This window comes from Devosia sediminis (genome assembly GCF_016411825.1).
In the GTDB taxonomy this organism is placed as follows: domain Bacteria; phylum Pseudomonadota; class Alphaproteobacteria; order Rhizobiales; family Devosiaceae; genus Devosia; species Devosia sediminis.
In genome coordinates this window covers 56,606-109,450 of record NZ_JAEKMH010000004.1, presented here as the reverse complement: position 1 = coordinate 109,450, position 52,845 = coordinate 56,606, and the positions used below count along the sequence as shown (strand labels likewise).

63 protein-coding genes (1 of these 63 running past the window's edge) are annotated in these 52,845 nt (G+C 64.4%); 28 read left to right on the top strand and 35 right to left on the bottom strand.

Translation table 11 applies throughout. The features are described from left to right. The 6 genes from JEQ47_RS16310 to pyc form a co-directional block, all read left to right on the top strand. Window positions 1-702 carry the 3' portion of a glycine betaine ABC transporter substrate-binding protein gene (locus JEQ47_RS16310; RefSeq protein WP_198877489.1) on the top strand. Its footprint begins 327 nt before the window's first position, so 702 of the gene's 1,029 nt are visible here — the last part of the coding sequence; its start codon lies off the left edge, out of view; it ends in the stop codon at window positions 700-702. 125 nt (window positions 703-827) lie between these two features. Further along, a complete protein-coding gene (locus tag JEQ47_RS16305; protein ID WP_198877488.1) occupies window positions 828-1,697 on the top strand; it encodes an ABC transporter permease in 870 nt (289 codons plus the stop codon). Between the two features lies 1 nt (window position 1,698). After that, complete coding sequence (locus JEQ47_RS16300; RefSeq protein WP_198877487.1) at window positions 1,699-2,751, top strand: quaternary amine ABC transporter ATP-binding protein; 1,053 nt, start codon at window positions 1,699-1,701, stop codon at window positions 2,749-2,751. Window positions 2,752-2,938: 187 nt separating this feature from the next. Next, the gene (locus JEQ47_RS16295) at window positions 2,939-4,438 is read left to right on the top strand and encodes a putative bifunctional diguanylate cyclase/phosphodiesterase (RefSeq protein WP_198877486.1); all 1,500 of its coding nucleotides are present in this window, start codon (window positions 2,939-2,941) and stop codon (window positions 4,436-4,438) included. A 167-nt stretch (window positions 4,439-4,605) separates the two neighbouring features. Then, complete coding sequence (locus JEQ47_RS16290) at window positions 4,606-5,022, top strand: protein tyrosine phosphatase family protein (RefSeq protein WP_198877485.1); 417 nt, start codon at window positions 4,606-4,608, stop codon at window positions 5,020-5,022. 104 nt (window positions 5,023-5,126) lie between these two features. Then, on the top strand, window positions 5,127-8,567 hold the full coding sequence (gene pyc, locus JEQ47_RS16285) for a pyruvate carboxylase (RefSeq protein WP_198877484.1): 3,441 nt from the start codon (window positions 5,127-5,129) through the stop codon (window positions 8,565-8,567). A 31-nt stretch (window positions 8,568-8,598) separates the two neighbouring features. Here the strand turns inward: pyc and JEQ47_RS16280 are convergent, their stop codons facing one another. From JEQ47_RS16280 to JEQ47_RS16265, 4 genes are all read right to left on the bottom strand, one after another. Next, a complete protein-coding gene (locus JEQ47_RS16280) occupies window positions 8,599-9,054 on the bottom strand; it encodes a GreA/GreB family elongation factor (protein WP_198877483.1) in 456 nt (151 codons plus the stop codon). Between the two features lie 171 nt (window positions 9,055-9,225). Continuing rightward, complete coding sequence (locus JEQ47_RS16275; RefSeq protein WP_198877482.1) at window positions 9,226-9,435, bottom strand: hypothetical protein; 210 nt, start codon at window positions 9,433-9,435, stop codon at window positions 9,226-9,228. A gap of 246 nt (window positions 9,436-9,681) precedes the next feature. After that, window positions 9,682-9,981, bottom strand: coding sequence for a YkvA family protein (locus JEQ47_RS16270; RefSeq protein WP_198877481.1), 300 nt, complete (start codon window positions 9,979-9,981; stop codon window positions 9,682-9,684). 166 nt (window positions 9,982-10,147) lie between these two features. Further along, window positions 10,148-11,119 carry an arabinan endo-1,5-alpha-L-arabinosidase gene (locus tag JEQ47_RS16265; RefSeq protein WP_198877480.1) on the bottom strand — a complete coding sequence of 324 codons (972 nt, stop codon included), beginning with the start codon at window positions 11,117-11,119 and terminating at the stop codon, window positions 10,148-10,150. Between the two features lie 82 nt (window positions 11,120-11,201). Here JEQ47_RS16265 and ispG point away from each other — a divergent pair, with 82 nt between their 5' ends. Continuing rightward, window positions 11,202-12,443, top strand: coding sequence for a flavodoxin-dependent (E)-4-hydroxy-3-methylbut-2-enyl-diphosphate synthase (ispG, locus tag JEQ47_RS16260; RefSeq protein WP_198877479.1), 1,242 nt, complete (start codon window positions 11,202-11,204; stop codon window positions 12,441-12,443). A gap of 107 nt (window positions 12,444-12,550) precedes the next feature. Here ispG and JEQ47_RS16255 read toward each other — a convergent pair whose 3' ends face one another. From JEQ47_RS16255 to JEQ47_RS16230, 6 genes are all read right to left on the bottom strand, one after another. Further along, window positions 12,551-12,847 carry a hypothetical protein gene (locus tag JEQ47_RS16255; RefSeq protein WP_198877478.1) on the bottom strand — a complete coding sequence of 99 codons (297 nt, stop codon included), beginning with the start codon at window positions 12,845-12,847 and terminating at the stop codon, window positions 12,551-12,553. A 42-nt stretch (window positions 12,848-12,889) separates the two neighbouring features. After that, complete coding sequence (locus JEQ47_RS16250) at window positions 12,890-13,318, bottom strand: PACE efflux transporter (protein WP_198877477.1); 429 nt, start codon at window positions 13,316-13,318, stop codon at window positions 12,890-12,892. A 132-nt stretch (window positions 13,319-13,450) separates the two neighbouring features. Beyond that, window positions 13,451-14,083 carry a class I SAM-dependent methyltransferase gene (locus JEQ47_RS16245; RefSeq protein ID WP_328769360.1) on the bottom strand — a complete coding sequence of 211 codons (633 nt, stop codon included), beginning with the start codon at window positions 14,081-14,083 and terminating at the stop codon, window positions 13,451-13,453. Beyond that, window positions 14,065-14,532: a YbaK/EbsC family protein gene (locus JEQ47_RS16240; RefSeq protein ID WP_198877475.1), complete on the bottom strand. Its 468-nt coding sequence runs from the start codon at window positions 14,530-14,532 to the stop codon at window positions 14,065-14,067. The genes JEQ47_RS16245 and JEQ47_RS16240 overlap by 19 nt, the downstream gene beginning before the upstream one ends. 116 nt (window positions 14,533-14,648) lie before the next feature. After that, window positions 14,649-15,284, bottom strand: coding sequence for an MOSC domain-containing protein (locus tag JEQ47_RS16235; RefSeq protein WP_198877474.1), 636 nt, complete (start codon window positions 15,282-15,284; stop codon window positions 14,649-14,651). A 1-nt stretch (window position 15,285) separates the two neighbouring features. Then, a complete protein-coding gene (locus JEQ47_RS16230) occupies window positions 15,286-16,188 on the bottom strand; it encodes a polyprenyl synthetase family protein (protein WP_198877473.1) in 903 nt (300 codons plus the stop codon). 204 nt (window positions 16,189-16,392) lie between these two features. Here JEQ47_RS16230 and JEQ47_RS16225 point away from each other — a divergent pair, with 204 nt between their 5' ends. The 5 genes from JEQ47_RS16225 (at window position 16,393) to fumC (ending at window position 19,619) form a co-directional block, all read left to right on the top strand. Continuing rightward, window positions 16,393-17,103 (top strand): biosynthetic peptidoglycan transglycosylase, encoded by a 711-nt coding sequence (locus JEQ47_RS16225; protein ID WP_198877472.1) that lies wholly within the window; start codon window positions 16,393-16,395, stop codon window positions 17,101-17,103. Between the two features lie 57 nt (window positions 17,104-17,160). Beyond that, window positions 17,161-17,400 (top strand): type II toxin-antitoxin system VapB family antitoxin, encoded by a 240-nt coding sequence (locus JEQ47_RS16220; protein WP_198877471.1) that lies wholly within the window; start codon window positions 17,161-17,163, stop codon window positions 17,398-17,400. Beyond that, a complete protein-coding gene (locus JEQ47_RS16215) occupies window positions 17,400-17,795 on the top strand; it encodes a type II toxin-antitoxin system VapC family toxin (protein WP_198877470.1) in 396 nt (131 codons plus the stop codon). The genes JEQ47_RS16220 and JEQ47_RS16215 overlap by 1 nt, the downstream gene beginning before the upstream one ends. A gap of 118 nt (window positions 17,796-17,913) precedes the next feature. Further along, window positions 17,914-18,093, top strand: coding sequence for a 50S ribosomal protein L32 (rpmF, locus tag JEQ47_RS16210; RefSeq protein WP_086471861.1), 180 nt, complete (start codon window positions 17,914-17,916; stop codon window positions 18,091-18,093). Between the two features lie 122 nt (window positions 18,094-18,215). After that, a complete protein-coding gene (gene fumC / locus JEQ47_RS16205) occupies window positions 18,216-19,619 on the top strand; it encodes a class II fumarate hydratase (protein WP_198877469.1) in 1,404 nt (467 codons plus the stop codon). Window positions 19,620-19,673: 54 nt separating this feature from the next. On the opposite strand, the gene JEQ47_RS16200 is transcribed toward fumC, so the two are convergent. Next, on the bottom strand, window positions 19,674-20,153 hold the full coding sequence (locus tag JEQ47_RS16200; RefSeq protein ID WP_198877854.1) for a VOC family protein: 480 nt from the start codon (window positions 20,151-20,153) through the stop codon (window positions 19,674-19,676). A gap of 138 nt (window positions 20,154-20,291) precedes the next feature. Here JEQ47_RS16200 and JEQ47_RS16195 point away from each other — a divergent pair, with 138 nt between their 5' ends. After that, window positions 20,292-20,744 (top strand): hypothetical protein, encoded by a 453-nt coding sequence (locus JEQ47_RS16195; RefSeq protein ID WP_328769353.1) that lies wholly within the window; start codon window positions 20,292-20,294, stop codon window positions 20,742-20,744. Between the two features lie 10 nt (window positions 20,745-20,754). On the opposite strand, the gene JEQ47_RS16190 is transcribed toward JEQ47_RS16195, so the two are convergent. From JEQ47_RS16190 to gloB, 3 genes are all read right to left on the bottom strand, one after another. Continuing rightward, window positions 20,755-21,072: a hypothetical protein gene (locus tag JEQ47_RS16190; RefSeq protein ID WP_198877468.1), complete on the bottom strand. Its 318-nt coding sequence runs from the start codon at window positions 21,070-21,072 to the stop codon at window positions 20,755-20,757. 74 nt (window positions 21,073-21,146) lie between these two features. Next, entirely contained in the window at window positions 21,147-21,686 is a 540-nt protein-coding gene (locus JEQ47_RS16185; protein ID WP_198877467.1) for a GNAT family N-acetyltransferase, read from the bottom strand. A 3-nt stretch (window positions 21,687-21,689) separates the two neighbouring features. Further along, a complete protein-coding gene (gene gloB, locus JEQ47_RS16180) occupies window positions 21,690-22,457 on the bottom strand; it encodes a hydroxyacylglutathione hydrolase (protein ID WP_198877466.1) in 768 nt (255 codons plus the stop codon). A gap of 100 nt (window positions 22,458-22,557) precedes the next feature. Here gloB and JEQ47_RS16175 point away from each other — a divergent pair, with 100 nt between their 5' ends. The 4 genes from JEQ47_RS16175 (at window position 22,558) to JEQ47_RS16160 (ending at window position 25,943) form a co-directional block, all read left to right on the top strand. Next, window positions 22,558-23,289, top strand: coding sequence for a class I SAM-dependent methyltransferase (locus tag JEQ47_RS16175; RefSeq protein WP_198877465.1), 732 nt, complete (start codon window positions 22,558-22,560; stop codon window positions 23,287-23,289). 88 nt (window positions 23,290-23,377) lie between these two features. After that, window positions 23,378-23,740, top strand: coding sequence for an endonuclease domain-containing protein (locus tag JEQ47_RS16170; protein ID WP_198877464.1), 363 nt, complete (start codon window positions 23,378-23,380; stop codon window positions 23,738-23,740). 140 nt (window positions 23,741-23,880) lie between these two features. Continuing rightward, complete coding sequence (gene hisC, locus JEQ47_RS16165) at window positions 23,881-24,975, top strand: histidinol-phosphate transaminase (RefSeq protein ID WP_198877463.1); 1,095 nt, start codon at window positions 23,881-23,883, stop codon at window positions 24,973-24,975. After that, a complete protein-coding gene (locus JEQ47_RS16160) occupies window positions 24,972-25,943 on the top strand; it encodes a prephenate/arogenate dehydrogenase family protein (protein WP_198877462.1) in 972 nt (323 codons plus the stop codon). Before hisC ends, JEQ47_RS16160 begins: the two co-directional genes overlap by 4 nt. A 341-nt stretch (window positions 25,944-26,284) precedes the next feature. On the opposite strand, the gene JEQ47_RS16155 is transcribed toward JEQ47_RS16160, so the two are convergent. Then, window positions 26,285-27,256 (bottom strand): DUF2125 domain-containing protein, encoded by a 972-nt coding sequence (locus JEQ47_RS16155; RefSeq protein WP_198877461.1) that lies wholly within the window; start codon window positions 27,254-27,256, stop codon window positions 26,285-26,287. A gap of 134 nt (window positions 27,257-27,390) precedes the next feature. Between JEQ47_RS16155 and JEQ47_RS16150 the strand changes: the two genes are divergently transcribed. Next, the gene (locus tag JEQ47_RS16150) at window positions 27,391-27,969 is read left to right on the top strand and encodes a gamma-glutamylcyclotransferase (RefSeq protein ID WP_236020921.1); all 579 of its coding nucleotides are present in this window, start codon (window positions 27,391-27,393) and stop codon (window positions 27,967-27,969) included. Here JEQ47_RS16150 and JEQ47_RS16145 read toward each other — a convergent pair. From JEQ47_RS16145 to ftsE, 4 genes are all read right to left on the bottom strand, one after another. Continuing rightward, window positions 27,957-28,298, bottom strand: a complete 342-nt coding sequence (locus JEQ47_RS16145; RefSeq protein ID WP_198877460.1) for a hypothetical protein — start codon at window positions 28,296-28,298, stop codon at window positions 27,957-27,959. The two genes, JEQ47_RS16150 and JEQ47_RS16145, sit on opposite strands and share 13 nt — an antisense overlap. A 113-nt stretch (window positions 28,299-28,411) precedes the next feature. After that, complete coding sequence (locus JEQ47_RS16140; protein WP_198877459.1) at window positions 28,412-29,221, bottom strand: lysophospholipid acyltransferase family protein; 810 nt, start codon at window positions 29,219-29,221, stop codon at window positions 28,412-28,414. Window positions 29,222-29,285: 64 nt separating this feature from the next. Next, window positions 29,286-30,215, bottom strand: a complete 930-nt coding sequence (locus JEQ47_RS16135; protein ID WP_198877458.1) for a cell division protein FtsX — start codon at window positions 30,213-30,215, stop codon at window positions 29,286-29,288. Beyond that, window positions 30,208-30,870 carry a cell division ATP-binding protein FtsE gene (gene ftsE, locus JEQ47_RS16130; protein WP_198877457.1) on the bottom strand — a complete coding sequence of 221 codons (663 nt, stop codon included), beginning with the start codon at window positions 30,868-30,870 and terminating at the stop codon, window positions 30,208-30,210. The genes JEQ47_RS16135 and ftsE overlap by 8 nt, the downstream gene beginning before the upstream one ends. Window positions 30,871-31,094: 224 nt before the next feature. Between ftsE and JEQ47_RS16125 the strand changes: the two genes are divergently transcribed. From JEQ47_RS16125 to JEQ47_RS21095, 3 genes are all read left to right on the top strand, one after another. Beyond that, complete coding sequence (locus JEQ47_RS16125; protein WP_198877851.1) at window positions 31,095-32,051, top strand: zinc-ribbon domain-containing protein; 957 nt, start codon at window positions 31,095-31,097, stop codon at window positions 32,049-32,051. 9 nt (window positions 32,052-32,060) lie between these two features. Further along, entirely contained in the window at window positions 32,061-32,468 is a 408-nt protein-coding gene (locus tag JEQ47_RS16120; RefSeq protein ID WP_198877456.1) for a response regulator, read from the top strand. A 331-nt stretch (window positions 32,469-32,799) separates the two neighbouring features. Beyond that, entirely contained in the window at window positions 32,800-33,162 is a 363-nt protein-coding gene (locus tag JEQ47_RS21095; RefSeq protein WP_198877455.1) for an SH3 domain-containing protein, read from the top strand. Between the two features lie 212 nt (window positions 33,163-33,374). Here the strand turns inward: JEQ47_RS21095 and lysA are convergent, their stop codons facing one another. From lysA to argH, 3 genes are all read right to left on the bottom strand, one after another. After that, a complete protein-coding gene (gene lysA, locus JEQ47_RS16110) occupies window positions 33,375-34,634 on the bottom strand; it encodes a diaminopimelate decarboxylase (protein ID WP_198877454.1) in 1,260 nt (419 codons plus the stop codon). A 178-nt stretch (window positions 34,635-34,812) separates the two neighbouring features. Then, entirely contained in the window at window positions 34,813-35,532 is a 720-nt protein-coding gene (locus JEQ47_RS16105; RefSeq protein WP_198877453.1) for a gamma-glutamylcyclotransferase, read from the bottom strand. Between the two features lie 150 nt (window positions 35,533-35,682). Beyond that, window positions 35,683-37,131 carry an argininosuccinate lyase gene (argH, locus tag JEQ47_RS16100; protein WP_198877850.1) on the bottom strand — a complete coding sequence of 483 codons (1,449 nt, stop codon included), beginning with the start codon at window positions 37,129-37,131 and terminating at the stop codon, window positions 35,683-35,685. Window positions 37,132-37,153: 22 nt separating this feature from the next. Here argH and JEQ47_RS16095 point away from each other — a divergent pair, with 22 nt between their 5' ends. After that, complete coding sequence (locus JEQ47_RS16095) at window positions 37,154-37,813, top strand: TlpA disulfide reductase family protein (RefSeq protein WP_198877452.1); 660 nt, start codon at window positions 37,154-37,156, stop codon at window positions 37,811-37,813. 136 nt (window positions 37,814-37,949) lie between these two features. Here JEQ47_RS16095 and JEQ47_RS16090 read toward each other — a convergent pair whose 3' ends face one another. The 6 genes from JEQ47_RS16090 to JEQ47_RS16065 form a co-directional block, all read right to left on the bottom strand. Next, the gene (locus JEQ47_RS16090) at window positions 37,950-38,159 is read right to left on the bottom strand and encodes a hypothetical protein (RefSeq protein WP_198877451.1); all 210 of its coding nucleotides are present in this window, start codon (window positions 38,157-38,159) and stop codon (window positions 37,950-37,952) included. A 9-nt stretch (window positions 38,160-38,168) separates the two neighbouring features. Then, on the bottom strand, window positions 38,169-38,351 hold the full coding sequence (locus tag JEQ47_RS16085) for a putative motility protein (protein WP_198877450.1): 183 nt from the start codon (window positions 38,349-38,351) through the stop codon (window positions 38,169-38,171). A gap of 85 nt (window positions 38,352-38,436) precedes the next feature. After that, complete coding sequence (locus JEQ47_RS16080) at window positions 38,437-39,120, bottom strand: rhomboid family intramembrane serine protease (RefSeq protein WP_198877449.1); 684 nt, start codon at window positions 39,118-39,120, stop codon at window positions 38,437-38,439. Window positions 39,121-39,370: 250 nt separating this feature from the next. Further along, complete coding sequence (locus JEQ47_RS16075; RefSeq protein ID WP_198877448.1) at window positions 39,371-39,967, bottom strand: cob(I)yrinic acid a,c-diamide adenosyltransferase; 597 nt, start codon at window positions 39,965-39,967, stop codon at window positions 39,371-39,373. Between the two features lie 25 nt (window positions 39,968-39,992). Continuing rightward, window positions 39,993-40,187 (bottom strand): twin transmembrane helix small protein, encoded by a 195-nt coding sequence (locus JEQ47_RS16070; RefSeq protein WP_198877447.1) that lies wholly within the window; start codon window positions 40,185-40,187, stop codon window positions 39,993-39,995. 7 nt (window positions 40,188-40,194) lie between these two features. Continuing rightward, on the bottom strand, window positions 40,195-41,109 hold the full coding sequence (locus JEQ47_RS16065; protein ID WP_198877446.1) for a LysR family transcriptional regulator: 915 nt from the start codon (window positions 41,107-41,109) through the stop codon (window positions 40,195-40,197). Window positions 41,110-41,196: 87 nt separating this feature from the next. Here JEQ47_RS16065 and JEQ47_RS16060 point away from each other — a divergent pair, with 87 nt between their 5' ends. Further along, the gene (locus JEQ47_RS16060) at window positions 41,197-42,156 is read left to right on the top strand and encodes an NAD-dependent epimerase/dehydratase family protein (protein WP_198877445.1); all 960 of its coding nucleotides are present in this window, start codon (window positions 41,197-41,199) and stop codon (window positions 42,154-42,156) included. Between the two features lie 148 nt (window positions 42,157-42,304). Next, the gene (locus tag JEQ47_RS16055) at window positions 42,305-42,676 is read left to right on the top strand and encodes a DUF4260 domain-containing protein (protein ID WP_198877444.1); all 372 of its coding nucleotides are present in this window, start codon (window positions 42,305-42,307) and stop codon (window positions 42,674-42,676) included. A 213-nt stretch (window positions 42,677-42,889) separates the two neighbouring features. On the opposite strand, the gene gluQRS is transcribed toward JEQ47_RS16055, so the two are convergent. Further along, window positions 42,890-43,741, bottom strand: a complete 852-nt coding sequence (gene gluQRS / locus JEQ47_RS16050) for a tRNA glutamyl-Q(34) synthetase GluQRS (protein ID WP_198877443.1) — start codon at window positions 43,739-43,741, stop codon at window positions 42,890-42,892. A gap of 97 nt (window positions 43,742-43,838) precedes the next feature. Here gluQRS and JEQ47_RS16045 point away from each other — a divergent pair, with 97 nt between their 5' ends. The 3 genes from JEQ47_RS16045 to JEQ47_RS16035 all read left to right on the top strand — a co-directional run bounded on the left by JEQ47_RS16045 (window position 43,839) and on the right by JEQ47_RS16035 (window position 45,804). Beyond that, window positions 43,839-44,504 (top strand): DNA-3-methyladenine glycosylase family protein, encoded by a 666-nt coding sequence (locus JEQ47_RS16045; protein ID WP_198877442.1) that lies wholly within the window; start codon window positions 43,839-43,841, stop codon window positions 44,502-44,504. After that, window positions 44,501-45,157, top strand: a complete 657-nt coding sequence (locus tag JEQ47_RS16040) for an alpha/beta hydrolase (RefSeq protein WP_198877441.1) — start codon at window positions 44,501-44,503, stop codon at window positions 45,155-45,157. Before JEQ47_RS16045 ends, JEQ47_RS16040 begins: the two co-directional genes overlap by 4 nt. An 89-nt stretch (window positions 45,158-45,246) precedes the next feature. Continuing rightward, the gene (locus JEQ47_RS16035; RefSeq protein WP_198877440.1) at window positions 45,247-45,804 is read left to right on the top strand and encodes an HNH endonuclease; all 558 of its coding nucleotides are present in this window, start codon (window positions 45,247-45,249) and stop codon (window positions 45,802-45,804) included. Here the strand turns inward: JEQ47_RS16035 and JEQ47_RS16030 are convergent. From JEQ47_RS16030 to JEQ47_RS16015, 4 genes are all read right to left on the bottom strand, one after another. After that, entirely contained in the window at window positions 45,777-46,790 is a 1,014-nt protein-coding gene (locus tag JEQ47_RS16030; RefSeq protein WP_198877439.1) for an esterase-like activity of phytase family protein, read from the bottom strand. The genes JEQ47_RS16035 and JEQ47_RS16030 overlap by 28 nt on opposite strands. Beyond that, on the bottom strand, window positions 46,787-48,673 hold the full coding sequence (gene cobT, locus JEQ47_RS16025; RefSeq protein WP_198877438.1) for a cobaltochelatase subunit CobT: 1,887 nt from the start codon (window positions 48,671-48,673) through the stop codon (window positions 46,787-46,789). Before cobT ends, JEQ47_RS16030 begins: the two co-directional genes overlap by 4 nt. 163 nt (window positions 48,674-48,836) lie before the next feature. After that, the gene (gene cobS, locus JEQ47_RS16020; RefSeq protein ID WP_198877437.1) at window positions 48,837-49,820 is read right to left on the bottom strand and encodes a cobaltochelatase subunit CobS; all 984 of its coding nucleotides are present in this window, start codon (window positions 49,818-49,820) and stop codon (window positions 48,837-48,839) included. Window positions 49,821-50,051: 231 nt separating this feature from the next. After that, window positions 50,052-50,675: a J domain-containing protein gene (locus JEQ47_RS16015; RefSeq protein ID WP_198877436.1), complete on the bottom strand. Its 624-nt coding sequence runs from the start codon at window positions 50,673-50,675 to the stop codon at window positions 50,052-50,054. Between the two features lie 45 nt (window positions 50,676-50,720). Here JEQ47_RS16015 and JEQ47_RS16010 point away from each other — a divergent pair, with 45 nt between their 5' ends. Continuing rightward, window positions 50,721-50,984 (top strand): BolA family protein, encoded by a 264-nt coding sequence (locus tag JEQ47_RS16010; protein WP_198877435.1) that lies wholly within the window; start codon window positions 50,721-50,723, stop codon window positions 50,982-50,984. A 116-nt stretch (window positions 50,985-51,100) separates the two neighbouring features. On the opposite strand, the gene aroB is transcribed toward JEQ47_RS16010, so the two are convergent. Both aroB and JEQ47_RS16000 read right to left on the bottom strand, forming a co-directional pair. Then, entirely contained in the window at window positions 51,101-52,216 is a 1,116-nt protein-coding gene (gene aroB, locus JEQ47_RS16005; protein WP_198877434.1) for a 3-dehydroquinate synthase, read from the bottom strand. 7 nt (window positions 52,217-52,223) lie between these two features. Beyond that, a complete protein-coding gene (locus JEQ47_RS16000; protein WP_198877433.1) occupies window positions 52,224-52,805 on the bottom strand; it encodes a shikimate kinase in 582 nt (193 codons plus the stop codon). Between the last annotated feature and the right edge of the window lie 40 nt (window positions 52,806-52,845).

The window sequence follows — 52,845 nt, the reverse complement described above, 5'->3', positions numbered from 1 at the left end:
GCGGGCAGCGTGGTGCAGCTTGCCGATGCCATCACCGATGGCACCGTCGAAGGCTGGTTCATTCCCGAATATACCCAGGCCGAATATCCCGAGCTGACCACGGCCGAAGCCGTCATCGCGCGGCCGGAGCTCTTTGCCGATCCCGAGGATCCGAGCCAGGGTCGGCTTTATTCCTGCCCGCCGGGCTGGGCCTGCGAACTCTCCACCACGGCCCTGTTCGAGGCCTATGGCATGGACGAAACCTGGAACCTGTTCTCGCCGGGTTCGGGCGGGGCGCTCGACGCCTCGATCGCCCGCGCCTTCACGCGTGAAGAGCCTATCCTCTTCTACTATTGGGGTCCGACCGCGATCCTGGGCAAATATCCGGCTGTGCAGATCGACCTGGGTGAAACCAAGCCCGAAGTCTATGCCTGCAATACCGACAGCGCCTGCGCCGAACCGGCCGGGATCACCGCCTATCCGTCGAGCCCTGCCGTAGTGGGTGCGGCAGCCTGGATCCAGGATGAAGCGCCGGTCGTCGCCGAATACTTCTCCAAGGTCGGCCTCACCAATGCGGAAATCTCGGAACTGCTCGTCTATGGCGATGAGAACCAGGCCGATGCGGAGGCCACGGCCGAAAACTTCCTCCTGACCAAGCAGGATGTCTGGACCACCTGGGTCCCCGCAGACGTGGCCGAAAAGGTGCTCGCCGCCCTCGGCTGAGACCAGTCACACAGCCTTCCTCACGGCGGCCGGGTTCCGACCCGGCCGTTTTCCGCGTTCGATCCCCAGGGCAGACGGCATCATGCACCTGCCTTCGGGCTTGGACGCTCCAAGAGAAATAAGACATGTTTCCAGAACTGATCGACACGCGCCCCTGGCGCCGCGCCATTGACGACGCCCTCAATTGGGTCGTGCGCAACTGGAGCGAGTATTTCGAGGCCGCGGCCTATCCGCTGCTGATGCTGCTCAACTTTATCGAAGACATCCTGATCGCCACGCCCTGGTGGCTGATCACCGTCATCCTCGTCGGCATCGCCTTCCTTGCCACCCGCCGCTGGCCGCTGCCGGTCATCGTCTTCTGTTCTCTGATGTTCCTGGGAATCATGGATCTCTGGGAGGACGCCATGACCACCATGGCGCTGATGATTGCGGCGACGCTCACGGCCATTGTCCTTTCCATCCCCATCGGGGTGTGGATGAGCCGCTCGGCCCGCACGCGTGGCGTGATCACGCCGCTGCTCGATCTGATGCAGACGCTCCCGAGCTTTGTTTATCTTATCCCCACGGTGATGATCTTCGGCCCGGGCAAGATTCCGGCGCTGATCGCCACCATCGTCTATGCCGCCCCGCCCCTGGTGCGCCTTTCCGATCTCGGGCTGCGCTCGGTCGATCCTGCGGTGATGGAAGCCAGTCGCGCCTTCGGCACGACGCCGACGCAGCGCCTTTTCGGCGTGCAGATCCCGCTGGCCCTGCCCACCATCCTCGCTGGCATCAACCAGACCACGATGATGGCGCTTTCCATGGTGGTGATCGCCTCGATGATCGGGGCAGGGGGGCTCGGCTACCAGGTGTTGCAGGGCATTGGCCGGCTCGAGGTCAGCCGCGGTCTCTTTGCCGGTCTCGGCATCGTCGCCCTCGCCATCATCTTCGACCGCATCACCCAGAGTTTCGGCAAGCAGTTGCAGGGCCGCATTGGTCTGATGGAGGCCCGCTGACATGAACGACATGACAATCGACACGGGCCTCGCCATCCGCATGCGCGGCGTCACCAAGATCTTTGGCGACAACCCCCAGGGCGCCCTCGCCCTTCTCGAACAGGGGCGGTCCAAGGCCGAAGTGCAGGCCGAGACCAATCACGTCGTGGGGCTCGACAATGTCTCGCTCGACATTGCCCGCGGGCAGATCTTCGTGGTCATGGGGCTTTCCGGCTCGGGCAAGTCGACGCTGATCCGCCACGTCAACCGGCTGATCGAGCCGACGGCCGGCGAGATCGTGGTCGAGGGCAATGACGTGCTCCAGATGAGCCTGCCGGACCTGCGGACCTACCGGCGCAATACCGTGGCCATGGTGTTCCAGAAGTTCGGCCTCCTGCCGCACCGTTCGGTGATCGATAATGTCGCCTATGGGCTCGAGACGCGCGGCGTCGGCAAGGCCGAACGGCTGGAAAAGGCGGCGCAGTGGATCGAGACCGTGGGCCTCGCCGGCTATGAAAACAGCCGCCCGCGCCAGCTTTCTGGAGGCCAGCAGCAGCGAGTCGGTCTGGCTCGGGCGCTGGCGCTCGATACCGATATCATCCTCATGGACGAGGCCTTTTCCGCCCTCGATCCGCTGATCCGCTCGGGCATGCAGGATCAGTTGGTGGAATTGCAGAAGAGCCTGGGCAAGACCATCCTCTTCATCACCCATGACTTCGACGAGGCCCTCAAGATCGCCGATCGCATTGCCGTGCTCAAGGACGGCGCGGTGCAGCAGGAGGGGCGACCCGAGGATATCGTGCTCAAGCCCGCCAATGCGCATATCGAGGAATTCGTACGCGAGGTGAACAAGGCCCGCGCCATCCATGTGCGCACCATCATGGAGCGCGGCACGTTCGAGGACTGCCAGTTCACCGTGCCGGCCGACGCCCGCTGCGAGGATGTCCTGCCCTATTTTGCCGAGCATCAATGGGTCGGCGTTACCAATGGCGAAGGTCGCCAGATCGGTCGGGTTACTGCCAAGCGCGTGATCCAGGCACTGGCCCGCTATACGCCCGGCGTCGGGGAAGGCTGAGCCGTCAACCCATCGTTAAGCCTGCCCAGCGGGGGCGGCGCGCTTGTCATCTGCCTGTTGCAGTTGGCCCCTAGCGTGCCGCTCCGTTTGCCTGGGCGAAGTGCAATTTCGTGATATTTCATACATTTAGCATTGATTCATGGTTGTGGAGGCAAGGTAGCGCGGTCTTGCTGTCCAGGGTTCTCCCATGAAGGTTCGTCCAACTTTCGCTTTCGTCGTCGAGGCCTATGACCGGCTGCGCATCGCCGTCGGCCTGTTGGCGATGGTGCTGCTGGTGCTTGGCGTCATCACGGCACTGGGGGTCAGCCATCCGGGGATCGCCTGGACCATCGCGGCTCTGGCTGCCGCCATTCCGATCATGCTGCTGGCAGCGCAGCGGCTGGTGCGCCAGCGCATCGACGAGGCGCAGGCCTCGATGGTGGAGGCGCTGGCCTCGGCCCATCGCGACGCGCTGACCGGCACCTTTACGCGATCCTATTTCCTGGACGAGCTCAACCGCTTTGCCAGCCGCGGCTCGCTGTCGGCCCTGGGCTATCTCCAGATCGACATGGACAATCTCAAGGTCCTCAACGACAGCGCCGGTCATGGCGCGGGCGATGCGGCGCTGGTGGCGCTGGTGCGCGAGATGCGCGCCTTGATGCCCGGCGCCATTATCGGGCGGCTTGGTGGCGACGAATTCGGCGTCCTGATCCCCGGCCATGACAATAAGCCGGCCCTTTGTCGCCTCGGCGAGCAATTGCTGCGCCGCCTCGACCAGCCCCATTCCATCGCCGGGCGCATGACCAGGCTCTCCGCCACCATCGGCGTGGCGCTGGCCCCGGTCGATACCACCAATCCCAATGAGCTGATCGCCAATGCCGACCTCGCCCTCTACAAGGGCAAGCAGGCCGGGCGCGGCGCGGTCGTGCCCTTCGATGCCGACATGCTGGGCGACGAGCGGCATCGGCGCTTCGTCGAGCGCGAGCTGCGCGCCGCCATCCTGATGGATGAACTCGAACTGCACTACCAGCCAGTCTTCGACAGCCACACGCGCCTGGTGCGCTCGCACGAGGCCCTGGTGCGCTGGCGCCACCGGGTGCGCGGCACCATGGCGCCCGACAAGTTCATCTTCGTGGCCGAACAGAGCAATCTCATCGACCGGCTGGGCGAGTGGGTCCTGCGCCGGGTCTGCGCCGATCTCGCCCAGCTCGAAGGGCCGGTGGCGGTCAATGTCTCCCCGGTGCAGCTCCGACGCCCCGAATTTGCCGAGGCCTTTGCCGACATCCTCGTCGAAACCGGCACCGATCCCAGGCGCATCATCGTCGAGATCACCGAGAATGCGCCGCTATTGGCGGGCAGTGTCGAGATGACCAATCTGGGGGCGCTGCGAGCCATGGGCATCCGCGTTGCCGTCGATGATTTCGGCGCCGGCCATGCGAGCCTCCATTACCTCCGCGACTTTGCCTTCGACATCATCAAGATCGACCGCACCTATGTGGCCGATTTCTCGGCCAATCAGGTCAATGCCATGATCGTCACGGCGATCTGCGACATTGCCCGCTCGCTTTCGCTCGAAGTGGTGGCTGAGGGGATCGAGACCGAGGAGCAGTTGCAGGCGCTGGTGGGCGCGGGCTGCACGGGCCTCCAGGGCTACTATCTCGGCCGGCCGCGTCCGCTCGTCCTCCCCCAAATCGTCTCGGCGGCCTGATCGGCGCAGGTGACAGCTCGGTGACAGGATTGCACCCGTCCCAGTTGCGTCTGGGCCCGGCGCGTGGCTATAACGGGCCATCGCGACGGCGATGACCTAAGACCAATGGCTGGTTTCTCAGAGTGCATGAGACGCCATAGGTTTGGTGGACTGTGGGAGAAAAAGCCTTGGAATTGAAGCGGATCAACGATCACGTCAGCGTCTCTGGACAGATCCAGCCGGAAGACGTGAAAACGCTCAAGGACCTGGGGTTTGTCGCCATCGTCAACAACCGGCCGGACGGGGAATCGCCGGACCAGCCCGATGGAGCCGAAATCGAAGCGGCCGCCAAGGCTGCCGGGCTAGCCTACCACGCCATTCCTCTGGGTCGCGAAGGGGTCAATCCCGATCTCGTCAATGCCACCAAGGCCGTGCTCGAGGGGAGCGACGGCAAGGTGTTCTGCTACTGCCGGTCGGGCACGCGTTCGACCACGCTATGGGCTCTCTCCCAGGCCGGCGAGGCGCCCGCCTCGGAGATCATCGCCCAGGCTGCCGAGGCCGGCTATGACATGAGCCACCTGGCCGGATATCTCGGCCAGAAATAGATCTGAAGTCTTCGACGGTTGGACGGTCAACCGTCCGTTCCGTTGGTTTTGCTGAGCCGGACCCCGCGCGGGTCCACGCCCCCTCCTGCTCGGAACGGACACCGATGCCCATCAAGAAAATCCTCGTCGCTAACAGAAGCGAAATCGCCATCCGCGTCTTCCGCGCCGCCAATGAACTCGGTCTCAAGACCGTGGCGGCCTATGCCGAGGAAGACAAGCTGGCGCTGCACCGGTTCAAGGCCGACGAGGCCTATCTCATCGGCAAGGGCAAGGGCCCGGTCGAGGCCTACCTCCAGATCGACGAATATATCCGCATCGCGCGGATTTCCGGCGCCGATGCCATCCATCCCGGCTATGGCCTCCTTTCGGAAAGCCCGGAATTCGTCGATGCCTGCGAGGATGCCGGCATCATCTTCATCGGGCCGCGGGCCCAGACCATGCGCGATCTCGGCAATAAGGTTGCCGCCCGCAACATGGCCATTGCCTCCAACGTACCGGTGGTGCCCGCTACCGATGCGCTCCCCGATGACATGAACAAAGTCAGGCGCATGGCCGCCGAGATCGGCTATCCGCTGATGCTCAAGGCCTCCTGGGGCGGCGGCGGCCGCGGCATGCGCCGCATCATGGATGAATCGACCCTGGTCTCGGAAGTCTCCGAAGGCAAGCGCGAGGCCAAGGCCGCCTTCGGCAAGGACGAGATGTATCTCGAAAAGCTGGTCGAGCGCGCCCGCCACGTGGAAGTGCAGCTCATCGGCGATGACCATGGCAACCTGGTCCACCTCTATGAGCGCGATTGCTCGGTGCAGCGCCGCAACCAGAAGGTCGTCGAGCGCGCCCCCGCGCCTTATCTCTCCGACGCCGTCCGCAAGGAGCTGACCGATGCGGCCGTGCGCCTCGGCAAGGCCGCCAATTATCGCGGCGCCGGAACGGTCGAATTCCTCATGGATGCCGATACCGACAAGTTCTACTTCATCGAAGTGAACCCGCGCATCCAGGTCGAGCACACCGTCACCGAGGAAGTGACCGGCATCGACATCGTCAAGGCGCAGATCCACCTGCTCGACGGCGCCGTCATCGGTACGCCGGAATCGGGGGTGCCGCTCCAGGAGAACATCCGCCTCAACGGCAATGCCATCCAGTGCCGTGTCACCACCGAAGACCCGGAACAGAACTTCATCCCCGACTATGGCCGCATCACCGCCTATCGCGGTGCCACCGGCTTCGGCGTGCGCCTCGATGGCGGCACGGCCTATGCCGGCGCCATCATCACCCGCTACTACGATCCGCTGCTCGAAAAGGTCACCTGCTGGGCGCCATCGGCCGACGAGGCCATTGCCCGCATGCATCGCGCCCTGCGTGAATTCCGTATTCGCGGCGTCGCGACCAACCTGGCCTTCCTCGAAAACATCATCACGCATCCCGATTTCCTCGAGAACCGCTACACGACGCGCTTCATCGATACGACGCCTGATCTCTTCAACTTCAAGCCGCGCAAGGACCGGGCGACCAAGCTCCTGAGCTATATCGCCGACGTTACCGTCAACGGGCATCCGGAAGTGCGCGACCGGCCGCGGCCGCCGGCCGATGCCGCCGCGCCCTTCGTGCCGGATTTTCCGCCGCTGGCGGTCGTCGAAGGCAGCCGGCAGATCCTCGATCGCGACGGTCCGCAGGGTCTGGCCGCCTGGATGAAGGCGCAGAAGCGCGTTCTCTTCACCGACACCACCATGCGCGATGCGCACCAGTCGCTGCTGGCGACGCGCATGCGCTCATTCGACATCACCCGCATCGCCCAGGCCTATTCGCGCGGCCTGCCGAACCTCTTCAGCCTCGAATGCTGGGGCGGGGCGACCTTTGACGTGTCCATGCGCTTCCTCAACGAGGATCCGTGGGAGCGCCTCGCAAAGGTCCGCGCCGGTGCGCCGAACATTCTCACGCAGATGCTGCTGCGCGGCTCGAACGGCGTCGGCTACACCAATTACCCGGACAATGTCGTCAAATTCTTCGTCAAGCAGGCCGCCAAGGGTGGCGTCGACATCTTCCGTGTCTTCGACTGCCTCAACTGGGTCGAGAACATGCGCGTCTCGCTCGATGCCGTCATCGAAGAGGGCAAGGTCGCCGAAGGCGTCATCTGCTATACAGGCGACATGCTGGCCCCCGACCGGGCCAAGTATGACCTCAAATACTATGTGGCCCTCGCAAAGGAACTGGAAGCCGCCGGTTCCCACGTCCTCGGTCTCAAGGACATGGCCGGGCTCCTCAAACCCGCTGCGGCCAAGAAGCTGATCGCCACGCTGAAGGAGGAAATCGGCCTGCCGATCCACCTTCATACCCACGACACGTCGGGCGCTGCCGCAGCCACCGTTCTTGCCGCCGTCGATGCCGGCGTCGATGCCGTCGACGCGGCCATGGACGCGCTCTCGGGCACCACCTCGCAGCCGACCCTGGGTTCGCTGGTCGCGGCTTTGGCCGATGGCGAGCGCGATCCGGAACTCGACGCCAAGGCGATCCGCCAGATTTCGTTCTATTGGGAAGCCGTGCGCACCCAGTACCGCGCCTTCGAGAGCGATCTCAAGGGCGGCGCTTCGGAGGTTTATCTCCACGAAATGCCGGGCGGCCAGTTCACCAATCTCAAGGAACAGGCGCGTTCGCTGGGCCTTGAAACCCGCTGGCACGAGGTCGCCCAGACCTATGCTGACGTCAACCAGATGTTCGGCGATATCGTCAAGGTCACGCCCTCCTCCAAGGTGGTGGGCGACATGGCGCTGGCCATGGTCTCGGCCGGTATTTCGCGCGCCGATGTCGAGAACCCGGACAAGGACATCGCCTTCCCCGACTCCGTGGTCGGCTTCTTTGCCGGAGATCTGGGCCAGCCGCCCGGAGGATTTCCTGCTGACCTCCAGAAGAAGGTCCTCAAAGGGCGGACCGCGCTGACCGAACGCCCGGGCTCCTACCTCAAGCCGATCGATCTCGAAGCCGAGCGCAAGAAGGTGGCCGAAGAGGTCGGCATCGACGTCGATGATTTCAGGCTCGCCTCCTACCTCATGTATCCAAAGGTCTATTCGGATTTCGAAAAAACCCAGGACCGCTATGGCCCGACCGAAGTGCTGCCGACGCCGGTCTACTTCTACGGGCTCGAGGAAGGCGACGAGTTGCTGGTCGATATCGAAAAGGGCAAGACCCTGGTCGTGACCTATCAGGGCCGCGCCGAAACCAATGAAAAGGGCGAGGTCCGCGTCTTCTTCGATCTCAACGGCCAGCCGCGCACCATCACCGTGCCGGACCGGCTGAAGGCCGGCGAGGTCAAGGTTCGCGCCAAGGCCCAGGCCGGCGATCCCAAGCAGGTCGGCGCGCCGATGCCGGGCGTCATCTCGACCCTTGCGGTCAAGGAAGGCCAGAAGGTCCAGGCCGGCGACGTCCTGTGCTCGATCGAAGCCATGAAGATGGAAACCGCTATCCATGCCGAGGTCGATGGCGTGGTGGCCGAGTTGCTGATCAAGCCCGGCGACCAGATCGACGCCAAGGACCTACTGGTCCGGCTGGAATAGTAAAAAGGCCCGGAGCGATCCGGGCCTTTCCTTATGCGGCGCTGGGGCCGGGATCGTCTCCGCCATCAGGCGCCGTGGCGGTGTTGGCGACCTTGAGCACCTTGATGCGATGCGTCACCCCGTCGGGCGAGAGCCAGCTCATCAGGTCACCCGGCCGGAGGCCCAGCAGCGCCGCGCCAGTGAGCGAGGTGGCTGAAAGCCGGTAATTGCCCGGCAGGTTCTCGTCTCCGGGCATGACCAGCTTGATCGTCTGTTCCTTGCCCGGAATGGGCTTGAAGCGGACAATGCTGCCCACCCGGATGCGATCGGGCGGCAGGAGGCTGTCGTCCACGATGCGCGCCCGATCCAGCTCGTGCAGCAGGAAATCCGTGCTGTCGCCCCGGTCACCGATCTCGGTGAGGGCGGCGATGGTCAGGCGCTTGTGCTCCTTCGCGCCGATCATGATCTCGGGCGAGCGGGACCAATCGGCCAGCGAAATGGTGGTCATGACCGATCTCCCTCTACCGATGGCGGTTTGCGGTCGAAGCTGGCGAAGAGATGCTCGGGGTGAGCAGGCGGCCCGCCATAGGGACGGTGGCACCATGGGCATCGGCGCGCTGCCCGCGGCCGCGGACCGGTACAGGAGCGGCAACAGCGTAAAATCTGCATCACGCCCTCCTCAGGACAATGGCGTTGCCGCCATGGCCTCGAGCAGGCGCGCCCGGTCTTCCACCGAACGCAGGCGGACGGTCATGGTCTCGGTCTTGATCGGGGTCTGGTGCGGCAGGCTGTAGCTCAGCTCGGGCAGATGGTCGCTGGCCCAATCCTGGAAACGGCGCAGCTTGTTGCCGCCGCTGATGGGCAGGGTGACGGAATATTTGAAGGTCATTCTGATCGCCTCGGAAGACATGCGGAGGCCTCCAGGCGCAGGGCGCTTGGAGCGGGCATGTCGGAACATTTGGGAAAAGTGTTCAGCACTCCTGGTGTCGCGCTTGCCCTCGGGCAGGTGGCAACACCAGGCGATCAGCCTGCCTGGCTGAGGCGCGTCAAAAACCGGCAGGTGGGCAGGGGAAGGGCGTTCATGGTCACCATCATGGCCATAAGCGGGGCAATGTCAAATTGCCCCGCCCTGGGCTCACTTGCGGCGGGCCGTGCCGTCGACCGTCTTGCCGTAGCGGCCGGCATAGGCGTGGGCCGGCACCGGCAGGCGGGAAACGATCCAGCTCACCATCATCGGCACGAGGACGATGTCGTCGACCCAGCCCAGGAACGGGATGAAGTCGGGCAGGATGTCGATCGGGTTGACCAGGTAGAAAGCGGCAAACAGCGTCGCCGCCTTGAGATAGAGCGGGGTGTGCGGCGACCGGAATGCGTTCCAGAGCTGCACGACTTCCTTGCGGAACAGGATGAGGCGGGGGAGGAGCATCTTGATCATGTGTGATAGATGGCCCGCGGAGGTGGCGATACAAGGGCAGGGGCGATCACAAGTTTTGCATCACCCCACCCTCATTCCCTCCCCATCAAGGGGAGGGAGGCGCAGGCATAGTCGCTGGTGTTCATCGTCTCCCTCCCCCTTGTGGGGAGGGACCAAGGGTGGGGTTCTAAAACGCAGGCCCCTCAATCACCGGCCATCCCTCGTCATCAAATTCGATCGCGCTCAGCGCCAGTTTCGGCATGCCGTTCTGGTCGCGGTCATACCAGTGCCATGCGAGCCAGGGTTGACCGTCCCGCATGAACACTTCCTGCCCGCCGGGCCCCCGCATGCGGCCATCGGCCTTGAGCAGCTCGGTGCTGCCGCCTTCAAGCAGTGGTTTTCCGTCGCGGTCGAGATAGGGCCCCTCCACCGCATCGGCACGCCCCACCATGATGCGGTAGGACGAGGCAATGCCGTTGCAGCAGCGGTCGAAGGACACAAAGAGATAGAACTTGCCGTCATGCTGGAGGATCGAAGGCGCCTCGATGGCCCCGCCGCCGCGCGACGCCAGCGCGATCAGCTCCGTATCGGGCAGCGCCATGCCGGTGGCGGGATCGAGCTCCACCATGCGGATGCCGTCCCAGAAGGAGCCGAAGGCCAGCCACGCCTTGCCCCCGGTATCGATGCGCGCCGGGTCGATGGCATTGTAGTCGTCGCCCGCATGCGAGCGGATGACCATGCCCTGGTCTTCCCAGCCTGCGGTGGGATCGGTCGCATCGAGCGCATCATTGGTCATCAGCCCGATGGCGCTGTCATTGCGGCCAAAACTCGAGGCCGAATAGTAGAGGTAATGCACCCCATCCTTCTCGAACACCGACGGCGCCCAGAGATTGGGCGGGGTGAGGCCGAGCTCCTCACTGACCCATTCCGGCATGCCGCCGGGCAGGGGACCACTTTCCTGCCAGTCCAAGCCGTCGGGCGAGGTCTTGGTGCGGATCTGTCCGCCATCGCCGGCGCGCTCGACCCCGGTGGCGAAGGAGACGAAACCGTCATCCAGCACCGCTATGGATGGGTCGTGAATGGCGATATTGCCCGTCAACGGCTGGGCCATGGCGGGCAAGGCAAGGGCCATGGCAAGGGCAGTGGCGGCTAGTCGCATGGGTTCCTCTCCCGATCACGCAAGCGTAACATTGCGTCGCTCGCCTTGGCGGCTTATCTGTGGCGCAAACACGAGGTGAACTATGGCCGGTCCGGCAGCCCGCAGGCAATCGGTAGGTGTCAATGTCGGTGGCGTCATGGTCGGCGGCGGCGCCCCCGTGGTCGTCCAGTCCATGACCAATACCGACACGGCCGACATCGACGCGACCGTCAAGCAGGTCATGCAACTGGCGCGCGCCGGCTCGGAAATCGTGCGCATCACCGTCGATCGAGACGAGAGCGCCGCCGCTGTCCCCATCATCCGCGACCGCCTCGCCTTCATGGGCTATGACGTGCCGCTGGTGGGCGACTTTCATTACATCGGCCACAAACTGCTGACGGATCATCCGGCCTGCGCCGAAGCCCTGGCGAAATATCGCATCAATCCGGGCAATGTCGGCTTCAAGGCCAAGCGCGACACGCAGTTCGCGACCCTCATCGAGATCGCGAACCGCTACGACAAGCCGGTGCGCATCGGCGTCAACTGGGGCTCGCTCGACGAGGAATTGCTGACGCGCCTGATGGACGAGAATGCCGCCTCCGCGACGCCCATTTCTGCGGCGGCGGTGCAGCGCGAGGCCATCATCCAGTCGGCTTTGCTCTCGGCTGCGCGCGCCGAAGAACTGGGCATGCGGCGCAACCAGATCCTGCTTTCGACCAAGGTGTCCGACGTCCAGCACCTGATCGCCGTCTACCAGGACCTCGCCGCCCGCTGCGACTACGCGCTGCATCTGGGGCTGACCGAAGCGGGCATGGGATCCAAGGGCATCGTCGCTTCGTCGGCGGCCCTGGGCATACTCCTGCAGCAGGGCATTGGCGACACGATCCGCATTTCCCTCACCCCCGAGCCGGGTGGCGATCGCACCACGGAAGTGAAGGTGGCGCAGGAACTGCTGCAAACCATGGGTTTCCGCCAGTTCCTGCCCGTGGTCGCAGCCTGCCCCGGTTGCGGGCGCACCACCTCGACCACGTTCCAGACATTGGCCAAGGATATCCAGGACCATCTCAACACCTCGATGCCGGAATGGCGCGAGCGCTATCCGGGCGTCGAGACGCTGTCGGTGGCTGTCATGGGCTGCATCGTCAATGGGCCGGGCGAGAGCAAGCACGCCAATATCGGCATTTCGCTTCCCGGCACAGGCGAAACGCCCGCGGCACCGGTCTTTGTCGATGGCGAAAAGGTCGCGACGCTGCGCGGCGCGGACGTCGCCGACCAGTTCAAGGTCATGGTGGCAGATTATATCGAGCGCAAGTTCGGCACCGGCCGGCAGAACGCGGCGGAATAATGAACGAGCGCAATACGCGGCGCCTGTTCTGGCTGGCCGCGCTGATCATCGTGCTGGGCGTCCTCAAATGGACCGGGCATCTGGGCTGACGCCGGGTCCGGTGCGGCTTATTCTTCGGTCGCCGTGACGGTTACCGGCAGTTCGCCGCCGATCTCCACCGCCTTGGTCTCCTTGTCGAAGACGCAGACAATGCTCGCCGTGTCGCTCGAGACAATGGCGAGGCCAAAGCTCTCGCTGCCGAAGGGGTCGACCACGACGCTGGCATCGGTGAAATAATCCGCCGTTGCCGCAAGGCAAGCTTCCTCGACCTCGGCGGCGAATTCTTCCCAGGCATCGCCGGAGGCGGCAGCGGCGCCGCCAATTCCGGCAAGGGTCAGGGCGATCAGGGCAAGTGGCTTCAGCATGGTTAGTCCTTGGCTGTTGATCCACTCGCCCTAGACCCGCATTCAGGCATTTTGTTGCCATTCCGGCAGCGGGAAGATGCGGTCATAGGCCCAGTTAAAGACCAGCGCATAGCCCATGTAGAAAAGCGCAAAGGCCAGGTCCATGACAAAGGCCTGCCACAGCGTGATCCCGAGATAGAGCGCGATCAGCGGCATCAGCATGAGCAGGAGGCCGATCTCGAACAGCACGGCATGCAGCACGCGCAGGGGCGCGGTCTTCAGTGTCGTGCCGGCAAAACGGTTCATCGCCTTGTCGAAGCCGAGATTGTAGACATAGTTCCAGAGCATGGCGACGGTGGCGCTGCCCACGACGATGACGGCGCTGTCGCCGGCATGCATGTGGAAGGCGAAGGCCGCCAGTGGCGTCGCGATCAGAATGCCGATCACTTCAAAGGAAATGGCGTGGCGGATACGGTCAGCAGTGGTGCGCATGGAATTCTCCTATCGAATTCCGGGCCGTCCCGATCGCTGACCCAAACTGGGGGAGGCCGTCCTCGCTTCGGGGAGGGATATAGGCTGCCCCGCCCAGAGGGGCAAGGATTTTCGGGCATTTCCGATATGCCGCTAGCGCAGGGCAAACACCCCTGAGCGCACCGGCGCGGGCCCGCCCATGTCCGGCACGTCATATTCGGCGATGAGCTCCAGCCGATCGACCGGCAGGTCGCGTCGGAATGGATCGCCCACCAGCACCTTTGCACCGCGCCCGGCCAGTTGGGTCAGCAGAGGCAGGGTCTGAGCCACCACGTCGGCGCTGTAGAAGACATCGCCCGCCAGCACGACATTGACCTGGGGCAGGCCCGGCGCTGTCCAGAGGTCGAGCGCCACGCCATTGGCCTCGGCATTGAGTTTCAGCGCCACCTGACCGATCGGATTGGGCTCTAGGGGAAGCACGGTGCGGGCGCCCGCCTTCATCGCTGCAATACCCACGAGGCCCGATCCGGCGCCGAAATCGAGCACGCTCCTGCCCGCTACCACTTCGGGATGGTCATGGAGGTAAAGTGCCAAAGCCGCGCCGCCGCCCCAGGCATAGGCCCAGTAGGGCGGCTCGTTGTCCTGCCCTTCGCCGGCCAGCCAGGCATTGATGCCGCTCTGTGGGGTAGGCGTATGGATGGAAATATCGGGCCGAAAGGGCATGGCCCGCAAGACCATGCGCTCGCGGATGAACTGTTCCGCGCGTGCTATGCGGGCAATTGGCACGCATCCACCCATCTGTTGCCGCATAGGTCCGCCAGTCGGTCGACCGTCAATTTCACCGAGGCATGCGTATCGCCGCCGGCGGGGATGACGAGGTCGTAAATCTTCAGCGACGTGTCGAGATAGATCGGCAGCGGCGCGGGCAGGCCGAAGGGGCAGACGCCGCCCACCTGGTGGCTGGTGAGGCGTAGCACATCCTCGGGACCCAGCATGCGCGGACGCCCACCAAAGGCAGATTTCGACTTCTGGTTGTCGAGCCGCGCATCGCCGCGCGTCACCAGCAGCACCTCCTCGTCCTTGACGCGGATGCAGAGCGTCTTGGCGATCTGCCCCGGCTCCACTCCATGCACGTCGGCCGCCAGTTGCACAGTGGCAGTGGACTGGTCGGTGACCATGACGGTGAGATCCGGCGCGCGGGCAGCGAGATCGGTCTGGACGGATTGGAGGCTCATGGTGCTTCTTCAGTCTCTCACTTGTCGTCATTGCCCGGCTTGTCCGGGCAATCCAGTCACTGGCGGTATGGACCACCCGGATGAACCGGGTGGTGACGATGAACATTTGGTCTCTGCTAGAATAGATCCGCCAGCCGCGTCTCATACTTGAACCGCGTCTTTTCCCGGATCGGGGTAGTCAGGGCGCGGCGCATGAAGTCGAGCGGAATGTCCTTCGTCACGTCGAAGGCCATGAGGTCCGAGACGGTGATGCGTTCGCCCGGATAAGGAGTGATGACGACCTCTTCACCGGCCTGCACGGTGCCTGGTTGCAGCACCCTGCAATAGGCGCCGGGCCGATTGGCCCTGTGGAAGCGCTTGACCCAGAATTTATCGCCCATCTTGGCAGCGAAGGTGACGCAGGGCGTGCGGTGGTATGTGACTTCCAGCAGCGTATCACCAATCGCGAAGCGATCGCCGATGGCAGTCGATGCGCTGTCCGTTCCCACGATCGTCAGGTTCTCGCCGAAGAGACCGGGCTGCGGCGCATAGCCCAGTTCGCCGCTCCACCAGTCATAATCGTCCTGGAAATACACGTAGATCGCCTGGTCGCTTCCGCCATGGAGCTTGCGGTCACCGATCACGTCGCCCGGAATGCCGCTGGAGGTGATCACCACAAGGCCGGTTGCGGGCTCCTTGTAGATGCCCGTCGTTGTATGTGTTCCCGGAATGACGCCGTCCCGGCCGATATTGACGCTGAGAAGGTGTGCCACGTTATTTCTCCCGGGCTGCGAAATAGCGGGCCGTGGCGCGTAACCCATCGGCCTTGGGCCCAAAGGTGCGCAGCGCCAGCAGGGCCTCGTTGACAGTTGCATCGAGCATCTTGCGGGCGCCATCGACGCCTAGCCGGGCCACCACCGTCTGCTTGCCCAGGGCGGCGTCCTTGCCGGTGGCCTTGCCCATGGCTTCGGCAGTGGCGGTGACGTCGAGAATATCGTCGGCCAGTTGAAAGGCACGACCGGCCGCCTCGGCATAGGCGGTGAGGGCGGAGAGCGCCCGCGGTTCAGCCCCGCCCAGGATGGCGCCCATGCGCACCGCGGCGCGGATCAGGGCGCCCGTCTTCATGGCCTGCATCACGGCGATGTCGCCTTCGGAAAAGCCACTCGTCTCGCCCTCGATATCGCGCATCTGCCCGCCCACCATGCCGCCTGCGCCGCTGCCGGCAGCCAGTTCGGCGACGAGGCGGATGCGCACTTCGGCATCGGCATGGGTGGATGGGTCGGCCAGCATGGCGAAGGCGTGGGTGAGCAGCGCATCACCAGCGAGGATCGCCGTGGCGTCATCGAACGCCTTGTGCACGGTCGGGCGCCCGCGCCGCATGTCATCGTCGTCCATGGCGGGCAGGTCGTCGTGCACCAGCGAATAGCAATGCACCATTTCGACGGCCAGGCCGGCCGGCAAGCTGAGGTCGCGCGGCACCGAAAAGATCGCCGCGGCCTGCCGCACCAGCAGCGGGCGCAGCCGCTTGCCGCCTTCGAGACTGCCATGCCGCATGGCTTCGACCACGCGGTCCGATGCCGGACCGGGCCCGGAGAGCCGCGCGCCCGAAAGATAGTCTGAAAGCCCGGCCTCGACGGAGCGGGCGCAATCGGCGCTGTCGGCGGAAAAGTCGTACATGAGGATGTGCTAGCGTTTTGGGATGGGGGCGGCAAGACCCCCTCATCCGCCCTTCGGGCACCTTCTCCCGCCAGGGGAGAAGTGGATTCCGAGTGCGATCGGCCACCGGGCTCCCCCTCTCCCCTTGCGGGAGAGGGTGGATCGGCCGCAGGCCGAGACGGGTGAGGGGTTGCTTCCCCGCACACACCACTCCATGAAAGCACCATGCCCCGGCGCAAGAAAACCCTCTGGCGGATCCTCCGCATTCCGCTCGGCATGCTGGCCGTGCTGGTGGCCATTCCGCTGCTGCTGACGCCGCTTTATCTCGTGGTGCAGCCGGTCTCCGTGCCGATGCTCACGCGCCTCGCCACCGGGCAGCCTGTTACGCGGCACTGGCGGGATATCGATGATATTTCCGATCGCCTGAAGGCCGCCATCATTCTCTCCGAGGACGGACAATTCTGCCGCCATTGGGGCGTCGATGTCGCGGCGCTCAAGGACGAGGTCCAAAACTACCTTGCCGGACGGGAAGCGAGGGGCGCCTCGACGCTCACCATGCAGGTGGCGCGCAATCTCTTCCTTTGGAACCACCAAAGCGCGCTGAGGAAGGCGCTGGAAGTGCCGCTGGCGGTCTATATCGACCTGGTGCTGCCCAAGAAGCGGATCATGGAAATCTATCTCAACATCGCCGAATGGGGACCGGAGGGCGAATTCGGTGCCGCGGCGGGGGCGCTGCGCGCCTTCGGGCGCGAACCGCAGAACCTCGACTGGCAGACGGCGAGCCTCCTGGCCGTCACTCTGCCCAATCCCATCCTGCGCGATCCGGCGCGCCCCAATGTGGGCCTCCTGCGGGTGGCCGGCATTGTCGAGGAGCGGGCGCGCCGATATGTCGATCGGGCTGCTTGCGTGGGGGCCAATGGCCGGCTGGCGCTCTGATGACCTTGCAGGCGGCACTGTCTGGTTGTATATACAATCCGGAACGGGAGTATATACATGGCATTTTACATCCGGGACGAGACGACTGATGCTGCGGTGCGCAGGCTGGCCCGTCTCAAGAACCAGAGCCTGACCGAGGCGATCCGGCACGCGGTGGAGGCGGAATATGAACGCCAGCGCGAAAGGGTGCCGCTGGCGGAACGGCTCGCGCCCCTTGTCGGCCGCTACCGGGCTTTTCCCAAGACGGGTGCGGAGGCCGACAAGGCGTTTTTTGACGCGCTTTCGGGCGACGAGTGATGTTTGTCGATGCCTCGGCCGTCATTGCCATTCTCGGCGGTGAGGATGACGCCAATAGTCTGGTGCAGAAGCTCGAGCGGGCACAGCGGGCGCTGATGTCGCCTCTGGCCCTTTACGAAACAGTCGCGGGTTTGGCGCGGAAACGCGATTGTAGCGTGGAGGAAGCGCAGGCCCTGGTCGATGTCTTCATCGAGGAGGCACGGGTGGAGGTGGTCGAAATTTCCTCCACCATCGGCCGCGCGGCCATTGCGGCTTTTGCACAATACGGCAAGGGCCGGCACAAGGCCGATCTCAATATGGGCGACTGCTTTGCCTATGCCTGTGCCCGCATTCATGGCGTGCCACTGCTGTTCAAGGGCAATGACTTCATGCACACCGATATCGATCGTGGCTAGGGCAAGAATCCCCTAGCCAATCCTTTCGTTCTGCTCTATAGACCCCACCAATCCTGCAGAGAGACCGTCTCTGGCCGCTTTTGGCGGCACAACGATTTTGAATTTCGGAGTACCGACCATGGCAGTGCCAAAACGCAAGACCTCGCCGATGAAGCGCGGTTTCCGTCGCTCGGCCGACGCGATTGCCAACCCGACCTATGTCGAAGACAAGGATTCGGGTGAGCTGCGCCGTCCGCATCACGTTGATCTCAAGACCGGCATGTATCGCGGTCGCCAGATCCTCGCGGCAAAGAACTAAGCCGAAAGGCGAGCGGGCGCTGATGCGCTTTTTCTGATATTTCGACGGCCGGCCCCCACAAGGGTCGGCCGTTTTGTTTTTCCTGCCGCCAGCAAGGGCGGCCAAACCGGAGCAGAGGCTAGATGAGCACGCGCGTCGAATCGGACACCATGGGCCAGATCGAGGTTCCGAACGATAAATACTATGGCGCGCAGACCGCCCGCAGCCTCATGAATTTCGATATCGGCGGGGAGAAGATGCCCACCGAGATCATCACCGCCTTCGGCATCCTCAAGAAAGCCGCAGCACTGGCCAATCACAAGCTCGGCCTCATGGACGAAGCCACCCGCGACCTCGTGGTCGCTGCCGCCGACGAGGTGATTTCCGGCCAGCTCAGCGACCATTTCCCGCTGGTGGTCTGGCAGACCGGCTCGGGCACCCAGTCCAACATGAATGTCAACGAGGTCATTTCCAACCGCGCCATCGAAATGGCCGGTGGAGTGATGGGCACGAAAAAGCCCGTCCATCCCAATGACCACGTCAATATGAGCCAGTCGTCCAACGACACCTACCCCACCGCCATGCATATCGCGGCGGTCGAGGCGGTGGAGGGCTATCTCTACGAACGCGTCGAGTTGCTGCGCAACACGCTCAACGCCAAGTCCGAGGCGTTCATGGACGTGGTCAAGATCGGCCGCACCCATCTTCAGGACGCGACGCCCCTGACCCTCGGGCAGGAAATTTCCGGCTGGGTGGCGCAGATCGACTATGCCATGGCCGCCATCAAGGCGACGATGCCGCAATTGAAGGAACTGGCTCTGGGCGGCACCGCCGTCGGCACGGGCCTCAATGCCCATCCTGACTATGCCGTGGCCGTTGCCAAGGAAATCGCCACCCTGACCGGCCGCGATTTCGTCACCGGCCCCAACAAGTTCGCGCTTCTTGCCGGGCACGACGCCTTTGTGGGCACGTCGGGCGCGCTGAAGCAGCTCGCCGTCGCCTTCATGAAGATCGCCAATGACGTGCGCTGGCTGGCTTCCGGCCCGCGTTCGGGCCTCGGGGAAATCACCATTCCGGAAAACGAGCCGGGCTCCTCGATCATGCCGGGCAAGGTCAATCCGACCCAGTCCGAGGCCATGACCATGGTAGTCGCCCAGGTCATGGGCAATGACGCCGCTATCGGTTTTGCCGCGTCACAGGGCAATTTCGAGCTCAACGTCTTTAAGCCCGTCATCGCCTACAATTTCCTGCAGACCGTGCGGCTCCTCGCCGATGCGGCCAAGTCGTTCAACGACAATTGCGCCGTGGGCATCGAGCCCGACCACAAGCGCATCAAGCAGCTCGTCGACCAGTCGCTGATGCTGGTCACCGCGCTCAACCGCAAGATCGGTTACGACAACGCTGCCAAGATCGCCAAGACCGCGCACAAGAACGGCTCCACCCTCAAGGAAACCGCGATCGACCTGGGCCTGCTCACCGCAGAAGAATTCGACGCCGAGGTGAAGCCTGAGCAGATGGTCGGCCCGCTCAAGCTCAAGAAGCTCTGAGACGAAAGGCTCCAGCCTCCCCTCGTTAAGGGGGAGGTTGGCTTGGGCTAGCCGCTAACCTTTGGCCGCCGCCTCGATCCTGGCGATGTCGATCTTCTTCATCGTCATCATCGCTTCGAAGGCGCGCTTGCCGGCGTCGCCGCCCATGGCCATGGCGGCGCTGAGGGCGCGCGGCGTGATCTGCCAGGAGAGGCCCCACTTGTCCTTGCACCAGCCGCACATGCTCTCTTCGCCGCCATTGCCGACAATGGCGTTCCAATAGCGGTCCGTTTCGGCCTGGTCGTCGGTGGCGATCTGCATCGAGAAGGCCTCGGAATGCTTGAAGGCCGGGCCGCCATTGAGGCCAATGCAGGGGATGCCCATGATGGTGAATTCCACCGTCAGCACCTCGCCTTGCTTGCCCGATGGATTGTCGCTCGGCGCGCGGTGCACGCTGGTCACCTTGGTGTCGGGAAAGGTCGCGGCATAGAAATTGGCCGCCGCCTCGGCGTCCTTGTCGTACCAGATGCAGATGGTGTTCTTGGCCTGGGCCATGATGTCGTTCTCCTCGATCGATGTGCCGGCCCTAGCATGGCCTGCACGGTAGCGACGGTCCAGCATGCGCCGCTTCGACATGCCCTTTCGCGTCTGCGCAAGCTCTGGCATGGTGGCCAAAATCCTGGAGGCCGCGCCGTGACCGAAACCGTGATGATCCCTCATACTTCCGCGCGCACCCGGCGCCGCGGTGGCTTCATCTTCCCGCTCCTGGCCGTGCCCTTCGTGCTCTACAACATCGTGGTCTTCGTGTTTTTCGGCGGCAATCCGGTCAACTGGGCCGCGGGGCTCTTTTCGCTGCCCATGCCCTCGGGCATGCCCTGGGCAATCACGGCGGGCGATTTCCTGCTCGTCGTCGGCGTGCTGCTGCTCTTTGTGGAAGTGCTCAAATCCACCAATTCGGCGCGCTCGTCGATTATCGAGCACATGCTCTCCATGGTGGTATTCGTTGCCTTTCTCGTCGAATTCCTGCTGGTGGGCGCCGCCTCCAGTTCGGTCTTCTTCCTGCTCATGGTGATGAGCCTGATCGACGTGGTGGCGGGCTTTACCGTCTCCATCACCAGCGCCAGCCGCGATGTCGAGATGAACTAGGCCGCGGTCCCTACGCCACGACCGTCTTGCGATAGCCCTGCGGCATGCGCCGCTGCGTCAGCCGCGCCGTCTGTCCATAGGCGCCGACGGCGCCCTCGGCGGTGCCCATGCGGCGGGCGCGCTGCGGCGCCATATGGGCGCGCGCGGCAATGAGCTGGCTGACAAAGGCGGCGTTGGGGGCGGAAAAAGCCAGCGATGGGCGCGGCGCAGCCAGGCCCAGTGCCATCGGCAGGCCGGAGGAAACTGTCTCGCTTTGCACCGGATCGGACATCGACCGTACCATTTCGGGCCGCCCCGTGCCGGAATGGCACAGGCCTAGCGGGCTCATACCCCCTTAGGGGCAATCACCGTGCCAGATGGTAACGTTTCGTTAAGGAATATCGATCCCCCGAACGGGTGGGTTCACAGGGAAAGCTGCATGACGTGGCGTCGCGTGCCTTCCCGTCCCGTCTCGGTAAAGCCGGCCCGCTCGAAGGCGGGGACAAAGCCCATATGCCGGTAGCTGGGGGAGTCCGGATCGACCGGGTAGGCTTCCAGCAGCCGTGCCTTGCGCTTTTTCGCATAGGCGATGGCGCCAGCAATGAGCCGGTTGGCCATGCCCTGGCCGCGTCGGGCGCGGGGGATGAAGAGGCAGGTGATGGACCAGACCTTGTCCGTGTCCTCCACCCCGCCCAGCTTGCGAAACGTGTCCTTGGGCGCCAGCGACACCCAACCAACCGGCTCGCCTTGTTCATAGGCGAGAATGCCGATGGGCACCTTGCCCGAAACCCGCGCCAGGATCTGCTTCCTGCGCTCGGGGCTCTTGCTGTTGCGGATTTCCTCGGGCGTCGCCCGGAAGGCCATGCACCAGCACCAGTTCGGGCCGCCTTTCGCCCCGAACAGCTTCTCGAAATCACCAACAGTCTTTTCCGTCACCGGTTTGAATGTCAGCGTGTCCGGCATGGCTCAGAAATTGTCCTTGCCCTTGCGGATGGCGGCGAACACCTCGGTCGGATCGGCGCCCTCGAGGCCATAATGCCTGGCCAGTTCCGGCGCGTCGGCGCGGAGAAACGGATTGGCCTTCTTGTCTTCGCCCAGATTGAAGGGAATGGTCGGCCGCCCGGCAAGGCGCAGGCGGTCCACTTCGGCGGCGCGGGCCTTGAGCGCCGCGTTATCCGGATCGATGGAGAGCGCGAATTTCGCGTTGCTCTGGGTGTATTCGTGGCCGCAATAGACCAGAGTTGCATCGGGCAGGTCGCGCAGGCGCTTGACCCCCTCCCACATCGGTCCCGGCGTGCCCTCGAACATGCGCCCAACGCCGAGAGAAAACAGCGCATCGGCGGAGAAGAGGTGCCCGCCATCCTGGTTGTAGAACACCACATGCCCCAGCGTGTGGCCGGGCGTGGCGATCACGGCAAAGCGGCTGTCGCCCAGCTCGATCACGTCGCCGTCGCCCACCAGTTCGTCGAGCCCTTCGATCTTGTCGGCCTCGTCGCGCGGCCCGACCACCCGGGCGCCGAAGACGGCCTTGAGTTCGCCGATCGCTTCCACGTGGTCGATATGGTGGTGGGTGATGAAGATGTCGCTCAGCGTCCAGCCCCGGTGGAGGAGGGCATTGCGGATCGGGCCGGCCTCGGGCGCGTCGATGGCCGCAGTGCGGCCGGTGGCCTCGTCATGCACCAGATAGCCGAAATTGTCGCTGCGGGCGGGAAACACGTCCACGATCAGGCCCATAGTCATCTCCTTCAATTCAATTGCCCGCAAGCTAGGGAGCCGGGCGCCGCGTGACAACCTCGGATTGGACAAGTCCCCGTGGCTTTGGCAAGTTCCTGATATGACCAGCGATGTCGTCCGCCTCATCGGTTACTACAAGTCCCCGCTCGGGCGCCTTTCACGGGCGCTGGTGCGCGAGCAGGTCATTGCCCTGGCCGGCGATGTCGCCGGGCGGCGCGTATTGGGGTTGGGCTTTGCCACGCCCTATCTGCGTTTCACCCTGGGCGCGGCGGAACGGGTCGTGGCTTTCATGCCCGAGCGGCAGGGGGCGTCGGCCTGGCCGCGCGAGGGTCCGTCGCGCACCGTGCTCTGCGATCCCCTGGAAATGCCGCTCACCGATGCCGCCGTCGATCTCACCATCGCCATCCATGCGCTCGAACATGTGGCCGATGCCGAGGAGCTGATGCGCGAGCTCTGGCGCATCACCGCGCCCAATGGCCACCTGCTGCTGGTGGTGCCGCGGCGGCGGGGCATCTGGGCGCAGCGCGACAATACCCCCTTCGGCCAGGGTAATCCCTATTCCGGCGGGCAGCTCGACAAGCTCCTGCGCGACCACTCCTTCGTGCCGGAAGCCTGGCGCGATGCGCTGTTCCTGCCGCCGCTGCAATCGCGGCTGGTGCTCAAATATCCCCGCTTCTTCGAGCGGTTCGGCCGCATTTTCGGGCCGGCCATGAGTGGGGTCATCTGCATCCGCGCCCGCAAGGAAGCTTTTCCAGCCATTCCCCGCCGCAAGCGCGAAGCCCGCTATGTCCGCGTGCCCGGCCTCAGCGCCGCCACCGCGCGGAGCGGGTAAATTGAACATTGTCACTGTCACCCTCCCCCTTGAGGGGAGGGTAGTGAAGCTTGGTGCGTAGCAGCTAGCGAAACTAGGGAGGGGGTGATTGTCCCAACTGGCGCGCAAATTAAGAAAGAACCCAACACCAGCGGAGGTCCGGTTCTGGAAAATCATCGCAAGCTTGCGAAGCCAGTATCATTTTCGCAAGCAGGTCCAGATGGGCCCGTATGTGGTAGACTTCGCTAGTCATGCAGCAAGATTGGTCGTTGAGATCGACGGCGAAACGCATTTCGTAGGCGACGCGCCGCACAAAGATGCCACACGCGATGCGGCCTTGGCCGCGCATGGCTATCGAGTTCTGAGAATTCCCAATGACGAGGTGATGCGAAACCCTGACGGTGTGTTTCGCGCGGTTATTCTGGCACTAAAAGGTCCGGTCGACCAAGCTCCCCCTCCCCAGTTCCGCTAGGTCCTCACGGACCAAGCTCCACTACCCTCCCCTCAAGGGGGAGGGTGGCAGCGAGAGCATAAAGGCACACACAGCCTTTGCCTTTGCCACCGCCTTTCACTATGGTCCGCGCGGCTTTCCTGCCTGTCACGAAGTGCGTCATGACCGCTCCAAACCGCCCCACGCCGCAGCCCGGCATTCTCGATATTGCGCCCTATCTGCCGGGCAAGTCCGGCAAGCCGGGCAGCAAGGCGATCAAGCTCTCGGCCAATGAATCCCCGCTCGGGGCCAGCCCCAAGGCGCTGGCCGCCATGATCGAGGCGGCGGCGCATCTCGAAATCTATCCCGAGGGCTCGTCGCGCCTCCTGCGCGAGGCGCTGGGCGAAGTGCATGGCATCGACCCGGCCCGCATCGTCTGCGGCAATGGCTCGGACGATCTCCTGCACCTTCTGGCGCAGGTGTATTTGGGCGAAGGCGACGAGGCGGTAATGAACCGCTATGGCTTTTCGGTCTATCCGATCATCACCAGGGCAACCGGCGCATCGATCGTCATGGTCGAGGAGGCCGATTATCGCGCCGATGTCGATGCGCTCCTCGCTGCTGTCACCGAGCGGACCAAGGTGGTCTGGCTCGCCAACCCCAATAACCCCACCGGTACCTATCTGACGCAGGCCGAAGTGGCGCGGCTCCATGCCGGGTTGCGGCCCGACATTCTCCTCGTCATCGACAGCGCCTATGCCGAATATGTCACCGCCGCCGACTATTCTGTCGGGCTCGACCTGGTCGATGCGCACGACAATGTCGTCATGGTCCGCACCTTTTCGAAGATGGGCCTCGCCGCTGCCCGCATCGGCTGGATGGTGGGTCCCGACCATGTGGTCGATGCCATCCACCGCATCCGCGGGCCGTTCAATGTCAATCTGCCGGCGCAGATGGCCGGTGCCGCCGCGGTGCGCGATGTCGAGTTCACCGCCCGCCTTCGCGAACACAATGCCCAGTGGCGCGACTGGCTGACAGCGGAACTGTCCGGCAATCGCATGCGCGTCGTGCCGAGCCAGGCCAATTTCGTCATGGTGCTGTTCGACACGCCCGAAACCGCGGCCCGCGCCTTCGAAACGCTGGCCGAAGCTGGCTATATCGTGCGCGAAATCGGCGTGTCCTACGGCATTCCGCTGGCGCTGCGGATTTCCATCGGTTCGGAAGAGGCCATGCGCGGCGTGGCAAATGTGCTCAAATCCATGGACGAAACCCGATGAGCGTGCATTTCAAGAAACTGGCGCTGGTCGGCATCGGTCTTATCGGCTCGTCCATCGCGCTGGCGGCGCGGCGGCAGGGCCTGGTGGACGTCATTTCCATCGCCACGCGCCGGCAGGAAACGCTGGACGAGGCGCGCGCCCTCGGGCTTGGCGATATCTACACGCTCGATGCCGCCGAGGCCGTGCGCGGCGCCGATCTCGTCATTCTCTGCGCTCCGGTGGGCGCCTATGGCGCGCTGGCTGCGGCCATCGCCCCGGCGCTGGCGCCCGGCGCCATCCTGTCCGATGTCGGCTCGGTCAAGGAACACGTCGTCAGGCAAGTCGGCCCGCATGTGCCCCCGGGCGTCAGCTTCATTCCCGGCCACCCCATCGCCGGCACCGAGCATTCAGGGCCCTCGGCCGGCTTTGCCGAGCTCTTTGCGGGGCGCTGGTGCGTCCTCACCCCCACAGAAGGCGTGCCCGAAGCCGATACGGCTAAGCTCGTCGCCTTCTGGCAGGCCATGGGCTCGCAGGTCGAGTGCATGGATGCCGCGCATCACGACATGGTGCTGGCCATTACCAGCCACATTCCGCATCTCATCGCCTACAACATCGTGGGCACGGTGGCCGATCTCGAAGCTTCGACGCAGTCCGAAGTCATCAAATTCTCGGCGTCGGGCTTCCGCGATTTCACCCGCATCGCCGCTTCCGATCCGGTGATGTGGCGCGACGTCTTCCTCACCAACAAAGAAGCGGTGCTCGAAATGCTCGGCCGCTTCAACGAGGACCTGTCGGTGCTGCAGCGCGCCGTGCGCAATGGCGATGGCGCGGCGCTTGAAGCCATGTTCACCCGCACCCGGGCCATTCGCCGCTCGATCATCAATGCCGGCCAGGAAACCGCCGCGCCCGATTTCGGCCGCCCGCACGAAGCCCCGCCGGTGCCCGAGCCGACGCAAGTCCGCGACCATGGCGGCGGGGATGATGCTTGAACGCGTGCCTTCGGCCAAATCGCTCCGGTGAAGCGATCTGAGCGTCCAAGGCGAGGAAAGCTATGCTTGAATGGCTGGCCCGATACTTCCCCCATCGTCACCACCCGGCTTGACCGGGTGGTCCATGCGATGCCCGGTCAAGCCAGGCAATGACGAAGGCATGGATGGTTTTGCGTCTTTGGAGCGCGAAAACAGCGGCGCCTTCTTCACCTCTCCCTTTGGGGGAGAGGTCGGCGCGCCGCGCCGGGTGAGGGGGCCTTGCCACTCAGTTTGCCGAAGCCCCCCTCACCCCACCCTCTCCCCCATAGGGAGAGGGGGCGCAGGAACCGACAAATTGAGCTTTAGAACAGCGGCGCCAGTTGCGCGATCGGCACCAGTCCCGACGACAGGGCGCCGCCGCCGAAATTGAGCTGGTTCTTGTGGCGGCCGTCTTCGCCGGGAACGCCGAGCACGAGGGTCCGCCACGGTTCTTCGAGGTAGGGACCGATGCGCTCGGCGACGCCGAGGGAGTCGATTGCGATACTGCCGGTGGGGAAGCCGCTGGCGTCGAGCGCCAGCTCGCCCGACGCGTTGAGGTCGGCCGTGCCGTCATCGGCCCGAATGCCGACGACGCGCAGCCTGCCGCCGGCCGCCTGCCAGTCGGGCAGGAACGGCACGATACCCCAGTCCCTGATGTCGTCGATGAGTCCGGTCAGTTCGAGCTCCACCTCGGCATTGGTCTTGGCAAGAGCGATGCCGGGGGCTTCCACGTCGGTTGCCTTGAGATAGCCGGCCAGCGCCGCGCGCCGCGTGGTCGCGTCATGCTGCTCGGGCATGTCGAGCAGGTGCAGCTCCACCGCCGGCGCGGTGGCGATCACCGTTTCCCCGAACAGCAGATCGGTCCACTGCATCGCATTGGCGACGAGCGACACCCTGGCAATGCGCCAGTCGTCGAGCCTGAGGCTCCCTTCCATGCTGGTCCACGACAGGCTCTGCTCGAGCCCGGTAAAGGCGTCCGAAATACGGGCCGGACCGGCGGCCGAAGCCAGGATATGGTTGGGGCGCCAGACCATGGCGCTGGCCCTGAGCCCAGGGATTTCGACCAGGAGGTCGCCCGACACCACTGCCGCATTGGTGCAGGCGATGTCGAAGCGGAAGGGGAAGCCGCTCACGTCCAGAGTGCCGCATTGCAGTTGCGGCGCCGTCTCGCCATCGCCCAGCGCCAGCAGGTCCACCTGCTGGCGGATCTGGCCGGCGACAAACAGCCAGCCGGCGCTCCAGACGAGGACAACGAGTAGGACAACACTGCCCAGGATGATGATTCGTTTTTTCATGGCTTCTTCTTAACCGCGACGCCCGCCTGTCAGAAGCGGGTTTGCGTGCCGCATTTCTGCTGGCATCACCATGCAGCACTGTTCTTGCCGGTCGCGATGCCCGGCGCTAGCCTAGTGAGGAAAGTGGTTGCGCTATGGCAAAGGCAATGGACGAGACGGATCCGGGCAGCACGCGGTGGGTTTTCGGCTACGGGTCGCTGATCTGGAATCCGGGATTTTCCTTTCTCAGCGCCCAGCTTGGCCTACTGCGGGGGGCGCATCGCTCGCTCTCGATCATTTCGCATCATCATCGGGGCACGCGCGACACGCCGGGCCTCGTCTTCGGGTTGACGCGTGGCGGCTCGTGCCGCGGCATGGTGTTCGAAGTCTGCGCAACGGCCTGGGCCGAGGCGCGGGCCTATCTCGATGCGCGCGAACTCGTCACCTCGGTCTATCGCGATGTCTGGCGCCCGGTCACTCTCGCGGATGGGCGCCATGTCAGGGCGCTGACCTATGTGGTCGACGAGGCTCATGAACAGTTTGCCGGGCAATTGAGCGTCGAGCAGCAACTGGCCATGATCCGCGCCGGGGTGGGCATTTCGGGCCGCAATGTCGATTACGTGCTCAATACCGCCCGTCACCTCATGCAATTGGGCATTCGCGACAAGGCGCTGATGACCCTGGCGCGGCAGCTCGAGGCCGACGCGCCCGAGGACAAGGGTCAGGCGGCCTGAGCCGCCAGCCGCGGGGCCGGCACGGCCTGTTCGAGATCCCAGATGGTGGCCAGCCGGTCGTCGGCGGCGTCGAAGCGGAAGACATGGCTGGCGCAGTCGAGCGCCAGGCGGAAGCGCGTGCGGCTCATCGGATCGGCGACGAGGTCATCGGCCGAGCCGACCCAGAGCACATTGCCGCCTTTGGCAATGACATAGAGCGCGGCTTCTGCCATGGCGAAGCTCTCGAGACTTTCGACGCTGAGCGCATAATCGCGGCCCGACTGGCCGATCCAGTGCGCAAGCGCCGGCTGCCGTCGTGTGTGCTGCGCGAGATTGGCGAAATACACCATGGTGTTCCCCTGCGTCCCAGAGAAGAACAAAAATAGAACAAATTGCAGGCAAGGTCAACGGCTGCCGGTGCAACTTCTATAGGTATGGGTGTGTTCGCAGTTTACGTCAATATCTAGTGGGTCGGGGCAGGGCGAACGGCATCTACCCGTGCCTTGAGCCGCGCATCGAGCGGCCTGCCGATGCCCTGGTCGATGGCCTCGAGGGTGAGGCGGGTCGATTCGGCCTCGATGACGTCGTGCAGCCGCTGGCGGAACTCTTCCGGCGCGAGGCCCGGCGCGATCGGCGGCAGGAATTTCGCCCGCGCGGTGCCGGGCCAGATGACGAGGCTGTTGCGGCCCCAGAACAGGCCCGAATTCAGCGCCACCGGCACGACCGGTACGTTGAGCTCGGTATACATGCGCACGATGCCCTGCCGGTATTCGGCCGGGGCCAGCACCGCCTTGCGGGTACCCTCGGGATAGATGACGATGCGGCAGCCGCGATCGATGGCGGCTTTCGCCTGCTTGATCATTTCCGGGATGGCCTGCCCGCCCTTCTGGCGGTCGATCTCGATGCAGTCGAGCGAATGGGCCGCCCAGCCGAAGAAGGGGATGCGCATCAGCTCCTTCTTGGCGATATAGGCCGGCCGCCCGGTATGCGGAAAGATCGCGAAAATGTCCCAGTCGGACTGGTGCTTCGAGGCGATGATGCAGCCGCCGGGCGGGATGTGTTCGGCGCCCTCGACATGGGTGCCCATGCCGGTGAGCTTGAGATACTGGATGTTGGACCAGCACCACCAGCGGGCGATGGCCCAGCCGAAGCGCGTGCGTCCGAAGATGATGCCCACCGTGCCCGCGAGGATGGCGCAGATCACCGTCTGCCCCAGAAAGATCAGGTAAAACAGCGCGGTGCGGATCGCCTGGAACGCGGCCTTGATCGACATGGGTCCTCCGCCTTATCCGGCGCCTTTATCCCTCATAGCCGGGCGCGCCGCGCTTGGCGAGGGTTTAGGAGGCTTCGCTGAGATACCGCCTGACGGTCGTGCGCGAGGTGACGGCGGTCAGCACCGCCATGACCGGCACGATCAGGAGGATGAAGATCATGCCGTCCCAGCCGAGCAGGAACGAGCCGAACAGCGCCCCCACCTGCGCCGTGGCTTCGCTGGGCAGCACGCTGCCGGCGGCGGCGCCGATCAGCAGGAAGAAGAGGATGGCCAGCAGCGCTCCGAGGAAACCGCCCTGGAGGCCGATGGAGAGGAACCGCCCCTGGAATTCGCCGGCAATGAATTTGTTGGACGCGCCGATGAAGTGCAGCACGTCGACGATCTCGCGATTGGTCGCCATGGCGCCGCGCGTGGCGAAGATGATGGCGAGCACGGTGGCGACGCCGATCAGCCCGAGCACCAGAAGGCCCGAGATTACGACGGTGCCGGCCATGGTGTTGAGCTGCTGCCGCCAGGCGGCATGGGTATCGAGGCTGGCGCCCTTGATGGCCGAAAGATTGCGCTGCAACTGCTCGATATCGGCCTCGGCCGGATCGGAAAGCTGCACCACGACGAGCCGTGGAATGGCGATGGCCGAGAGGTCGAGGCCGGCGCCGAGCCAGGGTTCGAGCAGGGCCTGGCTTTCCTCGATGGTCAGCGCCCGTGCTCCGGCGATGCCGGGGGTCGACTGGGCCAGCGACACGGCGGTACGCAGGCTCGATTCCATCACCTCGCCCTCGACCGGACGGATCTGGATGGTCAGTTCCCGGCCCACATCGGCGGACCAGGCAATGGCCGATTTCTGCACCAGCACCACCCCGCCCAGCGTCACTGCCGACAGAAAGGCCATGATGGTGACGAGCAGCAGCAGGGTGCGCCCGGCTACGCTTTTTTCGGGCACGATGGGCGCGGCGCCGCCACGGCGGGGCAGTCTTGCGAGCACGTTCCTAACCATGGATGGTCAGCTCCCCCTTGTTGAGCACCATGCGCGGATAGGGAAAGCGATCGAGCAGCGGCAATTCGTGGGTGGCGAGGATGATGGTCATGCCCAGCGTCCGGTTGAGCTCGGCAAAAAGATGCACGAGGCGGCTCGAAAGGTCCGGATCGACATTGCCGGTGGGCTCGTCGGCGAGCAGGATCTTGGGCCGCGCGATCACGGCGCGGGCAATGGCGGCGCGCTGCTTTTCCCCGCCCGAAAGCAGGGTCGGCAAAGCGTGCATGCGTTCCCCCAGGCCCACCCATTCGAGCAGCTCGGTGACATTGGGCCGGTATTCGCTTTCGGGTTGTCCCAGAACGCGCAGCGGCAGCGCCACATTCTCGAAGGTGGTGAGGTGGTCGAGCAGGCGGAATTCCTGGAACACGATGCCGATATGGCGCCGCATCTGCAGAAGGGCGTCCTGGTCGAGATTGCCGACATCCTCGCCGAACATGGTGACCTTGCCGCGGCTGGGGCGGACTGAGAGCAGCAGCAGTCTGAGGAGGCTGGTCTTGCCGGCGCCCGAAGGGCCGGTCAGGAAGTGGAACGAGCCCGGCTCGATCGAAAAGGTGAGGTCTTTGAGGATTTCGGGGCCATTGCCGTAGCGCAGGCCCACATCGGAAAACTCGATCAAGAACGGGTGCTCCCCAGCTCGTCCGGCGGCATTGGCGTCATCGCGGCGAATCAGCGTTTGGCCGCATCATAGCAGCCGCGCGCAAGCCCCGCGGCATGGCCCGGTCATTGGCCGGGGGAAAGCGGCACAATTTTGGTCGGGGCGCGGGTTTTGGGTCGGGTTTGAGGAGTTTTAACCCCGCCGGGGATAGGGTCGCTGACCATTCCGGGATCGCGTCAGGCCTGATGATCATCACCTGCCCACATTGCCAGACCAAGTACCAGGTGACCTATGAGGCCATCGGGTCGGCCGGTCGCAAGGTGCAGTGCGCCCATTGCCATCAGGCCTGGAACCAGGACCCGGTGCCGCAACCGGTTGTGCGGTCTGCCGACGCAGTCCGGAACGACGCGCTGTTCGAGGCCATGGCCGAGGATGCGCTGGACGACGCCATGGCGGCCGAAGCCAGCGCCGTAGCCGCCGAGGCCCCCAGGGTCGCAAAGCCTGCCGCCGCACCGTCGCGGGCGCTGCCCGGCACCGATGCGGCAGAGCTGCAGAAGCGCCAGCAGGCGTTCAACCGGCGCCAGAACGCCATGATTTCGAGCCTGCCGCTGGCGCGATTGCGCCGCGCCGCGCGCTTGGCCGGCATCGTGCTCCTCGCCGGCCTTGTAGGCGGCGCCTGGTTTGGCCGGGTGGCCATTGTCGAGCGCTATCCCGACATGGCGGGCGTCTATGAAGCCGTCGGGCTCGGCGTCAATGTCGTGGGCCTCGATTTCTCCAATCTCGAAACCCTCAAGGCGCTTTCGGCCGGCAATGAAGTGCTGACCGTCTCCGCCCAGATCGTCGGCCTCGAGCCGCGTCCGGTGGAAGTGCCGCCCGTCGTCATCAGCCTGCTCGATGCCGGCGGCAGCGCCGTCTATGAATGGAGCGTGGCGCCACGCGTCTCCAACCTGATGGCGGGCGAGCGGGCCACTTTCGATACCAGGCTTTCCCTGCCGCCCAGCGAGGCGGTGCGGGTGCGCCTCAGTTTTGCCGGTCGCGGCGCCACCTCGACCACCGCCACCACGGAAACCGCGCCGGCCGATGCTGCCGTGCACGTGTCACCTCCCGCCGAACCCTCGCATGCGGCCCCGTCCGCCGGACATGCCGATCCCGCCGCCGAACCGGACCATGCGCCGGAACCGGCGGCCACCGAACACCATTAGGAGAGCGTCATGGCTCGCATCCTTGTCGCCGAAGACGATCCTTCGGTCCGCGCCTTTGTCGTATCCGCCCTCACCATGAAGGGCCACGAGGTCATTGCCGAGGAAGACGGCGGCCTCGCTGCCGAAACCATGGAAGCCGAGGGCGGGCGCTTCGACCTGCTGCTCACCGATATCAAGATGCCGGTCATGGATGGCATTGCGCTGGCCTTGCAGGTGGGCGCCAGCTATCCCGATGTGACCATCCTGATGATGACCGGCTTTGCCGACCAGCGCGAGCGCGCCCATGGGCTCGACGCCCTCATCTACGACGTCATCGCCAAGCCCTTCACACTGGCCGATCTGCTGGCCAAGGTCGACGATGCGCTCAACGGCGTTCCGGTCGAAGTCGTGCCGCTGGCCCGGCGCGGATTGCAGTAAGCCGTCCACCCCACCCACTCTCCCCCTGAAGGAGGGGGGATGCGGCTGCGCTGCATCAGGGACGCTGCCTGAGACCCAATCCGTCCTCCTCAGGGGAGGCCGGGTCTGGGTGCCTGATCCTGCGCGCCCTAATTGTGTCCGCTCGCCATTGGGTGACGGCACATCGCGCGGCTTCCCGGCCGATCACATCTCCGCCTCTCTCATTGTAGCCGGCACTGTCTACTGCTAACTGTATAGAGCAGAGTTTCGATCAGTATTGTCTCGGTAGGTTGGAGTCTCGATCAACCTATTGGTTTCTCTTTATCAATAACGTTCAGGAGAAAGACTTATCGTGCGCATCGTTTTTGCAAGTCTCGCGGTTGCCGCCTGCCTCTACCCCGGCTTCGCCGCCGCCCAGCCCAATCGCCAGGGCCAGATCGTGCAGGACTACATCAAGCAGAGTACGGACCTCTACTTCGGCACCGGCAACGCCGCTCCTGCCGGCGGCGGCACCACTGGCCCAGCGCCGGCCGCACCGGCTTCCAACATGGCCAAGGTCACCGGCGACGTCGACCTCTACGACGCTCCCGGCGGCAGCGGCTCGGTCATCGGCATGCTCAATGCGGGCAGCAGCGTGCCCCTGATGCAGTGCCGGGGCGACAACTGGTGCCAGGTGCAGGGTGGCTGGGTCTGGGGCGACTTCCTCAGCCGCTAGGCGCGGACCAGGAACAGAAAGTGTGGCTGCGGGGGCCTTGCCTCTACGCCTCCAGCGCCAAGGCCCTTCGTTCCCTCCCCTCGAGGGGAGGGTAGCGCAGCTGGGCCATCGGCCCTAGCGAAGCTGGGGTGGGGTGATTTTCAGCACCTGTCACCCCACCCTCGGTCCCTCCCCCTCAAGGGGAGGGAGGCGCAGGGGGCGCGACCTTCGCGCTAGACCCAGTCCGGCACGCTATCCAGTGCCAGCAATTCGTCCAGTGACCTGCGCGGCCGGATGACGTGCCAGCGGTCGCCATCCACCAGCACTTCGGGGATCAGCGGGCGGGAATTATAGGTCGAGGCCATGACCGCGCCATAGGCGCCGGCGCTCATGACCGCCAGGAGGTCGCCCTCCTTGACCCCGGCAATGGTGCGACCCTTGGCGAGATAATCGCCGGTTTCGCAGACCGGCCCGACAATGTCCCCGGTGATCGGCGGGAGGTTGGACGGGTTCACCGGCTGGATATCGTGGTGGGCTTCATAAAGCGTGGGGCGGATGAGATCGTTCATCGCCGCGTCGACGATGATGAAGTCGGCCTCGCCCTCTTTCACATATTCCACCTTGGTGACCAGGATGCCGGCATTGCCCACCAGCAGCCGCCCCGGCTCGATCACCAGCGAACAACCGAGCTGCCCGACCTTGTCGCGCACCACCGAGGCATAGGCCTGCGGGTGGGGCGGGGCGTCCTCGTCGACATTATAGGGAATGCCGAGACCACCGCCCACATCGACATGACGGATATCGTGGCCATCGGCGCGCAGCGCCTCGACCAGTTCGGCCATGAGGCCGAAGGCATTGCCGAAGGGTTCGAGATCGGTGATCTGCGAGCCGATATGCATGTCGACGCCGACGGCCTCGACATTGGGAAGCGCGGCAATGCGGGCATAGACCTCGAGGGCCCGCTTGAACGGGATGCCGAACTTGTTCTCGCTCTTGCCGGTCGAAATCTTGGCATGGGTGCGCGCGTCGACATCTGGATTGATGCGGACCGAGACATGCGCCGTCCTGCCCATCGCCGTGGCGACGCGAGAGAGGCGTTCGAGCTCCGGCTCGCTTTCGAGGTTGAAGCACTTGATGCCGACTTCGAGCCCGCGGCGCATCTCGGCTTCGGTCTTGGCGACCCCCGAAAAGACGATCTTTTCCGGTGCAATGCCGGCGGCCAGTGCCCGTTCGAGCTCGCCCAGCGAGACGACGTCGGCGCCACAGCCCTCCGAGGCCATCAGCCGCAACACCGCCTGGTTGGAATTGGCCTTCATGGCATAGGCCATCAGCATGGGAATGCCGTCAAAGGCCTCGCGCACCACCCGCACATGCCGGCGCAAAGTGGCGCTGGAATAGACGTAGAAAGGCGTCCCCACCTTCTCAGCCAGCTCGTTGATATCAACGTCCTCGGCATGGAGCACGCCATCGCGGTGAGTGAAGTGGTGGACCATTTTTGCCCCGCTCTCCCAACACCCACTTTGTCACCCCGGCGACGGCCGGGGTCCATCCTGAGATCGGGCGGATTGTAAAATCTCAAGATGGATCCCGGCCTTCGCCGGGATGACATCGAGAGTGTGACGAATTTCGCGCTATTCCCTAGTTCAGCTCGGCAAAAAACAAAAGCCAGACTTATCGATCCGCTTCATAAGCGGCTTCGATGTGCTCGGCGACCAGGTGCTGCAATCGCCAGAGATGAGGGTCGTGAATGCCCATCTGTTCGAGATGCTCGACCGTGGCGTGGAGATAGTCGGCCATCGAGCCACGCGAACCGGCGGCCTTGGCCAGCACCGCGGCCACCTCGGCCTCGCTGAGTCCGGAGACATAGCGCCCCGACTTGCGGTCGATGCAGAAGGTCAGCGCCCGGATCCGGCGCTCGCCGCTTTGCACATTGACCCAGCGCGGCGGAAAGGCCGAGGGCAGCCAGCCCATTTCGCGCTCGAACAGCTTTATGAGGTTGTCTTCGACCCGGTCCGGCGGCAGCCTATAGGCCACGCCCTTGCAGGCCCCGCCGCGATCGAGCGCCAGCATCAGCCCCGGATTCTCATCCGAGCCGCGCCAGCGATTGTTCCACCCCAGGCAAAAGGCGCGGTGCCAGCCGCGTACGAGCCCGGTGCGCATTTCAACAAAGTCGCAGGCCGGCTTCCAGATCAGCGAGCCATAGGCAAAGAACCAGATTTCGCCGGGATCGTCGGTCCCCGCCATGAGAGCGTCAATGGTGGCGCGATGGTCGTCCTCGGTGGCCGATCGCATGCCCTCGGGCGGCGGCGGCATGTCTTCGCTAATGACGGCTGGCTGCACATAGGCGACATGACGCGGACTGAGACGCATCTGTCGCGAGGGTTTGGTCATCACCGGCCCTTCTTCCTTCTCCCCTTGTGGGAGAAGGTGGCGCGCAGCGCCGGATGAGGGGTGCTGAATCAGCGGTGAGACCCCTCACCCGCCCTTCGGGCACCCTCTCCCACAAGGGGAGAGGAAGAAATCGTGTCTTATTCGCGGGCCTTACTCAACCCCGCCATCGCCATGGCCGCCATGCTTCCTGGCCTTCAGCGCCCGCGCCTCATGCTGTTCCCCCGTCAGCGCTGACTTCCAGCGCGCTGCCTGCTCCAGCACATTGGCGGGGGCCGTGCCGCCATAGGACTTTCTCGCGGCCACGGAGGCTTCGACCGTGATAACCTTATGGATGCGGCTGTCGATGCGGTGATCGATCAGCTTGAAGTCCTCGATGGTGAGGCCTTCCAGGCCGCAATTCTTCTGCTCGGCCAGCGACACGATCTGCCCGGTAATGTGGTGGGCGTCGCGGAAGGGGATGTTCAATTCCCGCACCAGCCAGTCGGCGACATCGGTGGCGGTCGAGAACCCTGCCGAAGCCGAGGCATGCATGCGCTCGCGATTGGGCATCATGTCCTTGACCATGCCGGTCATGGCGGCCAGCGACAGCGACAGGGCATCAAGCGCGTCGAAGGCGACTTCCTTGTCTTCCTGCATGTCCTTGGAATAGGCCAGGGGCAGGCCCTTCATCACCACCAGCAGCGACGTCAGCGCCCCAAGGATACGGCCGATCTTGGCGCGCACCAGTTCGGCCGCGTCCGGATTGCGCTTCTGCGGCATGATCGAGGAGCCGGTGGTGAACTTGTCGCTGAGCTTGACGAAGCCGAACTGCGCCGAGCTCCAGATCACCATTTCCTCGGCAAAGCGGGAAAGGTGCATGGCGCAGATCGAGGCGGCGGCCAGGGTTTCGAGGATGAAGTCCCGGTCTGAGACCGCATCGAGCGAATTGGCGGTCGGGCGGTCAAAGCCCAGGGCCTCCGTGGTCATCGTGCGGTCGATGGGGTAGGGCGTGCCGGCCAACGCCGCCGAACCCAGGGGGTTCTCGTTGAGGCGTTTCCGCGCATCCTCGAGCCGCCCGGCATCGCGGCCCAGCATTTCGACATAGGCGAGCAGGTGATGGCCAAAGGTCACCGGCTGGGCATTCTGCAGATGCGTGAAGCCGGGCATGATGGTCTCGGCCTCGTCCTCGGCGCGGTCGACCAAAGCCAGTTGCAGGCCCCTGACCTGGCCCACCAGCGTGTCGATATAGTCGCGCACATAGAGGCGGAAGTCGGTGGCCACCTGGTCATTGCGGGAACGCGCGGTGTGGAGGCGCCCGGCGGCATCGCCGATCTTTTCGCGCAACCTGCTTTCGACATTCATATGGATGTCTTCGAGCGCCCGCGAGAATTTGAACTGGCCGCCCTCGATTTCGGCCAGCACCTCATCTAGACCGGCAAGGATGGCGTCGCGGTCGGTCTGCGTCAGAATGCCCGTCGCGGCGAGCATTGTGGCATGGGCCTTCGATCCGGCAATATCCTGGCGGTAGAGGCGCTGGTCGAAGCCGATGGAGGCGTTGATTTCCTCCATGATGGCATCGGGCGCCTCGGCGAAGCGTCCGCCCCACATCTTGTTGCTCAGAGCCTTGTCCGACGGAGACACCATGGAAAATACCCGCTCAAAAGGTCCCCAGGCTCCGAAGTGGGCTTTGCCCGTCGCCGCAGGGGTGGTCGTTGTTGGTGGGTCTATAGCCGCCTGGCTGATGCTGGGCAATGCCGGCACGGCCAATGAATGCCCGGCCCAGGCCGCCGCCGCGCAGATCGTCGATGCCGCCGCCGTGGGCGAACTTGCCGCCCTCAATGGTACCGGCGAGGGCCGCGGCTATTCCACCATGGAATTCAAGGACGAGGCGGGGACCGAGATGAGCGTCGCCGACTTTGCCGGCAAGTTCCTCCTCGTCAATTTCTGGGCGAGCTGGTGCGTGCCGTGTCGCGAGGAAATGCCGGCGCTCGACGCCGTTGCCACCCAGTACAATTCCGACAAGTTCATGGTCCTGCCCATCAATCTCGATATCGGCGAGGGCGGGCTCGCCAAGGCGCAGGAATTCCTCGACGAGGGGCAGTTCGAAAACCTGCCGCTTTATGCCGACAACACCTTTGCCGCCTTCGAGCGCCTGAAGCGCGAGGCCGTGGCCATTGGCCTCCCCGCAACCCTGCTGCTCGATCCGGAAGGCTGCGAAATCGCCGTGCTGCAGGGCCCTGCCGAATGGCATGGCGACGACGGCAAGGCGGTTGTGGAAGCACTGATCGGGCTCAGGGGGTAGGGGGCGCCGTTCTCCTGTTCATCGTCACTACCCGGCTCGACCGGGTGGTCCATGCGATATCGAGACAAGAGATGGATTGCCCGGCCAAGCCGGGCAAAGACGGAAGTCTGAGAGCTCTGTGTCGAGCAGCCTGGCCCTAAATAAGCAGATCCACTTCCGCCCCATTGAGCGGCGCCTCGGCGGGCGCGGACGTCGGCAGAGGCGCGGCGGCGTTTTCGGCCTGCGCCTGCATCATCTCGGCCCTGAGCCGCGCGACTTCGAGCAGGTGCCCAGCCTGCGGCACGCCCTTTTCATGCACCATGCGGTTGATCATGATCGATGGAGCAATGCCGATGCCGCTGCCCATCGCTTAGCCTCAGGCGAGCTTGTCGACCCGGGCGCCCTGACCGGGAGGCGGGGCTGCGAGGGCCGTTTCCATCAGCGAACTGATGAGGTCCATCTGCATGTCATGGGCCTTCTTGACCACGGCAATCTGCACCGATTGCTGCGTCATCGACGCGCGCGTGGTCAGGAGATTGCTGGCAAGGTCCGTGTTCATGTCCGGTCCCGATGGAAATGCGGACTTCAACCCTAGTTAAGCCGGGTTAACGCTTGCTTGCCCGAAAGGGTGAATTTTTTCGAACCTATCGACCGCCCAAGAGCGGCACGTCGCGGTGTTTCAGCAGCGGCGCCAGCACCAGCCCGGCGGCAAAGCCGCCCAGATGCGCCCACCACGCGACCGGCTCGTCCGACCCCACCAGCGCGAAGAACAACTGCGTCAGGATCCAGAAGCCCAGCATCCAGAAAGCGGGCAGCGGCAGCGGGATCAGCCAGACGATGCGCGCCAGAACGAAGACCCGGACATGGGGGAAAAGCAGGATATAGGCGCCCATCACTCCGGCCACCGCGCCCGATGCGCCAACCAGCGGGCCATTGGCGTCGAGGTTGAAGAGCAGGTGGGCGAGCGCCGCCAGCACGGCGCAGGCGAGGTAGAAGAACAGATATTTCCAGTGCCCCAATGCGTCCTCGATATTGTCCCCGAAAACCCAGAGAAACAGCATGTTGGTGAGGAGGTGCATCCAGTCGGCATGGAGGAAGGCATAGGTGACGAGATTGGCATAGTCCGGCAGCCAGGCCACCGGCTGCGGATAAAGATCGCGCACCACGATCGGGATCATGCCGAAATTGATTGCCATGGCGTCGAACCCAGCCGGCGGCAGCGCTGCCTGCACCGCAAAGACCAGCATGGTGACGCCGATCAGCCCGTAATTGACGAAAGGAAAGGGAATATGCCGGATCGGATTGGTGTCATGCAGCGGCAGGAACATTTTTGATCCATCCATTCCCGCCGGGCGCCCGGCTATTTCGGTCTTCCTTCTCCCCTTGCAAGAGAAGGTGGCGCGAAGCGCCGGATGAGGGGTTCTTCCTTCCTGCCCGGTTTCAGGCACTGGATTTTCGCCGCAACACCCACCGCGCGTCACCCTCGGGCTTGACCCGAGGGCACTGCACTGACCGGCCACTGAGCAAGTAAAGACCCCTCGGGTCAAGCCCGAGGGTGACGACCTGGGTGGCCGCAGGCTACTCGCCCTTTTTCACATCCCCATAATTCCCCGGCACCCAAAGCACATCCTTCGTCCCATTGGCATTGGCGACGCGGCCCAGGACAAACAGTAAATCAGAGAGCCGGTTCATGTAGCGCAGGGGTTCCCCGCCGGTCTCCGGCTCGGCCTCCACCAGCGCCGCCACCAGCCGCTCGGCGCGGCGCGTCACGGTGCGGGCGATGTGCAGCGCCGATGACAGCGGTGTGCCGCCAGGCAGGATGAAGCTGGTCAGCGGAGCGAGATCGGCATTGAAATGGTCGATCTGCTTTTCCAGCCAATCGGTCTGCACCGGGCGGACGCGGAGGCTGGGATATTCGGCATCCGGATCGTCGATGCCTGGGGTCGCGAGATCCGATCCGACATCGAAAAGGTCGTTCTGGATACGCGCCAGCACGGCATCGACGCGGGGCTGATTGGCGGCTGAGAGACGTGCCTGACCGATCAGGGTATTGGCCTCCTCGACCGTGCCATAGGCTTCGATCCTGAGGTCATGCTTGGCCCGGCGCGGCCCGCGCACAAGGCCGGTCGTACCATCGTCGCCGGTGCGGGTATAGATCTTGTTGAGCTTGACCATGCCGCCCCCTCCGGCTCGCCCGGCGTCAGCCGCGGCCGAAGAAGAACAGCGCGCCCAGCAGCAGCGCCAGCGCCACGGCCTGGCCGATGACGCGCAGGCGCATCAGGCGCTGGCTGGTATTGCCGGGGCCACCCTTGAGCATGTTCCAGAGACCCATGCCCAGGACGATGACCACGAAGAGCAGCGCCAGCGCGATGGCGATATTGAGAAGCGTTTCCATGAGTGCCTTAACGGGGTGAGACGGGCGCGGTTGCGCCATTGATATAGGCATCGAGGCCGGCTGCCACTGCGTCATAAATGGCACGAATCCGGTGCGAGGTGAACAATTCCCTGTGTGTGGTCAGCCAGACCGGCATGGGCGGGATGTTGAGCTCGAGCGGCAGGGCCACGAGGCCCGGCGTGCGCCGCGCCAGTTGCAACTGGCCAAAGCCGATGCCGAGGCCGGCCTTCACCATCTCCCATAGATGCGTCTGGTTGTCCGAGCGGAGGGGGAAATAGTCGCGATTGAGGTCGTAGCCGAGCGAGCGGGCATGGCTGATGATGGCGTCGGAGCGGTCGAAGCCCAGCATGTCGTGTGTCCAGAGGTCGTCGAGCGTTGTCGGCCGGCCGCGCCGGGCCAGGTAGTCCTCGTGGGCCACCGGCACCAGCGGAATATCACCCAGGTGCCGCGTCACCAGTTCGAGCTGGGTGGGGCGAAACATGCGGATGGCGATGTCCGCTTCGCGCATCAGCAGGTTCTCGGCCGAATCGGAGGGCACGGTCTCGATGGCGATGCGCGGATGCAGCGCCCGCACTTCGCGCAAGATGCCAGGCAGCACATAGTTGGAAATCATGGTGCTGGCGGTGAGGCGCACCGTGCCGCCGCCTTCGTCCTGCGCCCCGGCCGCGAGGATCGCCGCCTCGGCCAGCGACGACTGGGCCAGCCGCACGCTTTCATAGAGTTTCAGCGCCGTCGGATTGGGTTTGAGGCCGGTGAGGGTTCGCTCGAAGAGCCCGATCCCCAGATCGGCCTCCAGCGTCTCGATATGCCGACCGACGGTGGGCTGGCTGAGGCCAAGGCTGCGCGCCGCGCCTGACAGCGAGCCCTCGGAAATCACGGCGGCGAAGCTGCGCCAAAGCGACCAGTCCGGCTCCCTATTCATTCTTGAATATCAAACCCAGAAAATCGGCCAATCGATATTCATCATTGTATCGACGATCTTGGCCTCCAGCAACAGCAGGAGACAAAAATGACCAAGGGAAACGTGACGGTTCTGGGCAGCAACGGCCATATCGGCAATGCCGCGATGATCGCCTTTCGCGATGCAGATTGGGATGTCGCCGGTCTCGGGCGGAGCAATCGGCGGCCGGTTTCGAAGACGCAGTTTATTCAGGGCAATGCCAATGACCTGGGCGTCGTCAAGGCCGCCATTGCCGAAGCGGACGTGGTGGTGCATGCGCTGCACCTGCCCTATGACAAGTGGGGCAATGGCGCGGCCGAGGCGCAGTTGCAGGTGGTGATCGACGCCATGACCGGGTCGGGCAAGACCCTGCTTTTTCCCGGCACCATCTACAACTATCGCGCTTCCGACCGCACCATCGCGCCCGGTCTCCGGCAGAGCGGGGAAAAGCCGCGCGGCGAAATCCGCATCCGGCTCGAAGAGATGCTGCGCGACGCCGCCGAAACGCGGGGTTTCCAGGTCATCATCCTCAGGGCGGGAGACTTCTTCGGCCCGGGCAATCGCGATGATTGGTACGATGCCGGCATGTTCATGAGCTTTGCCGGGGGCACCGTTCACCATATGGGCGATCTCGACATGCGCCATAGCTGGGCCTACCTGCCCGATCTCGCCCACGCCTTTGCCGTGCTCGCCGAAAAGCGCGACCAGTTCGCCAGGTTCGAAAATTTCCACTTCGCTGGCCACTGGGTGAGCCACGGGCAGATCATGGCGGCAGTGCAGTCGGCGCTGGGGCGCAAGCTCAAGGTCACGCCGCTGCCCTGGTGGCTCCTCGGGGCCATGGGCCTTGTCAATCCGGTCATGCGTGACATCCATCGCATGCGCTATATCTGGACCAACGAGATGGAACTGGTCGATCCGCGCCTCGATGCGCTCCTGGGCCCCGGCTTCGCCACGCCCTTCGAAACAGCCGTCGCGGCTACGGTCACCGAACTGGTCGAGGCCAAGTATCCGATGAAGAAGGTGGCGTAGGCCAGTCGCCAGCGCCAATGTAGCCCTCGCCCCATCCCCCACCGTCACCACCCGGCTTGACCGGGTGGTCCATGGATTGCCCGGTCGAGCCGGGTAATGACGAAGGAGGGGGCGACGTGTATCGCCTTACAGTTGTTTGGAGCATCCAATGAAGGACGTCATTCTCTGGCAGCGCGCGGAAGGCGGGCTGGTGTTTATCGCCGGCCTCGTGCTGTTCTCGCTCTCCGGCTCGGACCTGGCCTGGTTTCTGGCTTTGCCGGTCTTCTTTGCGCCGGATCTCAGTTTCCTCGCCTATGGGCTGGGGCCGCGCTGGGGGTCATGGGTCTATAACACGGTCCATGTCTATGCTTTCGGCCTCGTCCTCCTGGCTCTCGGCATGCTCGCCGCCCAGCCGCTCCTTGTCGGCCTCGGCGCCCTCTGGCTCGCCCATTCCGGCTTTGACCGCATGCTGGGCTACGGCCTCAAGTCGGAAGCGAGTTTCCAGGACACGCATTTGGGGCGGATCGGCAAGCGCGGTTGAAGCGGCTCCTGCCCACCCTCCCCCTTGAGGGGAGGGTACCAAAGCTAGGCCGGAGGCCGTAGCGGCGGTGGGGAGGGGGTGTCGAGGCCTCGGCAAACTGCGACACCCCCACCCTCGGTCCCTCCCCTCAAGGGGGAGGGAGGCGAAAGACCGTGGCCCTAGTGTTCATCGTCTCCCTCCCCTTGTGAGGAGGGATCAAGGGCGGAGGCCCCTTTAGGGAAAAACCCCCACTGCCCGCCGCACATCCTCAGGCGTCCAGCCTTCTGCCCGCAAATCCCGCAAGCTCGGCGATCCCTTCGACTTGGCGAGCTTTTCGCCATCGTCGCCCAGCAGCAGCCGATGAAAATGGTAGATCGGCGTCGAGACCCCGAGCAGCATCTGCAACAGCACATGGATATCGGTCGCGGCCTCGAGATCGCGGCCGCGCGTCACGTGGGTCACGCCCTGCGCCGCATCGTCGACCACCACGCTCAGGTGATAGCTGGTCGGCGTGTCCTTCCTTTGCAGCACCACGTCGCCCCAGCGCTGCGGCCGGGCATAGCGGATCTGCGGTCGGTCATTGAGCGTCGGACCGATCACGGAATAAGTCAGCATGCCGGTCCGCTCGGTCGCCGCCTCGGTATCGAGACGGAACTGCACCGGATCGCCGCGCTCGAGCCGCTCGATGCGCTCGGCATTGGAAAGATGCCGACAGGTGCCCGGATAAAGCGGCGCGCCATCGGGATCGCTACCGTCCGCCGCCGCGGCGATGTCGGCGCGCGAGCAGAAGCAGGGATAAAGGAGGTCCATGTTACGCAGCCGATTGGCGGCATCGGCATAAATATCGAAGCGCTCGGACTGGACCAGCACCGGCTCGGGCCAGTCGAGCCCCAGCCAATGGAGGTCCTCGATGATGGCTTGGGTAAATTCGGGTTTACAGCGCTGGACGTCGATGTCTTCGATGCGCAGATAGGCCGTACCATCGAGCAGCTCGGCCGCCTTCCAGGTCACCAGCGCCGAGAGCGCATGGCCCAGATGCAGAAAACCATTGGGGCTGGGGGCGAAGCGGAGGACGTTTTTTGCCATATGCCCTTCTACCCCAGGGGGTCATTCCCGCGAAAGCGGGAACCCCCGTCAGGATGCAGTCAAACCAAGAGAGGTTCCCGCTTGCGGGATTGAGCCGGTGCTAGAAACCACCCTTCAAGACACACCCCGGATCGATACGCCCGAGGGCGTCGCCTGGCATCTAGCGACCCTTACCGGCCTCCGGCCGCATCTGTCGCCCATGCTCGAGACGGTCGGCACGGTCCTGCCCAGGGTCAATCCCAAGGGCTTTGCCGGCATGGCCAAGGTCATTTGCGGGCAGCAGATTTCGGTGGCGAGCGCCGCCGCCATCTGGGGCCGCTTCAGCGTCATTCCCGGTGCGCTGGAGCCGGACACCTACCTTCTGCTCAGCGAGGAGACCGTGCGCGGCTCGGGCTTTTCGCGCGGCAAATTCCTGACCCTGCGCGCCGTGGCCCAGGCCATTGCGGCGGGGGAACTCGATCTCGACCATGTCGACGCGCTGCCGGCCGAGGAGGCCGTGGCCCGTCTCGTCGGGATCAAGGGCATCGGCCCCTGGACGGCGGAGGTCTATCTCCTGTTCTGCGCCGGTCATCCCGACATCTTTCCGGCCGGGGACCTGGCCCTTCTCAAGGCGGCCCATCACGGCCTCGGCCTTGACGCTCGCCCGACGATCAAGGAAATGATCGGCCTGGCAGAGGACTGGTCGCCGCATCGCTCGGTTGCCGCGCTGCTGTTCTGGCGCTATTTCGCGGCGCTCAAGCAAAGGGAATCGAGCCTTTTATGACCAAGCTTTCCGGCCCGATGCTGCCGCCCGCCAATGGGCAGGCGCCCGACAGTGCCGTCGTGTTGCTGCATGGCTATGGCAGTGACGGCAACGATCTCATCGCCATGGCGCCGGCCTTCCAGCCGCTGCTGCCGGGGGCGCTCTTCGTCTCGCCCCATGCGCCGACCCCGCTAGGCATGGGCGGCTTTCAATGGTTTCCCATCGACTGGTCCGGGGATCGTCTCGCCAGCCGCCAGACCGGCGTCGTCGGCGCCCGTCCGGTCATCGTCGATTTCCTCGAGGACCTTTGGGCCCAGACCGGCATCACGCCCGACCGCACCCTCCTCGTCGGTTTCAGCCAGGGCGCCATGATGGCGCTGCATGTCGGCCTTTCGCTCCCCAAGGAAAAAACGCTGATGGGGGTCATCGGCATTTCCGGCGCCTTCCTGCCGCCCGAGGGTTTCGGCTCGGACACCCTGGCGCATCCGCCGGTCTGCCTCGTTCATGGCGACATGGATGACGTGGTCGATCCCAATCACAGCGCTGATGCCAACAGTCTGCTAACGAATTCGGGCTTCGACGTGACCTATCACATCAGCCGCGGCGTCGGTCACGGCGTGGCGCCCGATGGCATGGAGGCCATTGCCAGCTTCATCGCCAGACTTGCAAAATAAGCCTGCCGCCCCCGCTTCACACGCCCGACACAAAGGGCTTAGTATAAAGGGGCTATGGACTTACGCGATTCCCGTTACGGGAGACTCAAGTGACTATCCATGTGTCGCCTGAGGCTTGTCCCGCTCTTGTACTGAACGCCGACTTCCGGCCGCTCAGTTATTATCCGCTGTCGCTATGGTCCTGGCAGGACGCGATAAAAGCGGTCTTCCTCGATCGCGTGAACATCGTTTCGCATTACGACACGATCATTCATTCGCCCAGTTTCGAGATGCGGCTGCCGAGCGTCGTGTCGCTGCGCGAATATGTCAAACCTGCCCGCCATCCGGCCTTCACGCGCTTCAACGTGTTCCTGCGCGATCGCTTCCAGTGCCAGTATTGCGGCTCGACCCATGACCTGACCTTCGACCACGTCATTCCCCGCTCCAAGGGCGGCTTGACCACCTGGGAGAATGTCGTGGCCGCCTGCGCGCCCTGCAATCTGAAAAAGGCCAACAGATTGCCCAGCGAAATCAAGATGTTCCCGCACCAGGCGCCCTACGCACCCACCGTGCATGACCTGCACAATAACGGCCGCGCCTTCCCGCCCAACCACCTGCACCAGAGCTGGCTGGACTATCTCTACTGGGATATCGAGCTCGAGCCCTGATCGGGCAGGGCAAATTCGAGCAGTAAGGTGCGCTGCCAATCGTTGAAATTGTTGTCCGAGCCGATGAGGATGCGCGTTTCGCCGCCCGGCGTCTGGTGCACCATCAGCGATTCCATGTTGTCGATCTCGCCGCCCTGGGCAGAGAGCAGCAATTCGCCCTCCATCAGGTTGCCGGGCCGCACCTCAGATGCCGGCACGCGCCGCAGATTCATGACGAAGGCGAAGAGCGAGACGCCGCGCTCCAGCACCAGGAGGTCGCCGTTGGGCAGGAACTTGCAGTCGGTCGGGTTGACGATCGGGCTGTTGACGTAAGTCAGCGGGCCCTTGTCGTTCTGGCCGAGCAGTTCGGCACGGTGATTGCCGTTCTCGTCCAGCGCTTCCTCGGCGATCAGCAGGGTCGAGCCGGCAATCGGCGAGGCGGGCGGGGCGATGCAGACCGATTCCAGGGTTTCATTGGTCCTGAGGTCGGTCAGCCATTGCGGAATGGAGATTTCCCGGGCCGGGCCGCCGGGCTTGCCGTCGGTAATGGCGAAATCGGCGACGCGTGTGAGATGCTCGAAGCCGACGCGGACGGCCACCGCCTCGCCATTGCGCCAGATCGTGTCCATGCCCTCGGCATCGCGCGCATATTGGCGCGGCAGCACCTCGCCGCCCGAATTCTGCATCGGCTCGATGGTGACGCCGATGAGGCCGATCAGCCGGTCGGCCTGGTCATAGGCCAGTTGCCCCGCAACAAAATTGCCGCGGTCGGTGACAAAGGTGATGCGCTGTTCCGGCCCCGTCTGGCTGACGCTGGAGAGGCCGCCAAAGGTATCGTCCTGGCTTTGCAGGGTGAGCCCGCCGCGGAAGATCAAGCGATCGACCGGCATATCGAGACCGGCGCCGCGAAAGCTCGTTACCGGCGCGGCGCTCACCGTCGCATCGACCGCCGCGGCGGGTCCCGCCAGCAGCAGCAATGCAGCAGCAAGGGCAGGCCGCGCAATCATGCGCGTCCCCGTCGCCTCGCCTGGGCCGGCATTTCCTCGTCGAACAGCGAAGCCAGTTCGTCGGTCAGGGCGCCCGCCAGTTCCTCGGCATCGAGCAGGGTCACGGCGCGGCGATAATAGCGCGTCACGTCGTGGCCGATGCCCACGGCCACGAGCTGGATGGGCGAGCGGGTCTCGATATCCTCGATCACCTGCCGGAGATGGGCTTCGAGATAGTTGCCGGCATTGACCGACTGGGTCGAGTCGTCCACCGGCGCGCCGTCCGAGATCACCATAAGGATGCGGCGCTGCTCGGGGCGGGCCATCAGGCGCTTGCGGGCCCATTCGAGCGCCTCGCCGTCGATGTTTTCCTTGAGCAGGCCCTCGCGCATCATCAGCCCGAGATTGCGCCTTGCATGGCGCCAGGGTTCGTCGGCGGCCTTGTAGATGATATGGCGGATATCGTTGACGCGGCCCGGATTGGGCGGGCGATTGGCCTCGAGCCAGGCCTCGCGGCTCTTGCCGCCCTTCCAGGCGCGGGTGGTGAAGCCGAGGATTTCGACCTTGACGCCGCAGCGCTCCAGCGTGCGGGCGAGAATGTCGCCGCAGATCGCCGCAATGGTGATCGGCCGGCCGCGCATGGAGCCGGAATTGTCGATCAGCAGCGTCACCACGGTGTCGCGGAAATCGGTGTCGTTTTCGACCTTGAAGCTCAGCGCCTGCAGCGGATCGGTAACGACGCGGGTGAGGCGTGCGGTATCGAGCAGGCCCTCTTCGAGGTCGAACTGCCAGCTCCGGTTCTGCTTGGCCATCAGGCGCCGCTGCAGCTTGTTGGCCAGCCGCGCCACGGCGCCAGCCAGGTTTTCGAGCTGCTTGTCGAGGAGGGCGCGCAACTGGTCGAGTTCGTCGGGCGGGCACAGCTCGGCCGCCTTGACGATCTCGTCATACTTGGTGGTGAACACCTTGTAGTTGAACTGGTTGGTCAGCCGCTCGCCGCCATCTTTGGCGGGCGGGGGCATGGGCGCGTCCTCGCCTGCCTCGGCCTCGGCATCCTCGTCGGCATCGGCCATGTCGGCTTCCATGCCTTCGACGTCGCCGGTTTCCTCGCTCTCGCCGGCCTGCTGATCCTCGTCCCTCTCGGCCTGCTCGTTTTCGCCCTCACCCTGCTCGGGTGCCTTGTCGGAGCTGTCGTCCTGTTCGGGCTCCTGGTCCTGTGCCTCTTCCTCGGCGTCGGCCGGGTCCTGCATGTCGCTTTCGGCGATGAGGTTCAGGTCGCGCAGCACCTTGCGAGCCAGGCGCGAGAATTCGTCCTGGTTCTCGTAGCTGTCGAGCAGCGCGTCGATGGATGTGCCGGCCTTGCTCTCGATCTCATTGCGCCACAGATCGACCAGCGCATGGCCCGAGGGTGGCACTTCCACCCCAGCCAGCTTTTCGCGCAGCATCAGCCCTAAGGCCTCGGCAAGGGGCGCATCGCCCTTGTCATCGACCTCGGCGAAATTGGCGCGGAACAGCCGGTCTTCCAGCATTTCATGGATATTGCCGGTCATGCCCGGCATGCGGATACAGCCCAGCGACTCGACGCGCGCCTGTTCGAGCGCATCGAATGCAGCCCGTGCCTGCGGGTCGATGGGGCTGCGCTTGCGATGGGTTTCCGGATCGTGGCTGGCGAGGCGCATAGCCATGGCGTCGCCCTGGCCGCGGGCAATGGCAATGTCGCGCTTGGTGGGAAGGCGCGGCAGGTTGGCAAGACGCGCCTTGTCCGAGGTGAGCAGCGGCCGGTCGGCGGTAAAGGTCACCTCGAGATCAGCCTTGCCACCAATAGCGCGCACCGTGGCGCCCATGGCCGATTTGAAGGCCTGGGTCTGATCGGGCTTGTTGGGCTTGCTGCGCGGGGGAGTTGCCATGAATACGCTCGTCGGTTGGGACTGGCGCTTGGACGTCACACCTGCGCCCCCTCCCCCTTGAGGGGAGGGTCGGGGAGGGGGTGGATCAGTGGTTACCCGATGGACCCCCACCCCCAGCCCCTCCCCTCAAGGGGGAGGGGAGCAAGAGGGTCCATGCCTCGTGTCAGGCCATTACAGCAAGGTTGGCGGAGCTTTCCGGCAGGTCTTCGCCGAACACGCGCTGGTAGAACTCGGCCACGACGGGGCGTTCGAGTTCGTCGCACTTGTTGAGGAAGGTCAGGCGGAAGGCAAAGCCGATGTCGCCGCCGAAGATCACGGCATTTTCGGCCCAGGTGATGACGCCGCGCGGACTCATGACGGTGGAGATGTCGCCATTGATGAAGGCCGAACGGGTGAGGTCGGCGAGGCGCACCATGTTGGCCACCTGCTTTTTGCCCTTTTCGGTCTCGCCATAGGCCTTGTTCTTGGCCAGCACGATGCCGACTTCCTTGTCATGCGGCAGGTAGTTGAGCGTCGTGACGATGCTCCAGCGGTCCATCTGACCCTGATTGATCTGCTGCGTGCCGTGGTAAAGGCCCGACGTGTCACCCAGACCAATGGTATTGGTGGTCGAGAACAGGCGGAAGGCCGGGTGCGGGACGATGACGCGGTTCTGGTCGAGCAGCGTCAGGCGGCCCGACTGTTCGAGCACGCGCTGGATCACGAACATCACGTCCGGGCGGCCAGCGTCATATTCGTCGAACACGAGGGCCACATTGTTCTGCACCGCCCAGGGCAGGATGCCGTCGCGGAATTCGGTGATCTGCTTGCCGTCCTTGAGCACGATCGCGTCCTTGCCGACGAGATCGATACGGCTCACATGGCTGTCGAGATTGACGCGGACCAGCGGCCAGTTGAGGCGGGCGGCGACCTGCTCGATATGGGTCGACTTGCCGGTGCCGTGATAGCCCTGAACCATGACGCGGCGGTTGTAGGCAAAGCCGGCAAGGATGGCGAGCGTGGTGTTGCGGTCGAACAGGTAATCCGGATCGACGGGCGGCACGTGGTCGGTGCGGTCCTTGTAGCCCTTGACCACCATGTCGGTATCGATGCCGAAAATTTCCCGCGCGCTGTAGTCGTGGTCGGGCAGATTGGCGAACTGGGTCATGGTCGGGCTCTTGGAATGGCTGGATAAAATCTGGCGGGCGGTGGCTCTATAGCAGCATTGTGACGGGGCGGGTAGCCTTGGGATGGGCATTGCCTGGATCAGCGCGAGACGTCACCCCACCCTCATTCCCTCCCCATCAAGGGGAGGGAGGCGCAGGACTGGCGCGCCGGTGTCCATCGTCTCCCTCCCCCTTGTGGGGAGGGATCAAGGGTGGGGGGCTGCGGCCCCGCGCTACCGCGTCACGAAACCCTGCTTCTTGAGGTGGGAATAGGCGGCGATGACGGTGCGCAGGCGCTCTTCGGACGAGGCGTCGCCGCCATTGACGTCGGGGTGGTGTTTCTTGACCAGCGCCTTGTAGGCCGCCTTGATGTCGTCGGACTTGGCGTGGCCCATGATGCCGAGGGTTTCGAGCGCGCGCCGGTCGGGCTCGTTGAGCGGCTTGACCCGCTCGGTCGCCGGGCGCTTGCTCTGCTGGTAGCGATAGCGCGCGAAGACCCCGAACGGATCACCATATTTGTCGCCCGGCTTGGCGGCGTTGCGCCCTGCCGCCCGCGCCGTGCCGGGATTGCCGGTGGCAAAGGTCGAGCGCGATTCGGCCTTGGGCGGGGCATGCAGGGCCTCGTCCAGTTCCTCCGGGCTCATGCCGGCGAAATAGTTGAAGGCCTTGTTGTAGTGCCGGACATGCTCGAGGCAGAAGTGGTGGTACTGGCCCTCCGAGCGCACGCCCTTGGGCGCCTTGAACTCGCCGGGCTCTTCGCAGCCTTCCCAATCGCAGGCGACGTCCACCGGCTCGGGCTTTTCTTCCCGGCGCGAACGGATGCGAATGTTATCGAAGAGCTTGGATTGCAGTTTCATTGTGCCTAGTTAGATCTCTTGCAGACTGTCAGGAGACGCAAAGCCATGTCCATGACGGACACGATCCGCGCCAAGCTCACCGAGCGATTCTCGCCCACCCACCTGGAGGTGATCGATGAATCGATGTCCCATCACGGCCACGCCGGCTGGCGCGAAGGTGGTGAAACCCATTTTCGTGTCAGAATCGCGACCCGCAATTTTGACGGGATGAGCCGCGTTGCGCAACACCGCGCGGTCATGGATGCGCTTGACGATGAATTGAAAGCCCGCGTGCATGCCCTCGCAATCGAGGTGCTGCCGACGACGTGAGGCGTCTTATGCCCAATCAACCACCGGCTGTCATCCCGGCGAAGGCCGGGATCCAACTTGAGATCTCAGGATGGGCCCCGGCCTTCGCCGGGGTGACAATCGTGGGGGTGGCGGCTCTAGATGGAGCGCTTCTCCTCTAGGAATGCCCGAACCTTTTCTGGATCGACGTTCTTCTCGATAAAGGCCTGGCCGATGCCGCGAGTGAGGATGAAGGTCAGCGCGCCGCGCGTCACCTTCTTGTCCTGGGCAATAGCGGCCATCAGCACATCGGTCGAGCCCAGCGTTCCGGGGATATCTGCCAATGTGGTGGGCAGGCCCGCGAGCTTCAAGTGCGCCGCGACGCGGCCGCTGTCCTGCCCCGGAGCCAGGCCAAGTCGGCTCGAAAAGCCGTGCGCCAGCACCATGCCGATGGCAACGCCCTCGCCATGCAGCAGCCGGTCGGAATAGCCGGTATCCTTTTCGAGCGCATGCCCGAAGGTGTGTCCCAGATTGAGCAGGGCCCTGACGCCGGTTTCCTTTTCGTCCTCGATGACCACACGCGCCTTGTGGGCGCAGCAGCGGGCTATGGCCTCGCCGCGCGCCGGGCCGCCGGCGAAAATCTCGGCGCGATTGGCCTCGAGCCATTCAAAGAAATCGGGGTCGTCGATCAGCCCATATTTGACCACTTCGGCATAGCCGGCGGCGAACTGGCGCGGCGCCAGGGTATCGAGGGCCGAGAGGTCGGCCAGCACCAGTTTTGGCTGGTGGAAGGCGCCGACCAGGTTCTTGCCATGCGGCGAATTGATACCCGTCTTGCCCCCGACCGAGGAATCCACCTGCGCGAGAAGCGAGGTGGGGATCTGCACGAAATCCATGCCGCGCCGGGTGATGGATGCGGCAAAGCCGGCCAGGTCGCCGATGACCCCGCCGCCCAGCGCAATCACCAGGTCGCCGCGCTCGAGTTTTGCTGCAAGCAGACCCTCGACCACCCGTTCGAGCATGGCATAGGACTTGGTGGCCTCGCCTGCGGGCAGCACTATGGTGTCATAGGATAGGCCCGCCGTCTCGAGTCCGGCGACGAGGCGCGGCAATTGCGCCTTGGCTACCGTTTCGTCGGTGACGATGCCATAGCGGCGGCCGGGAAACTTTTCGGCCAGGAGCGCGCCGGCCTCGTCGATCAGTTTCGGACCGATGAGAATGTCATAGGCGCGCTCGCCGAGGGCGACGTGGACTGTGTGGTCAATGCTGGCCATGGAATGCCTATCGGGTCTTGAGATGGTCGAGCAGCGCGCCGATGACGTCGGCGGCGACATTGTCCTGCGGCACGTCGCGGCTGAACACCGTGACATCGGCCTCCTGGTAGATGGGGTAGCGGTCGGCGATCAGCTTTTCCAGCGTCCCCCTGGGGTCGGCGGTCTTGAGCAGCGGCCGGTTGGAGCGGCGCGACACCCGCTCGAACAGCACGTCGAGATCGGCCTTGAGCCAGACCGAGACGGCCTCGGCCTTGACCAGGGCGCGCGTATCGAGATTGACGAAAGCGCCGCCGCCGGTGGCCAGCACGATGTCCTTTTCCTTGAGCAGCCGGGCGATGACCCGCATCTCGCCGGCGCGAAATTCGCTTTCGCCGCGCTGCTCGAAGATTTCCGGAATGGTCATCTGCGCGGCGCGCTCGATTTCCTCGTCGCTGTCGATGAACTGGCGGCCAAGGCGATTGGCGAGGCGCCGGCCGACCGTGGTCTTGCCCGCGCCCATCATGCCAACCAGGACGACGGGCCTGCCGTCGAGCCGGTTGGCCAGCGCCTTGGCACGGCCCTGCCGTCCACCGCCATCGGATCTCGTCACCTGCCGCGCCCTCCGCTCCTGGTCGCTATCAACCGGTCCG

What these genes read in the sequence shown, in the direction of transcription:
- JEQ47_RS16065 (WP_198877446.1), bottom strand. Translation starts at nt 41,109, where the DNA reads ATGAATAGGGAGCCGGACTGGTCGCTTTGGCGCAGCTTCGCCGCCGTG.
- JEQ47_RS16215 (WP_198877470.1), top strand. Translation starts at nt 17,400, where the DNA reads ATGTTTGTCGATGCCTCGGCCGTCATTGCCATTCTCGGCGGTGAGGAT.
- JEQ47_RS16200 (WP_198877854.1), bottom strand. Translation starts at nt 20,153, where the DNA reads ATGGCCCAGGCCAAGAACACCATCTGCATCTGGTACGACAAGGACGCC.
- gloB (WP_198877466.1), bottom strand. Translation starts at nt 22,457, where the DNA reads ATGGGCCTGATCGTGGACGTGTTTCCCGCCCGCAGCGACAATTTCGGC.
- JEQ47_RS16305 (WP_198877488.1), top strand. Translation starts at nt 828, where the DNA reads ATGTTTCCAGAACTGATCGACACGCGCCCCTGGCGCCGCGCCATTGAC.
- JEQ47_RS16150 (WP_236020921.1), top strand. Translation starts at nt 27,391, where the DNA reads ATGGCAAAGGCAATGGACGAGACGGATCCGGGCAGCACGCGGTGGGTT.
- JEQ47_RS16140 (WP_198877459.1), bottom strand. Translation starts at nt 29,221, where the DNA reads ATGTCGATCAAGGCCGCGTTCCAGGCGATCCGCACCGCGCTGTTTTAC.
- JEQ47_RS16270 (WP_198877481.1), bottom strand. Translation starts at nt 9,981, where the DNA reads ATGATCAAGATGCTCCTCCCCCGCCTCATCCTGTTCCGCAAGGAAGTC.
- JEQ47_RS16010 (WP_198877435.1), top strand. Translation starts at nt 50,721, where the DNA reads ATGTCCATGACGGACACGATCCGCGCCAAGCTCACCGAGCGATTCTCG.
- pyc (WP_198877484.1), top strand. Translation starts at nt 5,127, where the DNA reads ATGCCCATCAAGAAAATCCTCGTCGCTAACAGAAGCGAAATCGCCATC.
- JEQ47_RS16255 (WP_198877478.1), bottom strand. Translation starts at nt 12,847, where the DNA reads ATGCTGAAGCCACTTGCCCTGATCGCCCTGACCCTTGCCGGAATTGGC.
- JEQ47_RS16135 (WP_198877458.1), bottom strand. Translation starts at nt 30,215, where the DNA reads ATGGTTAGGAACGTGCTCGCAAGACTGCCCCGCCGTGGCGGCGCCGCG.
- JEQ47_RS16230 (WP_198877473.1), bottom strand. Translation starts at nt 16,188, where the DNA reads ATGTACGACTTTTCCGCCGACAGCGCCGATTGCGCCCGCTCCGTCGAG.
- JEQ47_RS16295 (WP_198877486.1), top strand. Translation starts at nt 2,939, where the DNA reads ATGAAGGTTCGTCCAACTTTCGCTTTCGTCGTCGAGGCCTATGACCGG.
- JEQ47_RS16095 (WP_198877452.1), top strand. Translation starts at nt 37,154, where the DNA reads ATGGAAAATACCCGCTCAAAAGGTCCCCAGGCTCCGAAGTGGGCTTTG.
- hisC (WP_198877463.1), top strand. Translation starts at nt 23,881, where the DNA reads ATGACCGCTCCAAACCGCCCCACGCCGCAGCCCGGCATTCTCGATATT.
- ispG (WP_198877479.1), top strand. Translation starts at nt 11,202, where the DNA reads ATGGCCGGTCCGGCAGCCCGCAGGCAATCGGTAGGTGTCAATGTCGGT.
- JEQ47_RS16280 (WP_198877483.1), bottom strand. Translation starts at nt 9,054, where the DNA reads ATGACCACCATTTCGCTGGCCGATTGGTCCCGCTCGCCCGAGATCATG.
- JEQ47_RS16070 (WP_198877447.1), bottom strand. Translation starts at nt 40,187, where the DNA reads ATGGAAACGCTTCTCAATATCGCCATCGCGCTGGCGCTGCTCTTCGTG.
- JEQ47_RS16145 (WP_198877460.1), bottom strand. Translation starts at nt 28,298, where the DNA reads ATGGTGTATTTCGCCAATCTCGCGCAGCACACACGACGGCAGCCGGCG.
- JEQ47_RS16220 (WP_198877471.1), top strand. Translation starts at nt 17,161, where the DNA reads ATGGCATTTTACATCCGGGACGAGACGACTGATGCTGCGGTGCGCAGG.
- JEQ47_RS16175 (WP_198877465.1), top strand. Translation starts at nt 22,558, where the DNA reads ATGACCAGCGATGTCGTCCGCCTCATCGGTTACTACAAGTCCCCGCTC.
- JEQ47_RS16185 (WP_198877467.1), bottom strand. Translation starts at nt 21,686, where the DNA reads ATGCCGGACACGCTGACATTCAAACCGGTGACGGAAAAGACTGTTGGT.
- JEQ47_RS16030 (WP_198877439.1), bottom strand. Translation starts at nt 46,790, where the DNA reads ATGATTGCGCGGCCTGCCCTTGCTGCTGCATTGCTGCTGCTGGCGGGA.
- JEQ47_RS16225 (WP_198877472.1), top strand. Translation starts at nt 16,393, where the DNA reads ATGCCCCGGCGCAAGAAAACCCTCTGGCGGATCCTCCGCATTCCGCTC.
- gluQRS (WP_198877443.1), bottom strand. Translation starts at nt 43,741, where the DNA reads ATGGCAAAAAACGTCCTCCGCTTCGCCCCCAGCCCCAATGGTTTTCTG.
- JEQ47_RS16090 (WP_198877451.1), bottom strand. Translation starts at nt 38,159, where the DNA reads ATGGGCAGCGGCATCGGCATTGCTCCATCGATCATGATCAACCGCATG.
- lysA (WP_198877454.1), bottom strand. Translation starts at nt 34,634, where the DNA reads ATGGTCCACCACTTCACTCACCGCGATGGCGTGCTCCATGCCGAGGAC.
- JEQ47_RS16120 (WP_198877456.1), top strand. Translation starts at nt 32,061, where the DNA reads ATGGCTCGCATCCTTGTCGCCGAAGACGATCCTTCGGTCCGCGCCTTT.
- JEQ47_RS16105 (WP_198877453.1), bottom strand. Translation starts at nt 35,532, where the DNA reads ATGACCAAACCCTCGCGACAGATGCGTCTCAGTCCGCGTCATGTCGCC.
- JEQ47_RS16275 (WP_198877482.1), bottom strand. Translation starts at nt 9,435, where the DNA reads ATGACCTTCAAATATTCCGTCACCCTGCCCATCAGCGGCGGCAACAAG.
- fumC (WP_198877469.1), top strand. Translation starts at nt 18,216, where the DNA reads ATGAGCACGCGCGTCGAATCGGACACCATGGGCCAGATCGAGGTTCCG.
- JEQ47_RS16190 (WP_198877468.1), bottom strand. Translation starts at nt 21,072, where the DNA reads ATGAGCCCGCTAGGCCTGTGCCATTCCGGCACGGGGCGGCCCGAAATG.
- JEQ47_RS16015 (WP_198877436.1), bottom strand. Translation starts at nt 50,675, where the DNA reads ATGAAACTGCAATCCAAGCTCTTCGATAACATTCGCATCCGTTCGCGC.
- JEQ47_RS16265 (WP_198877480.1), bottom strand. Translation starts at nt 11,119, where the DNA reads ATGCGACTAGCCGCCACTGCCCTTGCCATGGCCCTTGCCTTGCCCGCC.
- JEQ47_RS16075 (WP_198877448.1), bottom strand. Translation starts at nt 39,967, where the DNA reads ATGGTCAAGCTCAACAAGATCTATACCCGCACCGGCGACGATGGTACG.
- JEQ47_RS16080 (WP_198877449.1), bottom strand. Translation starts at nt 39,120, where the DNA reads ATGTTCCTGCCGCTGCATGACACCAATCCGATCCGGCATATTCCCTTT.
- JEQ47_RS16300 (WP_198877487.1), top strand. Translation starts at nt 1,699, where the DNA reads ATGAACGACATGACAATCGACACGGGCCTCGCCATCCGCATGCGCGGC.
- JEQ47_RS16060 (WP_198877445.1), top strand. Translation starts at nt 41,197, where the DNA reads ATGACCAAGGGAAACGTGACGGTTCTGGGCAGCAACGGCCATATCGGC.
- cobS (WP_198877437.1), bottom strand. Translation starts at nt 49,820, where the DNA reads ATGACCCAGTTCGCCAATCTGCCCGACCACGACTACAGCGCGCGGGAA.
- JEQ47_RS16055 (WP_198877444.1), top strand. Translation starts at nt 42,305, where the DNA reads ATGAAGGACGTCATTCTCTGGCAGCGCGCGGAAGGCGGGCTGGTGTTT.
- JEQ47_RS16085 (WP_198877450.1), bottom strand. Translation starts at nt 38,351, where the DNA reads ATGAACACGGACCTTGCCAGCAATCTCCTGACCACGCGCGCGTCGATG.
- JEQ47_RS16240 (WP_198877475.1), bottom strand. Translation starts at nt 14,532, where the DNA reads ATGAGCCTCCAATCCGTCCAGACCGATCTCGCTGCCCGCGCGCCGGAT.
- rpmF (WP_086471861.1), top strand. Translation starts at nt 17,914, where the DNA reads ATGGCAGTGCCAAAACGCAAGACCTCGCCGATGAAGCGCGGTTTCCGT.
- JEQ47_RS16155 (WP_198877461.1), bottom strand. Translation starts at nt 27,256, where the DNA reads ATGAAAAAACGAATCATCATCCTGGGCAGTGTTGTCCTACTCGTTGTC.
- JEQ47_RS16040 (WP_198877441.1), top strand. Translation starts at nt 44,501, where the DNA reads ATGACCAAGCTTTCCGGCCCGATGCTGCCGCCCGCCAATGGGCAGGCG.
- aroB (WP_198877434.1), bottom strand. Translation starts at nt 52,216, where the DNA reads ATGGCCAGCATTGACCACACAGTCCACGTCGCCCTCGGCGAGCGCGCC.
- JEQ47_RS16160 (WP_198877462.1), top strand. Translation starts at nt 24,972, where the DNA reads ATGAGCGTGCATTTCAAGAAACTGGCGCTGGTCGGCATCGGTCTTATC.
- JEQ47_RS16125 (WP_198877851.1), top strand. Translation starts at nt 31,095, where the DNA reads ATGATCATCACCTGCCCACATTGCCAGACCAAGTACCAGGTGACCTAT.
- cobT (WP_198877438.1), bottom strand. Translation starts at nt 48,673, where the DNA reads ATGGCAACTCCCCCGCGCAGCAAGCCCAACAAGCCCGATCAGACCCAG.
- JEQ47_RS16250 (WP_198877477.1), bottom strand. Translation starts at nt 13,318, where the DNA reads ATGCGCACCACTGCTGACCGTATCCGCCACGCCATTTCCTTTGAAGTG.